We start from the raw sequence: 57253 nt of genomic DNA on the forward strand, positions 1-57253 counted from the left end.
TCCTAAATGCACAACAGGTTCATTAAGATTATTTTAACAATTATGTGATGTAAATTTGCAGCATCAAAATGAAAAACGCAATCGTATATATTCTAATGTTTGTATTTCTGTTATTTACAGCAGAGAACAAACAAACCCTTGATTTCCAACAAGATTTTGGAACTCAGAATATCTCGTTGCAAGTTCTTTCTTTTGCTAAAAAACACCACAAGAATCATTCATTAGAGAAAACATCATTTCAACAAATTAATGATTCTCTAGATGCTCCCGAAGAAAGTAATCTGAATTTATCCGAAGCTCTTAATTTTGTTGCAATTATAGCGACATTCGGGTTTGGTTATCTTTTACATTTATATTTCAGACAAAGAACAAAAACTTTTCACGAGCCGAAACTTATTTTTTCTTCGGTCAAAAGATTTATTCTTCTGCGTTCTATCCAAATTTAAAATTTACTTTTTCGAAAACAGAATTACCCTTATTCCAAAGTGGTAAGAATCTCTGTTGTTTTTGAAAACTTTCCTATTCAATAATTTCGAATAATCATTGCTACGATTTTAATTCTAAAATTAGATTCTAAAGTCCAGTTTTAAAACGATTATTCTTTCAACACACAATCAAAAAAAAAAAAAAAAATAAAATAAAACTTATTTAAAATGAAACCGCAAGGTTCGTTAATTCCATTAAAAAAATATAAGATTATGAACAAGAGAGTCACATTAGCTCTTATTTTCAGCACATTATTGATGATTTTAAGCTGCAAAGACAAGAAAGAAGAAAAAGAAGAAACTGTCGTTTACCCAACAACGTCTCCGGTACAAATGGACACGGTAATCAACAAAGAATTTGTTTCCCAGATACGATCCGAAAGAAACATAGAGATCCGCGCTCAGGAAAAAGGATTCCTTGAAAAAATATATGTTGATGAAGGTCAGCACGTACAAGCCGGACAAGTTTTGTTCAGAATTATGCCACAACTTTATCAGGCTGATGTTTTGAAAGCTAAAGCAGAAGTAGCACAGGCTGAAATTGAATTACAGAATGCAAGTACTTTGGCAAAAAGCAACGTGGTTTCTATTAATGAAAAAAGAATGGCAAAAGCCAAATTGGATGCTGCTAAAGCTGAATTGAACTTAGCTCAAACCCATTTATCTTTCACTACAATTAGAGCACCTTTCTCAGGAATTATCGACCGTCTTCCTCTTAAATTAGGAAGCTTGGTTGACGAAGGCGATCTGTTGACAAGCCTTTCTGATAATGGTGGAATCTTCGCCTACTTCAATGTTTCCGAACCCGAATATCTTAATTATCAGACGCATTCTGCTGAAAGAGAAAACAATCAAGTTTCGCTAATTATGGCTAATGGAGAAGTTTTCCCAAATAAAGGAACTATCCAAACCATTGAAGGTGAATTTGATAATGAAACTGGAAATATCGCTTTCCGAGCCAAGTTCCCAAATTCAAATCAATTATTGAGAAACGGAGAAACTGGAAAAATCCAAATGACGCTTCCTCTTAAAAATGCTTTAATCATTCCTCAAAAAGCGACTTACGAAATCCAAGATCAGAAATATGTTTTCGTAGTTGGCAAAGACGGTGTTGCAAGGTCTAAAAATATCAAGGTTTCTTATGAATTACCTGATATCTACATAGTTTCAGAAGGTCTTGATGTTGGAGATAAAATTTTGTTAGAAGGTGTTCAAAAAGTGAAAGACGACCAAAAAGTGGAAACTAAATTCCAAGATCCGAAAAAAGTCCTGAGCTCATTAAAATTACAAGCCAACTAACATAATGGTTAATGATTAATTGTTAATGGTAGCACTGCTTCTCATTAATAATTAACAATTGACAATTAATAATTAAAAAAATTATGTTTAAGAAATTCATTCGCAGACCAGTTCTGTCTATCGTAATCTCTTTGATTATCGTATTTATGGGAATCTTATCTTTGGTAAAACTTCCTATAACGCAATTCCCGGCTATTTCTCCGCCAAAAGTGAACATCACGGCGGAATATCCTGGAGCTAATAACGAATTGCTGATTAAATCTGTTGTAATTCCTTTGGAACGTGGACTAAACGGTGTTCCGGGAATGAAATATATGACCTCCGACGCCGGAAACGACGGAGAATGTTCCATCCAAATCGTTTTTGATTTGGGAACTGACCCAAATGTTGCTGCAGTTAACGTTCAAAACCGTGTATCATCTGTTGTTAATAAATTACCTCCGTTAGTAGTTCGTGAAGGTGTAAAAATCACGCGTGAAGAGCCGAATATGTTAATGTATATCAACCTTTACAGTGATGACCCGAAAGCCGACCAAAAATTCCTTTTCAACTATGCGGACATCAACGTAATGTCAGAATTACGAAGAGTTAGCGGCGTTGGTTTTGCTGATATCTTAGGTACTCGTGAATATGCAATGCGTATTTGGTTGAAACCTGATAGAATGACAGCTTACGGAATTTCTGCAGACGAAGTGATGGAATCTTTGAATGCTCAAAGTTTGGAAGCTTCTCCCGGAAAAACAGGTGAAAGTTCCGGTAAACGTTCTCAGTCATTTGAATATATTTTGAAATATCCCGGTCGTTTCAATAATGAAAAAGATTATGGAAATATCATTCTGAAAGCTAAAACTGATGGCGAATTTGTAAGACTGAAAGATGTTGCTGATATAGAATTCGGTTCATCAATGTATGACATCTACTCTACTTTGAATGGAAAACCGTCTGCAGCGATTACATTGAAACAATCTTATGGTTCTAATGCAAGTGACGTTATCAAGAATGTAAAAATATTAATGTCTGATTTGCAAAAAACCTTCCCAAAAGGAATGCATTACGAAATCAGTTATGACGTTTCAAGATTCTTGGATGCATCGATTGAGAAAGTAGTTCATACTTTATTCGAAGCGTTTATATTAGTAGCAATCGTGGTTTTCTTATTCTTAGGGGACTGGCGTTCTACATTGATTCCAACAATTGCGGTTCCGGTTTCATTAATAGGAACATTTGCCATAATGTCCGCTTTTGGAATTACTTTAAACTTGATTTCACTCTTTGCTTTGGTAATGGCAATTGGTATTGTCGTCGATGATGCGATTGTGGTGATAGAAGCCGTCCACGCCAAGATGGAAGAGAAGCATCTGTCGCCACTCAAGGCAACAGAAGAAGCAATGCACGAAATCAGCGGGGCAATTATCGCAATCACTTTGGTAATGGCATCAGTTTTCATTCCGGTGGCGTTTATGTCCGGTCCGGTCGGGGTTTTCTATCGTCAGTTTTCGATTACGATGGTTTCATCAATCATTTTGTCTGGAGTTGTCGCTTTGACATTAACACCGGCTTTGTGTGCAATCATTCTGAAAAACAATCACGGAAAAGAGAAAAAGAAAACACCAATCACAAGATTTTTGGATAATTTCAATAACTTATTTACAATTGGAGCCGGAAAATACCACAACTTATTGACTAAAGTTGTTACAAGAAAAATGGTAACGCTTCCGTTATTGGTTCTTTTCTGTATCGGAACATTTTTCTTGAGTAATAAATTACCTTCCGGATTTATTCCCAGTGAAGATCAAGGGATGATTTATGCGATTATTCAAACGCCTCCGGGTTCAACTTTGGAAAGAACCAATCAAATTGCATTACAGCTTCAAAAAGCTTCTGAAGATATTGATGGCGTTTCGTCTGTTTCATCTTTAGCTGGTTATGAGATTTTGACTGAAGGTACTGGTTCTAACTCCGGAACTTGTTTGATTAACCTTAAAAATTGGGACGAAAGAAAAGAATCTGCTACGGAAATCATCGAACAATTGGAACAAAAAGCCAAAGAAATTCCCGGAGCAAACATCGAATTCTTCCAACCACCGTCAATTCCCGGTTATGGAGCTGCAGGAGGTTTTGAATTAAGACTCTTGGATAAAGCAGGAAGTGGTGATTATCATAAGATGGAACAAGTCAGCAATGATTTTGTGAAAGAATTGAAAAAACGTCCGGAACTAGGTTCTGCTTTCACATTCTATTCTGCGAGTTTCCCTCAATATATGTTGAAAGTTGACAATGATTTAGCAGAGCAAAAAGGTGTAACAATCGAAAAAGCAATGGACAATCTTTCAACATTGATTGGTTCTAATTACGAAACAAGTTTCATCCGGTTCGACAGACCTTATAAAGTGATTGTTCAGGCCGGTCCACAATATCGTGCTTTGCCAAGCGATTTATTGAAATTATATGTCAAAAATGATAAAGACCAAATGGTTCCTTATTCAGATTTTATGCATCTTGAAAAGGTTTACGGATTGTCGGAAATCACGAGACATAATATGTACAACTCTTCCGAAGTGAGTGGAACGCCGGCTCCTGGATATAGTTCCGGAGATGCTATTAAAGCCATTCAGGAAGTTGCAGATAAAACTTTGCCAAGAGGTTTCGGAATCGATTGGGCTGGTATTTCTAAAGACGAAGTTTCCAGAGGTAACGAAGCGATTTATATTTTCCTGGTTTGTCTTGGATTTGTTTATCTGATTCTTTCTGCTCAGTACGAAAGTTTCATTTTACCGTTGCCAATCATTTTGTCATTACCAACGGGGATTTTCGGAGCGTTCTTATGTCTTTCACTTTTCGGATTAGAGAATAACATCTATGCACAAGTTGCAATGGTAATGCTCATTGGACTACTCGGAAAGAACGCCGTTTTGATTGTCGAATTTGCTGTGCAGAAAAAAGCAGAAGAAGGACTTTCTACAAAAGAAGCTGCGCTGCAAGGAGCGTCTTTGAGATTCCGTCCAATTTTGATGACATCGTTCGCATTTATTGCAGGATTGATTCCATTAGCTTTAGCAACTGGACCTGGAGCTGTAGGTAACAGAACCATTGGAACGGCTGCTGCAGGAGGAATGCTCATCGGAACTATTTTCGGATTGATGATAATTCCTGGATTGTATTACATTTTCGCCAACATTGCGGCCAAGTCCAAACTGACTTACTATGAAGAAGAAAATCCTTTAACAGAACAAACTGAACCTTACCAACACGATGGAAAATTTGAAGATAAATAATCCAATCAATCCAGAGGTAAAAACAATAAAAATTAAAAGACAAAAATGATAAAGCCTCGGAGAGGCAAACTGTTAATAGAAATAGACCAAGTTGTGAATTTGAGCTCCGTAGGAGCGGACTTAGACATTACGAAAACAGGTCGTTCCTACGGAACTTCTGTAAAACGAACCAATAAAATCTATTAACAGTTTGTCTCAACGAGACATTTATAAAAATTAAGGTATGACTAAATTATTTCATAATCATAAAAACATTGTCGCAACAGCATTCATTTCATTAGCATTGATTGGATGTAAAGCACCAATGGCGACTAAAATTCAGGATAGAGTAAAAGAAACCATTCCTCAGAATTTTGAAAATCAGACTGCTTCGGAAAATAATTCCGGAATCACGCCTTGGAAACAATTTTTCACAGACCCGAATCTTGTGAATCTGATTGATGAAGCTCTGAAAAATAATCAGGAATTAATGATTACACTTCAGCAAATCGAAATCGCAAAAAGCGATGTGATGTACAAAAACGGAAAATTAAGTCCGACTGTTGCAGCAAGATTAGGAGCCGGAATAGAAAAAGTGGGTCGTTACACGAGTACAGGAGCTGGTGATGCATCCACAGAAATAACCGATGGAAAAGAAGTTCCAGAGAATTTAGGAAATTTTGAAGGCGGTTTAGTTGCGAACTGGGAAGTTGATATCTGGCATAAACTGAGAACTGAAAAACAAGCTGCTGTCGCCCATTACCTGTCAACAGTTGAAGGAAAGAATTTTGTTCTGTCAAGTTTGATTGCTGAAGTTGCTGATAATTATTATGAATTACTATCTCTTGATAATCAATTGGATATTATTCATCAATATATGGATTTGCAGAAAAAAGCGCTTGAAGTGGCCAAAATCCAAAAGCAGGCAATGGCTGCAACAGAATTGGCTGTGAAAAAATTCGAGGCTGAATTGGCAAAATCCAATGCGACCGAATACGATCTGAAGCAGCAAATCACGGAAAAGGAAAACCAAATCAATGCTTTGCTTGGTCGTTACCCACAACCGATTGTAAGAACCAAAGAAAGTTTTATGTCGATTGTTCCTCAAACAGTTTATACAGGAATTCCGTCCCAGTTATTAGCGAATCGTCCTGACATCAAACAAGCCGAATTGGAATTACAATCTGCAAAATTGGATGTGGAAGCGGCTAGAAAAGAATTCTATCCAAGTCTGGAAATCAATGCAGCACTTGGTTTGGAAGCTTTTAATCCTTCATATTTGGTAAAAATGCCGGAATCGATTGCTTACAATCTGGTTGGAGAATTGGCTGGTCCGCTGATTAACAAAAGCGCGATTCAAGCGCAGTTCAAATCCGCAGATGCAAGACAAATCCAAGCTTTGTATGAATATGACAAAACCATTTTGAGCGCTTATCTTGACATTACCAATCAAATGTCGGCAATCAAAAACCTCGATAAATATTATGAAATGAAGTCTCAGGAAGTAAAAGCGCTTGACCAAGGAATCGATATTGCCAATCAGTTATTCAGAAATATGAGAGCGGATTATCTGGAAGTTCTGATGAATCAGCGTGATGCTTTGGACGCCAAAATGGAACTCATCGAAGCTAAAGAGAGACAACTAAGCACAGTTGTGAATATCTACAAAAGCTTAGGTGGCGGCTGGAAATAAACATTCATTATCTCTCTATACGCGATGCTCTCGGAATTTTTTTCGGGAGCATTTTTTTAAAATTGATAAAAATCAGAAGTTTTATTTATTAATATTTTAATTGTAATTTTGCATTTTAAAATCAGAATTAAAAACGATTCATACGATATGAGTACAACAACACAATACGTTCCTTATAAAGTTAAGGACATTTCCCTAGCAGAATGGGGAAGAAAAGAAATTACTTTGGCTGAAGCAGAAATGCCTGGTTTGATGGCTATCCGTGAAGAATACGGACCATCTCAACCTTTGAAAGGCGCAAGAATCGCTGGATGTCTGCATATGACCATCCAAACTGCAGTTTTGATTGAAACTTTGGTAGCTCTAGGTGCTGAAGTAACTTGGTCTTCTTGTAATATTTTCTCAACCCAAGACCACGCAGCTGCTGCAATTGCTGCTGCAGGAATTCCTGTTTACGCTTGGAAAGGTCTTAACGAAGAGGAATTCGATTGGTGTATTGAGCAAACTCTTTTCTTTGGAGAAGACAGAAAACCATTGAATATGATTCTTGATGATGGTGGAGATTTGACGAATATGGTTTTTGATAAATATCCAGAATTCACAAAAGATATCAAAGGACTTTCTGAAGAAACTACAACCGGAGTTCACAGATTGTACGAAAGAATGAAAAACGGAACTCTAGTAATGCCTGCAATCAACGTAAATGATTCTGTTACTAAGTCTAAATTCGATAACAAATACGGTTGTAAAGAATCTGCAGTAGATGCTGTAAGAAGAGCAACAGACGTAATGCTAGCTGGAAAAAGAGTTGTAGTTTGCGGATACGGAGACGTTGGAAAAGGAACTGCTGCATCTTTCAGAGGAGCTGGTTCTATTGTTACTGTAACTGAAATTGACCCAATTTGTGCGCTTCAAGCTGCAATGGACGGTTACGAAGTGAAAAGATTGGATACTGTTGTGGATAACGCAGATATCGTAATTACAACTACTGGTAACTTCAACATCGTCAGAAAAGAGCATTTCCTTAAGATGAAAGATAAAACGATTGTTTGTAACATCGGTCACTTCGATAACGAAATCGATATGGCTTGGTTGAACGAAAACTACGGTCACACAAAATCAGAAGTTAAACCTCAGGTGGACATATATACAATTGAAGGTAAAGAAGTTATCATCCTTGCTGAAGGTAGATTGGTAAACCTTGGTTGCGCAACGGGTCACCCATCTTTCGTGATGTCTAACTCTTTCTCCAACCAGACTTTGGCTCAAATTGAACTTTGGAACAATTCAGAAGCTTACGGAAACGAAGTTTATATGTTGCCAAAACATCTTGACGAAAAAGTAGCAGCTCTTCACCTTAAGAAATTAAGCGTAGAATTGGAAACGCTTTCTCCGGAACAAGCTGATTATATCGGTGTTTCTGTTGAAGGACCTTTCAAACCTGAGTATTACAGATACTAAGAATTGTCATCCTGAGCTTGACGAAGGATCTTAACATTATAGAAACTCTCCAATTTTTGGGGAGTTTTTTTGTTAGGAGCTTAATCCCGCTATCCGCTATATCTTTTTTGTTTTCAGAACGATAGTCCATAAAAATAACATTAGCAATAGAAAACAAAAAAGGATGTCGCTGCTATCGGGGCTATGGGTTTTGTACCTTTTATCAATGTTTCAAAAAAGTTTGACCGTAACTTTTGAACTTAGAAAAAACAAAAGTGATAATTAGCGCCACAAAACAACCTATACAAACACAAATCACACGCTCAATCGGAATCAGCCAATCGTGCGCCTGATTTTCCTCAATCAAAACAATTACCATAGCTGCAAGAGCAGAACGAAGCGTATTATCAAGCTTCAGAGCAATTCCAACCAAAATCGTCAAGGCGACACCAATACAAATCAATAAAATATTAGGAATCGGAATCAGAAATAAAATCATTCCGATCGAAGCGCCGAGAAGATTGGATTTGATTCGGTCATAAGCCAGCTTATTGCTATTATCTGGCGAAAACACGATCACAACGGAAATCAAAGCCCAATAAACTGGATATTGCGGAAGAAAAATATAAAACAGATAACAAATAGATGCGCCAATTACGCATTTTATTAAGTAAATCCATTCTGAGACGGACACTCTTAACCTTAAAAATTTGGAAAACTGTTGTATAAAATTCGACATCAATAGTTTGCTAGAATTGAAGCTTCAAAATTATAAAAGATAAAACGAATGGAAGATTCCTGAAACATTATTTATGTCATAAAGATTTCATTTTCCTTTCATAATTATTAAATTGCAACATCAAAAAATTTCAAAAAAAATGGAATATTCTCAACTGGAGCCAAAAGTGATTTGGAAAAACTTCGAAGCACTGAATTCGGTTCCCAGACCATCAAAAAAAGAAGAAAAAGTTATAAAATTCATAAAAGAATTCGGTGAAAATCTTGGATTGCCAACTACTGTTGACGAAGTTGGAAATGTCATCATCACAAAACCTGCAACCGCTGGAATGGAAAACAGAACGCCAATCGTGATGCAATCCCACCTTGATATGGTTTGCCAAAAAAACAATGATGTAGATTTTGATTTCGAAACTCAAGGAATTCAAATGTATGTAGATGGCGATTGGGTTCGAGCCAAAGGAACAACTTTGGGCGCTGACAACGGTTTGGGCGTTGCAACAATTATGTCCATTTTAGAAAGTAATGACATTGCACATCCTGCTTTGGAAGCCCTTTTCACTATTGATGAAGAAACAGGAATGACAGGTGCTTTAGCCTTGAAACCGGGACAACTGAAAGGAGAAATTCTTTTAAATCTTGATACAGAAGAAGATGATGAAATTGATATCGGCTGTGCTGGAGGTGTGGATGTTACGGCTTCTGCAAAATTTGATGTAGAAGATGTACAAGGTGAAACTTTCAAAATCGAAATTAAAGGTCTGCAAGGCGGACATTCCGGAATGGATATCATCAAAGGTCTTGGAAACTCGAATAAATTATTAGGAAGATTGCTGTTTTTAGGATTAGATAATCAAATTCAGTTAATTTCTATCGATGGTGGAAGTTTGAGAAATGCCATACCTAGAGAAGCTAAAGCAGTATTTTCAGTAGATAATTCGCAAGATTTTTCAGAAAAATTTGAAAAACTTAAATCTGAAATTCTTGAGGAGTTTGCTTCATTAGAAAAAGATTTAGTTATCCATATCGAGAAATTAGATTTATCAGAAAAAGCAATTTCTGTTGAAGATTCTAAAAAAATAGTTTTTGCAATCAATGCTACTCACAACGGCGTTTTCCGAATGAGTCCTGATGTAGAAGGCTTGGTAGAAGCGTCTAACAACGTTGCAAGAGTGGAGTTGAAAAATGGAGAAATCAAAATATTAAACTTGACGCGTTCTTCCGTAGAATCAACAAAATGGGAAGTGGCAAATCAATTGAAAGCATCTTTTGAAAGCAATGGATTGAAAACAGAATTCGGAGGTTCTTATCCCGGCTGGAAACCAAAACCTGAAGCAGAAATCATCAAAGTAATGACTGAACTTTACGAGTCTAATTTTGGCGAAAAACCATTGGTAGTCGCCTGTCACGCAGGATTAGAATGTGGAATCATCGGAGCCAATTATCCAAAAATGGAAATGGTGAGTTTTGGTCCCACGATAAAAGGCGCCCATTCTCCGGATGAAAGAGCGAGTATATCATCTGTTCAAAAATTCTGGAAATATACTCAGGAGATTCTGAAAAATATTCCTAAAAAATAATTTATACCAACAAAAAATGCTCATCTAATTAGACGAGCATTTTTTTTAAATCATAATCCTAGTGACCAGAATGTCCATCAGCACCGTGTGCGTGACCGTGCGCCAATTCTTCTTCCGTTGCAGGACGAGTGTTCAAAATCTCAACATCGAAATGTAAAGGTCTTCCTGCCATTGGATGATTAAGGTCTACAACCACAGCTTCTGGAGTAACTTCTACAACCAAAGCTTGGAAATTATTCCCTTGATTGTCGGACAATGGTAGAACCGCCCCAACTGGAGGCAATTCTTGTCCTTGGAACATATCCACAGGCAACTGAGTAACAGCTTGAGGATCTCTTTCTCCGTACCCTTCGCTTGGTTCGATAGTGAAAGATGTTGTTTCGCCAATATTCAAGTTCTGAATTTCTTGTTCAAATTTCGGAATCATCATTCCTACACCGTAAAGAAACGTCATTGGGTTTTCTGCAGAAGTCTCTTCTACGAAAACTTTTTCTCCTGCTTCATCATTAGTATGTAGAACGTATTTCAAAGTTACTACGTGATTTTTGTCTAATGCCATTTTTAAAAAATTTTAATTATCTGATAATATCAATATGTATACGAATGGCAAATTTACTCTTTTCAAAATAAAACGTTAATCCTCTTTTTAAAGCGTTTCTAATTTTTTACTTTCCAAAATTTTCTGGAACTTAGCAGAATGGCAAAACTCAAAACTCAATATTTCTGTCAGAACTGTGGCGCGCAATATTCCCAATGGCACGGGCAATGCAAAACTTGTGGAGAATGGAATACGCTTGTGGAAGAAATTGTGGAAAAATCAACAAAATCTGTTGTTGCTAAATCTAAATCTTCCATCATCAACATCATCGAAGTCGAAACCAATGAAGAGCCGAGAATCAAAACACCTTCCGAAGAACTGGACCGAGTTTTAGGTGGAGGAATTGTTTTGGGGTCTGTAACTTTGATAGGTGGCGAACCCGGAATTGGAAAATCGACTCTGCTTCTTCAATTAGCTTTAAAAATGAAGAAGAAAATTCTTTATGTTTCCGGAGAAGAAAGTGCGTCGCAAATAAAAATGAGAGCCGACCGTTTAGCCGAAGTCAAAAATCCAAACTGTTTCCTGTTTACTGAAACTAATGTTGAGAAAATCCTGCACGAAGCCAAGAAATTGATGCCTGATTTTATGATTATCGATTCTATCCAGACGCTTCAATCTCAATTGATAGAAAGTTCGCCAGGAACGGTTTCTCAAATCCGGGAATGCTCTAACGAAATCATCAAATTTGCCAAAGAAAATAACATTCCAGTTTTCCTCGTTGGTCACATTACGAAAGATGGACAAATCGCAGGACCAAAAGTTTTGGAGCATATGGTAGATGTGGTCCTGAATTTCGATGGCGATAGAAATCATCTTTTCCGATTGCTTCGGGCCAATAAAAACCGTTTCGGTTCTACATCAGAAATTGGGATTTACGAAATGATTTCACAAGGTTTGAAAGAAATTAAAAATCCATCTGAAGTACTTATTACCAAAAAATCTGAAGAACTTTCCGGCAATTCTGTTGCAGTAACTTTGGAAGGCAATCGACCGATGCTGTTGGAAATTCAGGCTTTGGTTTCAACCGCAGTTTATGGAACGCCACAAAGAAGCTCGACTGGTTTTGATTCCAAAAGATTGAATATGCTTTTGGCAGTTTTAGAAAAAAGAGCAGGTTTCCAACTCGGCGCAAAAGATGTTTTCCTCAATATCACAGGCGGAATTAAAACAGATGATCCAGCTTTGGATTTAGCAGTTGTAGCTTCAATTTTATCAAGTAATGAAGACATTGCAATCTCTGAACATTATTGTTTTGCAGGAGAAATTGGCTTAAGTGGTGAAATCCGTCCGATTGCACAAGCGGAACAAAGAATTACTGAAGCAGAAAAATTGGGTTACGAGAAAATCTTCATTTCCAATCTTAACAAACTTCCGAAGAAAAAATTCGGAATTAAAATTGAGGAAATCAGTAAAATTGAGGATTTTGTGGAGTTACTATTTTAATCAAAATTTCAAATCATGAAAACTTGGACCCAATATATTTTTTTGATTCTTGCCATCGGAAGTTTACTGTATAACATTTATGATGGGTTTCAAAATAATTTCGAAAATGGCTTTTACACAATAATTAGTTTTTCTTTATTCAGTATATTAGCCATAAGTAAATTTACCAAACATCCTTCATAATTGAATTATCTCGCCCACTCGATACTTTCTTACACCAACGGACAACTTGTTGGGAATATGATTGCGGACTTTATAAAAAATAATGAGCGAGAAAGTTTTCCATTGGAAATTCAGGAAGGGATTAAACTTCATCGGTTTATTGATACATTTACAGACACTCATCCAGCAGTTTCAGAAGCCAAGAAGATTTTCAGTCCACTAGTCAGACTATATTCGGGTGCATTTGTAGATGTTGCTTTTGATTATTTTGTTGCTCATTATTACCCAGAAAAGGAATTGAGAAATCATTCTCTGAAAGTTTATAAAATACTTTGGGAAAATGAAAAATGGCTTCCCGAAAATTATAAAAAAATGCTTGTAAGGATGCAGCAAGATGATTGGTTGACCAATTACAGAACGGATCAAGGCATAAAATTTAGTATGCAGAATGTTCTTAACAAGGCTAAATATCTGGAAAAAGACATTTCTATATTTGAAGTTTTTCTTGATAACAAAGAAAAATTAAAAATGTATTTTGAATGTTTTTTTCCAGAGTTAATAGATCAATCTAAAAAAAATTTCCTGTCATAAGTAGGCTTATTAAATATTTGTTACCAATTTCTGTAATGCGACTTTAAAAATGACATTGAAATCTGATTTTTATGTTATTTTTTTTAATAATTTTGAAGTTAGGTTAAGATGTGGTACTATCAAAAAAAATAATAGACATCCTTGTAGTTCTTTCATTCCTAAATGGAGCGAAGGCGCAACAATACGCTACCAAAAAAATTGATAGACTTATAGCTCTTTCTTTTTCAGCTTGCTAATAGGCATCAAGCACTTCAAATATGTGCGAAAACCTACCAGCTGTCTGACGCTGTAGGATATTATCCCGGCAAAGCCCAATCCCTTAATGCCAATATCAACTCATACATTGGCCTCGTTGAGCGGGAAAAAGCACTCAGATCCGCCAATAAGTTATACAAAATTGCAAGCAGCGAAAGCGATGACTATTATATGGGGCAAGCTCTGATGGCACAAGCTCTTTCTTACGCTTATTTTGGTTTTTTTGAAAAGGCTCTCAAAATCAATAAGGACGCAGAAGTCATTTGCAGCAAAATAAAAGATAATGATGAATTTTATAGCTCTCTGGGACAAGTTTATGCTGGTAGAGCAGAAATCAATCTGCATGATAAAACAGATTTTGCACTGAAATTATCTTTTTAAACTGACTTAAAAAAAAGCTCCGGCAGATTGATTGCGGAGCTTTAACTTTATATTATCGGAGATATTTCCATCTAGGAATAATTTCTAAAAGTCCAAGACCTATAAATAGAAATAAAACTGTAATATCAGAATACAAATAAGTACTCAGGAAATAATTATGCAGTCCGAAATGCAGCATAATCAATATAGGAAAAAAAATTACGCCAGCTTTCCTATTAAAAATAATTAGTACCCAACTGAGAATTGCCAAAATATCAATTCCAAGAGTGTAATAAAAAAAACCAAAAGGAATATTGATAGCTTTATGCTGAGATAGCTCCGCAAGATCGGTATTGACACTTAAAAAAAACACAAGCAGAATCAGCCCGAAGATGATATAGAAACTTTTATTTTTTCTAAATTTTTCAGCTAATGAATTCATAATTTAAAATTACTAAAAAAGAGCTTAATAAATAAGCTCTTTCCAATAGAAAATCTTCTACTAACTAACTATATACTAACCGCATTTATAAGACGGTTCTTATCACTGATATACTCTTCCATAGAGATCATACTCTCTGTTCTCATGACATCCTGAATATCATCGATTTGATAGATGATTCTTTTTGCATCTTCAGTATTCTTTGCTTTCATTTTACAAAAAATATTATATTTTCCTGAAGTCACACTTGCTTCTACTACATTTGGAATCAATGCCAATTGTTTAAGAACTTCCTGAGTATGATTGGACTTAGTAAGTAGAATACCTATGAAAGCTGTAAAATTATAGTCTAATTTACCGTAATCTATATTTAAAGATGACCCTAAAATAATTCCCGCATCTTCCATTTTCTTTACCCTTACGTGTATTGTTCCTGCTGAAACATCCATTTGTTTAGCAATCTCTGTGAAAGGCATTCTTGTATTTTCTACCAGGAAGTCAAGAATTTTTTTATCGATATCGTCTAATTGATAATTCATTTCGATTTTATTATTAATTTAAAATAAACTTATTTTTTTTGCAAATTTAAAAAAATTAATTTAAATAAAAACATTTATTAACAGATTAACATCTTTTAACAAAATACAATAAATACTATGACAATTATCATTTTTTAGCCTTGTTTTTTATAGAATCTGTTTTATTTGTTACAGAAACCAGAGAGTCTGCTTTTGTAGTATTTTTCTTTTTAAACACTTCTCGAAGAGAATTAAAACTTTTACTATAAACAACTCCAATTCCATAATTTTGATTAGCACCTGGCGTTATGGCGGTGGTGATACCAATGTTAGATGGCTTCGAATATGCTCGAAACAACCTGCTTCCATTGTTATTTTTACTCCAGTCATACTCTACGATCCCTTCAACAGAAAGATAATTGGCATTGGTATTCTGGGTTTTGGTAATAGGAACTCCCAAGCCCGTCTTGAATTTGATTCTTGGAGAAAGTGCGAGGCTTACATTGGTATTTGCCCTGTCAGAAGTATTTGATTTCGCATCTCCGCTGATATAATCTAGATTTATCTGGAAAGCACTGCTGATGGTATTAAGAACTGAGCCTAATTGCTTAAAAGCCACATTGTATCCCGTATTTTGCAATGATTTTGAAATATTTGTAAAATCCAGACCTCCAGAATTAGGGACATTAAAACTATTAAGAACCAGAACAGATCCAAACTGAATTGTCTTTTCGTCCGCAGTATTTATTTTGGAAGCTAGGGTTTCTCTTACTTGTGATGGTGCATCCGGTGCCGTAACATCAAATTTGATATCCGGATCCGTCAATGTATTGGTAATTTTGGTTGTGAGAACTACATCAACTGGCTGAGCAATAGACATCTGTAAATAATCGCCGGTATTGGTAACGGTCCTTCTGTAGTTTGCAATGATATCCAGATCCGGAGTCATAGGACTACCGCTCCACCGGATACTACTGTTTTTTGCAATCTGAAATGTCCTGTTAAGCACTGCTTGTGAAACGAATGTTCCATTATCTACAGTATAGGTACCGTTCATAGAAATATTCCCACTCCTTTCCATACGGAACTTCAGATGATCTGCATCGCCACGTACAGAAATATTCCCTACATCATCACCCACCAAAACATTAACAAGCGACCCTTTATCTATGGTGACATCAAAGTCAATTAACATATTAGCTCCGGATCTTTTCTTTTTTTCTACAGAAATAACGCCTGCATTATCCCTTTTCAAAAATCTTAATATTTTAAACTCCTCCACATTCGTTGTAGATGCACTATTAAAAGTAAAAGTACTGTTGTTTAGAACTCTTAGACCATCATTAGAGGTTCCAATAGATAATCCAGTTACCGGACCATCTACATATAAGTCTCCCTGTGCAGTAACTCTTCCCCAAAAAAGGTCGTTTTCATCCTGGGTAGAGTTTAGGACTAGAAGATTATCTGCACGCATAATTAGGTTGACTCCAAGAGAAGACAAGGTTTCAAACTGAATAGATCCGGAAACATTGCCTTTTGAATTTTCCCTACCATCTCGGATTCCAATATTATTCAGAATGGCAAGTCCTCTGGAAAGATTGATAACAGTATCGTCAAAAGAATAATCAACACCCGTAAAGATAAGTTTTAAGCCAAACCCCTTCAAAGCAATATCACCACTATAATCGATATCATTAATAGGACCCGAAATTTTAAGATCACCGGTAGCCTTCCCACGTAAATTACCAAAAATTTCTTTGACAAACTGCTGCGCGAAGCCAAGATCAAATTCATTCATTTTCGCGGCTAGATTCAGGACGGGTGAAGCGAGATTATTATCGATTGTTCCTGTCACATCCAAGGTATTTTTACCGAGGAATTCAGAAGACAAGGCTTGTATGCTTACATCAAAAACATTCGATTTTTCGCTTTTGGTAATTTTTGTTTCAAGATTACCCATTCCTTTACCATTCATAAAGATATTTTCCACATTCAAATCAATCAAAGGTTCCAGATTCTCTCCGGATTTTCTGATTTGTACAGTTCCATTAGCCGTTCCTCTGATATCCATAGAATTGCTATCTTTCCCGAAAGCCAGGAGCTTGGAAATATCAAGATTTTTAACCTCTGCATTAGCAGTAAAATCTTTTCCAGATTTAAAATCAGCAGTTTTTACGAGCAGTTCACTATCATCAGAAAAAACCCGTAGGTTCTGAATTAAAACATCTTTTTCTTTCTTTCGGTAAGTTATAGAATGATTCAGTTCCGGACTCGTATCAACAGTCCAAGCCACGCCATTGAATTTGACCGTAGTTGGCTCAAAACGAAACACATAATCTCCCGCAGGATTAGTTGTCTGATTGATATTAACGGTATATTCCTTCATTTCATTTGCAGTCTCATCATCGGGACTGCCCAGTTTAAATTCGGTTCCAATTCTAAGCAATTGGCCGTTCTCATTCGTAGCCGTGAGCTTCACGTCCTGAAACACTTTGTTTGCATATTGGCCTCTTTTCACAGTTGCCAGCAACTGCTGGTTAAGATTAGCTGTGTTAATTCTCAGCCTCAGGCTGTCAATCATTGTGCTGTCTTTCGCTTTATTGAGATCTGGCTGGAATGTCGCATCAGTTTCAGCTAAAAATTTTTCAGCTTCCGTAAGTTCTCTTTTGTTAGCCAATATGTACTTGATCTTGTTTGCATCTGCACTTAGTACGAGATCATTGGTCGCTCCTGTGTAGTTACCGGAAACTTTCGCACCCCCCGGCAATTTGAGATCCGGCACAAAAAAAGAAACAAGACCTTGTTTTACATCCAATTCAAAATCAAAATATTGACCGTTATATGTTTTTTTCAGAGGATTCCCAACCAAGATTTTGTTAATGCTATTGCTAATCATATTTCCAATCTCCTCAAGGTTAAATCTACCGGACAATCTCCCGTTGACAGCTCCAGGCGCATCTACTGAAACTATTCTGTTTCCGTTTTCAAAATAAGCCTTAAGCCTAGAATCAGGAATATGAAGCTTTTGAGCAGGAGAATTCAGAACCAGATTTGTTATACTAGTATCGAGATTCAGATCATTTAGATTGGTCATCGAAATTTTTCCGGCTACCAATCCGCTAACGGCATTAGTTTCACCTGCCGAAACTCCAAAATATATCAGATTAAGATATCTGATATCGGCTGTAAAATCTGCAAATAACCTTTTGGTACTGAAATCTACAATTCCTTTAAAATTTCCCTTTGCATTAGGGTCATTAGCTAAAATATTCCCTGTGAATCTTTTTTTATTGAGAACACCGTCTATAGAAATATTGTTAAGACTCTTCCCCATCAGATCAATATGATTAACACTGGAAGATGTTTTAACATACATTGTATTCACATCAAAACCTTCACCCTGAATATTGAATTTTCCCGAGATCAGCCCAACCTGCTTATTTTTGGTCAGTGCAGTTACATTCAGATCTTTAACCTCAACATAACCTTTATATCTAGGGCGTTTTGTGCTATAATCAACCAGATTGAAATCCTTCATCTTCGCTTGGCCAATTCCGGTGATTAGATTACCACTGGCAAAAATCTGTTTCGGATTAACTTTTACAGATCCGTTATATTTGAGCCTTCCGAAATCATCCGCAAAATTTCCGAGCTTGGAAGAAATAAATTTTGGCAATGTCGCTTTCAGACCTTTGTAGGTAAAATCTGCGGAAACATCTTTACTTTCAATAAAAAATTTTTTATCCAAAACGCTTGAAATACTCATTTTTTTGGTATTGAGATTGATTTCCTGGGATCGAATCAAAAAATTATTTAATGTGAAATTATTCAATGGACCAGTCATCGTTCCGGAGATATTGATGGGTGTATAATTGTCCCAGTCCGGAATAAAATAGCTCAAATCATAGCCGCTGATCTGACTTCCGGGAATCATTTTAAGATCCCAATTGACCTTCTTTCCAAAATCTGCAAATTTTGTCTTCGGATCAAGATTAAGAGTCGCTTCACCCTGCAAAAGGGAATAATTGGTATTGAAGGTCAGATTTCCTAACTTGAGATGTTTTTTTGTCAGTTCAAAATTGGTAGAAAAAGTATCGACAATGTATTCTTTACCATAACGTTTGGTGATAAAGTTAAAATTTCTGATATCAGCAAAAACATTAGAACCTTCCACTCGAAGAGAGGTCACATTCAAGTTCACTTTTCTGGCGTCCAGCCATCGGCCTGCTTCCCCCGGATGATTTTCATTAACAATACTTGCCAATCCGTTAATCAAATCAATTTTCATCCCCATTTTAAAGGGCTTTTTATTTGGATTCCGAGGTTTCCCGTCATCGAAATTATCCACATAACGAACAAAATTGCTGATGCTGTCCCCTTTGTAAGTGATGACTCTGATGACTGGATCTATAATAACTGCCTGATTGAATTTTATATCTCTGGTGTTGAATGCCAACGCAAACCAGTCAGACGCCACCCTAAGTTCTTTTGCTTTTACAAAATCATAATTCTTGTAATCTTTTAGCGTCAGTCCTTTTATGGTGACATCACCCAAGAAATTAACATCAATATCCTCAATCCTCATTCCCATTTTAAAGTCATTGTTCAGCATATCAATGGCCTGATTGGCAATGTACCGTTTTGTAACAGGAAGATTAATAGCGACCAATATCAATATGATAAGAACGAGAATTGTGAAAAATATATAGCTGATAATCCTGAGGAGAAGCGGGCTTTTTTTCTTGCTGATAGGTTGGTCAGCTTTTGGATTTTCGTTATTTGTATTTTTATTTTCTAACTTTGCCATTTAGTTATGAGCAGTTCAATTATTTTAGGTATAGAATCGTCTTGCGATGACACTTCCGCAGCAGTAATCCAGGATAACAAAATCCTTTCCAACATCGCTGCCAACCAGCAAATCCATAATGAATATGGTGGTGTGGTTCCGGAACTGGCTTCCAGAGCGCATCAGCAAAACATCATCCCTGTTGTGGAGAAAGCATTCTCAAAAGCAAATATACAACAAAATGAGATTTGTGCGATTGGTTTCACACGAGGTCCTGGACTTTTGGGTTCGCTCCTCGTAGGAACATCCTTTGCCAAATCTCTGGCGATGAGTCTGGACGTTCCGTTGATAGAAGTCAATCATTTGCAGGCGCATATTCTCGCCCATTTTATTGAAGATGCCAATCCTACACCGCCCAGATTTCCGTTTTTATGTCTGACAGTTTCTGGTGGTCACACGATGATAGTTTTGGTTAAGGATTACTTCGATATGGAGATCATCGGAAAAACTATTGATGATGCCGCAGGTGAAGCGTTTGACAAAATCGGGAAAATATTTGACCTCGATTATCCTGCCGGACCAATTGTGGATAGATTGGCCAAAGAGGGAACCCCCGACGCTTTCCAATTCAACAAGCCAAAAATGGAAGGTTATGATTATTCTTTCAGCGGAATAAAAACGTCTGTTTTATATTTTATCCAGAAAGAAGTGCGGAAAAATCCGGATTTTATTAAGGATAATCTGAATGACCTTTGTGCTTCTGTTCAGAAATCAATCATTGAAATCTTGATGGATAAATTGGAAAAAGCAGCGAAAGAACTTAACATCAAAGATATTGCTATTGCTGGCGGTGTTTCTGCCAATTCCGGTCTTAGAAAAGCAATGGAAGACAATCGTGAAAAACTCGGTTGGAACATCTTCATCCCAAAATTCGAATACACAACTGACAATGCTGCAATGATTGCAATGGTTGCCAAACTGAAATACGAACGTGGCGAGTTTACGGATATTAGGACAACGGCTACGGCGAAGTATGATTTGTAAAACGAATATTATATTTCACTCGGATGAATTGGGTTATTAAACATTCCAAAAAAATTAAATATCAAACGGATTTAGAAGAAATTTTAAAACCAATATGGGAGGATTTGCAAAACTACAAATGGTTAATTACTGATGTTGATTTTATAACTGATTCTCAAATTCCTTTAAATTTTGAAAAAGATTATTTTTTTCTTGATAGAGATGAATTTGCACAATTGATGAATAGTGACACCCAAATAATTTGGGGAGTTATTTCAGCAGTAAGTAATAATTATAAAATAGATGAAAAAAAAAATTTAACACTTTCATCAGAAAGTGAGCAAGTTTGGAAAGAGAACGTTTTCCAAATTTCTGAATCTATTCTTGAAATTATTGCATTCGATAGTGGCTACACTATTTTAAAATTCAAGAATAATAAACTTTCTGAAAAATTTAAAAATTATTTTGAAAGTGAGGCGATTGAACTCTGTAAGCTTAAATAAAAAACCACTACGGCTAACTCGAGCATACTTCTCTCACGCTGGCGCGAGTATCTTGCTCGTGCATTCAATACGAGCGAGACGCTCGCACTAGCAAAAGCAAAAATTTATGAAACTACTCCTCGAAGAAAAAATCCTTGAAAAACAAGCCAGAAATAAGTCTAAATTTTACTGGATCCTGGAAACCATTACCGGCAAAACTGAAGCTTCTGATGCACCGGAGGATTTTGACCTACTCGGTTCAGAGACAGGTTATCTGCAAACAATCAAGGAAGAAATCATTGAGACCATTAACGCCGAGAATGTTTTCAGCTTTGATTATGAACCCAAAGAAGGCGATTATCTCTCCTTCAAAAACAACCTTAAAAAACAGGAATACCTCAATCTGATTTTCCTCAACAACACTTGGATTGAGGAAGTCTATATGTGTTCTTTGCGGGAGTGTGACACAGATATCTACACGACGATTAAAACCGGTGTTGCCTTCATCAGCGAAAATGAAATTGCATTTCAAAACATCAAATAAAATCATTCGCACATCCATTTTAACCATTGAATTTTAAAGTTTAAAACTTATTTTTGTATCAAAATAAAAAGTTATGGCTTCAGGATTCTTTGCAATCTTAGACGATATCGCCGCGTTGATGGACGATATCGCGGTTACCAGCAAATTAGCAACTAAGAAAACTGCCGGAATCCTCGGCGATGACCTAGCTGTAAATGCGGAAAAAGCCACTGGATTTCTTTCTTCGCGAGAAATCCCCGTTCTTTGGGCGATCACCAAAGGTTCCTTTATCAACAAGCTAATTATCATCCCATTTATATTTTTGCTGAAGTGGCTTTATGAGCCTGCAATCACTTATATTTTGATTCTTGGTGGGATTTATTTGGCTTACGAAGGTGTAGAAAAAATCATCGAATTTCTTTTTCACAGGAATAAAAAAGGACACGAGGTTGTAGAAGAAAGCACTTTACCAGAAGAAGATGAGAAATCAGAAAAATCGAAAATCAGTTCGGCTATCAAAACAGACTTCATCCTTTCTTTGGAAATTGTCATCATCGCATTAGGAACCGTAATCGAAAAACAACATCCCCTTTTGACTCAGATTCTGAGTGTTTCGTTTGTAGCTATTATTGCAACAGTAGGCGTTTACGGAATTGTAGCCTTGATTGTAAGAATGGATGACGCTGGTTTTTTCTTAATGAAAAAATCTGGAAACAAAGGATTTTTCTCTGGTCTTGGACAAGTTTTGATTAAGGCTCTTCCAATTGTCATAAAAATTCTGGGAGTTGTAGGAACTATCGCATTGTTGTTGGTTTCTGGCGAGATTTTCCTTCATAATATCGATTATATACACCATTTGCTTCCGGAAAACATCTTTACTAAATTCGGATTAGGGATCGTTTTTGGGCTAGCTGCGGTTTTGGTAATGCTGGTTTTCAAGAAAATAGTAAACTTAGTAAAACCTGCTAAAAAATAAACAATGTGAAATTTCAAAACCACATAGAAACAATAGTTGTAAGAATTTTGAAATAGAAAAGTAGAAATAGCTATTTAAACTTTTTTATCCTGAAAAAACTTATGTGCCTATGTGGTTTAATATAAAATCAAATATAATATGAAACTTTTCTTTGGACAGATTTCCCCTGATTTAATTCTCGATTTGGATGAGCAACTTCACATCACCAAAGTTCTAAGAATGCGAGAAGGTGAAGAGATTTTCGTAACCGACGGAAAAGGAAATCTAGTTAAAGGCAATCTGGTTTTCGAAGGTAAAAAAGTTTCATTAGACGTTTCTGAAATCAAAGAAAATCTTCCCGATTTTTCACCAAAACTTCATATCGCAATTGCACCAACAAAAAACATCGACAGAATCGAATTTTTTGTTGAAAAAGCAGTTGAAATGGGAATCTCGGAAATTACTTTTATTCTCACAGAAAAAACCGAACGCAAGAACATCAGCATTGATAAATTGCGAAAACAGGCTATTGGAGCTTCAAAACAAAGTCACAGATTTCATTTTCCGAAAGTCAATGATTTGATTAAGTTTTCTGACTTTATAAAAAATCTAGATTCAGAAAACACATTTGTGGCGCATTGCAATGAAAGCTTGGAAAGAGTTTCTCTTAATGACATTCCAAAGTTTAATAATTACACATTCCTGATTGGTCCGGAAGGTGATTTTTCTGATAAAGAAATTCAGCTTTTAGCAGACAAAGGAATCAAAGCTGTTTCTCTGGGAAATCAAAGATTACGGACAGAAACGGCTGGTATTTTTGTTGCCGCTTGGAATTATGATAAGATGTTTTGATTTCTGCGCTGTACGACTTTCGGGAATGGGTGTTGCATTGGCTCCCAAGATTGGAGAGATTATTTGCGGGTTGGTTTCTTAAAAATTACTTTGGTCTTTTCTTAGTATCCTGAAGTGCATTGAAAACTGCTTTTACAAAAATAATATCATCAGAAACTTGATAGAAAATAATATAAGGAAATTTGCGCATAGTTAATCCTCTGAAATCTTTATAATAGATTTGGAAATATGGATTTTGCTTTATTCTTACGATAGTTTGCTCGTAATCTTCAATAAATTTTCGAGCTACTTTGTCAGATACTTCTTTTTTGTAATAAGATGCAGCTTCTCTTACATTTGATTTCGCGATAGGAGAAACTATGACTTTAAACGCCATATTCTTTCTTCAGTTCTGCTACAAAACTGTCGTTATCTTCATAATCGGACAACGAAAAATCATCTTGATTATCCAATATCCTCTTTTGCTCATCAGACAGCTCAAAAGTATCTTGCTTTTTTTCATACTTTGCTCCAATAAGCTCTAAAAATTCTCGAAAAAAAGAATCTTTATTATCCGGTATAGAAACATTGTAAGTGGTCATAATTAATATTTTATAATCAAATATACTAAGATTATTGATTCTCTCTCAAATACTTTTCCAAAATCATATTGCCACTTGGGATAGAGTTTTTTGCCCAACGGATTTTCATTTGGAGCAATTTTTCTTCGGATAATTTGTAATCAATATTAGATTTCAGCAATTTTTGTTTGAGTTCATACATACAAATGGCGGCCGCAACAGACACATTGAAGCTTCTTGTGAATCCAAACATTGGGATGGCCAAAGTTTCATCCGCAAAGTCCAGTAATTCATCTGTCGTTCCCTCCCACTCTGTTCCGAAAACTAAAGCTAATGGTTCTTCGATTTTATAATCAGGAAGCATTTTTGCATTGTTCTCTGCAGAAACTGCGACAATCTTGTAACCTCGATTTTTGATGTTTTGTAGAGATTCTATTGTTCTCGGCATTTTCTCCACTTCTACCCAAGTATCTGCACCTTTTGTGACTTTTAAATTTGGTTCAAAGTAGTTCTCTTTTTCCATCGCCACCACTTTATGAAATCCACAAGCTTCTACAGAACGAACAATCGCCGCAGCATTTCTGAACTGGTAAATATCTTCCATCACTGGTAAAACGAAGTCTGAACTTTCTTTGGAATAATGTTCTATTTTTTGGAAACGTTCGGGTGTTAGGAATTGTTGGAGATATTCGTAAGTGGATTCTAAGTTCATAGTAAATAAAAATTCAAAAAGGCTTCGACTCCGCTCAGCCTGACATACATTTGGCAAAAATAAAAAAAGCGGTAAAAAATTACCGCCTCTATTATTTATTTCTTTTTGTTTCTAGCTTGCTCTTGCAATTTTTGCTGCTCTTGCGCTTTCTCCATCATTTCTCTCATTCTTTTCTGGAAAGTTCCTTCTTTCTTAGGTTCTTTCTTTTTGTTTTCCTGAATCTGAGCGTGGATTTTCTTCTCATCCAAGATGAAATATTTAATCACCAAGATTATTACAATGTTAATCGCATTGGATACGAAATAATACCAAGATAAACCTGACGCAGAACTGTTCAGGAAGAACAAGAACGTGATTGGGAAGATGTACATCAAGACTTTCATATTCGGCATTCCTTCTTGTTGCGGCTGCTGAATGTTACCTGAAGTCATAATCGTATAAATCAAAATCACAACGGTACAAGCCAAAGCAAATACACTCAGGTGATTTCCTAACAAAGGAATGTTGGTTCCCCAACTGATGATATCGTCATAAGCTGTCAAATCGGGAACGAACCAGAAGCTTTTCCCTCTAAGGTCGAGCATATTCGGGAAGAAACGGAATAGTGCGTAGAACAACGGAATCTGCACCAAAGCCGGTAAACAACCCGCCATTTGATTCACGCCGGCCTTTCGATAAACCGCCATTGTTTCCTGCTGTTTTTTCATCGGGTCCGCATCCTTGAATTTGGCATTCACCTCATCAATCTCAGGACGAATCACCTTCATCATTGCACTTAGCTTGTGCTGTTTGAACATTACCGGAGACAAAATCAATTTTACAATAATCGTCATCCAGAAGATTGCCCAACCTGCTGCAATTCCCCATCCCGAAATCAAGTTATACAACGGAATGAAAACATATCTGTTCAATGAGCCGATGAATGACCAACCAAGCGGAAGAATCTCATCAAAGTTTTTGTCATAAGACTTCAATAACTCGATGTCCAAAGGCATAAAGTACCAAGTGAACTCTTGATTCAACTCATTTCCCGCCAAGTTGACTTGACCATCATAGTTGAATTTCTTCAAATATTCACCTTCAGGAATAGCTTCCTGAAAACCTTTTGATTTTGTGAATCCATTTTTAGCTTCGATAACCGCTGCGAAGAACTGTTGCTTGATACCAATCCAGTTCAGCGTTTCGTCCGGCTCATCCATATCAGAACGAGCGTCGTAATCATAGTCTTTATAATTGTTGAATGCATAAGAAAACTCGGTGTGAGTCTCTTCCTGCGAGCGTCCTTTTTCAGCACCTCTTACATTGTAATTCCAAACAAAATTAGCTTTTCCGTCATTCACGATGCTAGCCAAACCTTGCGTTTTAACTTGGAAATCTAATGTATATTTTGGCTTCAATGTATAAATGAATTGAATAACGGCATTCCCTACTTTTGAACTCAATGTCACAACATTTCCTGCAACTTGTGGTACAAAGACCAAATCTTTGGTATTGAAAACCTTACCTGATTTATCTTTGAACTGAAAACCGTAACTCGCATTGTTGTTGCTAAAAAGGTACAATGGTTTTCCACCAAAGGCCTCGAATTTATTCAGTCTTACAGAACTCAATTGCCCACCAACACTAGAGAACTCAAGAGATAACTCATCATTCTGAAGATTAACTTTCTGAACAGAATTAGGTGTTACCGTAGCTGCATTTAAGTTGGTTGCTGCAGGTTTAGATTTTGTAGTCTGCTCTGTTTTTTTAGCTTCCAGAGCTAACTTTTCTTGTTCGGCTTGTGCATTTCGGTTTTGGAAATAAAACATAAAACCGATAAGAATCATAGAAAAAATACCGAAGCTAATCAGTTGTTTTTTGTCTAATCCGTTGTTTTGTTGCATTATAGAATTGAGTTTAAAGTTTAAGGTTTGAATTTTAAATATCCTTCGACAAACTCAGGATGATATTTTTATAGTTCAAAACCTACATCATTTTGGTCTGCAAAAATAGGTTTTATTTTTCAGATTCCGTTATAAAGACGAATGGCTCAGAGAAATACTTTGAGCCATTCATTAATTTATGATTTATTCTTAACCGTTGCGTTGATAAAAGCTTTGAAAAGTGGGTGCGGTGTAGCAACCGTACTCTTATATTCAGGATGATACTGGACACCAATGTAAAACGGGTGATCTTTCAGTTCCAAAGTTTCCACCAAATCCGTTTCTGGGTTCAGTCCGCTTGGGACTAAGCCTTTATCTTCAAAGTCATTTTTGTAATCACTATTGAACTCATATCTGTGACGATGACGCTCTGAAATAGTTTTTGCACCATAAACCTCAGCTAATTTTGAACCTTGTTTCAAAGCACATTTCCAAGCGCCAAGACGCATTGTCCCTCCTTTTTCAACCACATTTTTCTGTTCTTCCATTAGAGAAATCACAGGGTCTGGTGTAGATGTATCAAACTCCATACTGTTGGCTTTTACTAAACCTAGAACATTTCTAGCGAATTCAATAGTCATAATCTGCATTCCTAGACAGATTCCCAACAATGGAACTTTGTTCTCTCTTGCATATTTCGCCGCCTGGATTTTACCTTCAATTCCTCTATCTCCGAAACCTGGAGCGACAAGGATTCCGTCAACGCCTTTTAATAGTTTTTCTGCACCTTCAGTTTCGATATCACCACTGTAAACCCATCTTACATTGACTTCTGTTTCCAAATCTGCACCTGCGTGGATGAACGCTTCTGCAATAGATTTATAAGAATCCTGAAGCGAAACATATTTCCCAACCAAAGCGATTTCTACACTTTTCTTAGGATTTTTATATTTCTTCAGAAATGATTTCCAGTCTTTCAGATTAACATCTTTTCCCACCGGCAAATTCAGCTCTTTAAGAACCACTTCATCAAAATTTTGTTTTTGGAGATACAGAGGCACTTCATAAATGGTGTCCATATCAATACATTCAATCACATTATCCAATCCTACGTTGCAGAACTGTGCAAGTTTAGCGCGTAAATCTTTTGGAATGGAATGTTCAGTTCTGCAAACCAAAACATCCGCCTGAATCCCACTTTCCATCAATTGACGAACAGAATGTTGAGAAGGTTTTGTTTTCAGTTCCCCACTCGATGATAAATATGGCAATAATGTTAAATGGATAACCATAGAATTGTTCTTGCCTAATTCCCATTGCAACTGGCGAACACTTTCTATGTAAGGAAGAGATTCTATATCACCGACTGTCCCTCCAATTTCTGTAATAATGATGTCATAATCCTTTTTGGAAAGCATCTTTATTCTGCGTTTGATTTCGTTGGTAATGTGAGGAATAACTTGAACTGTTTTTCCAAGAAAATCACCTTTACGCTCCTTTTCAATAACGGTTTGGTAGATTTTTCCGGTTGTAACGTTGTTGTTTTGTGAGGTTGGAGAATCTAGGAATCGCTCATAATGTCCAAGATCCAAGTCGGTTTCTGCACCGTCTTCGGTCACATAACATTCACCGTGTTCATAAGGATTAAGGGTTCCGGGATCAATGTTGATATAAGGGTCCAATTTCTGGATGGTAACTTTGAAACCGCGGGATTTTAGAAGAAGCCCCAAAGAAGCGGAAACAATACCTTTACCAAGTGACGATGTTACACCTCCTGTTACGAAGATGTATTTCGTTTCTTTTTTACTCATTAGATTAGGTTTGTGCAAAGTTAAAATATATTGTGATAACTCACAAACATAGGATGATTCTTCATATTGAAATTGAATTTGCTAATTCATAAAAATTTTCAATTAGCTCAATTTCATTTTATAATTTTAAAACGAAACGATTTAAGATCTTTTGTAATTATCTTTGCTTATTCAATTAATAATAGCAGCTATTTATGAAGAACATATTTGATCAAAACGATACCATCCACCTAATCAAGAGAATCAATAGCCTAACGGAAGATTCATTTCCGAAATGGGGAGTCATGTCGGTAGATAAAATGCTTGCTCACTGCAATGTAACCTACGAACTGATTTACGAACCGGAAAAGCATAAGAAACCGACCTTCGTTACAAAATGGCTTCTAAAAACTTTCGTTAAGCCAAAAGTAACCAACGACATCTCTTACAAACCCAACCTTCCAACAGCTGCGATGTTTGTAATTACCGATTCAAAAAACTTTGAAGAAGAGAAAAAACGTTTGATAGGTTTTATTCAGAAAACTCAGCAACTGGGATCAGAAGCTTTCGAGGGAAAAGAAAGTTCCAACTTTGGGAAACTAACATCCAAAGAATGGAATAATATGATGGCAAAACATCTCGATCATCATCTGACTCAGTTTGGAGTCTAATTTTTTTTGGGCAGCTTTTCCGTCTTCCGCTCCCGCTTTTTTGTTTTTTTCCAAAAACAAAAAGAGCTCCGCTCAAGCCGGGCTGCGCGTTATTCATCGGTTACTTATAGTTATTATTAATTTTGGAAACCATTTCCAGTACAAAATATTTTAGTATTAAAACCAATATAAAAATGAAACTTTTCACCCCGATAACATTTAGAAATGTACAACTAAAGAACAGAATCGTGATGTCGCCAATGTGTATGTACTCTGCAGAAGATGGCGTAGCGAATGATTTCCATTTTGTCCATTACGGAAGCCGCGCACAAGGTGGCGTGGGATTAATTGTCATAGAAGCAACTGGAGTGGAACCTCGCGGAAGAATCACAGACAAATGCCTGGGAATATGGAATGACGAACAAGCATCATCTCTGAAAAAAATCGTGGACTTCGTTCATCAGAATTCGGAAAGTAAAATCGGAATTCAACTAGCTCACGCCGGGAGAAAAGGTTCCGTTTCTGCTGCCACAAACAGGCAAATGACTCTGGAAGAAGGCTGGCAAACCATTGCACCAAGCCCAATTCCTTTTCATCCATCAGAAAGAATACCGCACACGTTATCTGTTGAAGAAATAAAAACCCTTACAGAAGATTTTCGCTTAGCCGCAAAAAGATCAGTAGATACCGGGTTTGATGTTGTAGAAATCCATGCGGCGCACGGTTATCTCATTCATCAATTTCTATCGCCGTTGTCTAACACCAGAACTGACGAATATGGAGGTACATTTGAGAATAGAACAAGATTTTTGATGGGAATCGTAGATGCTGTAAATTCAGTATTGACTGATGATCAGGCATTGTTTGTAAGGATTTCCGGAACCGAATATGCAGAAAACGGATGGGATATTGAAGACAGTGTGAAACTTTCCAGACTGCTTAAAAATAATAATGTAGACCTTGTAGATGTTTCCAGCGGTGGGAATATCAATGGAGTGACTATGGAACTAAAACCTGGTTATCAGGTTCCATTGGCCGAAGCTATAAAAAAAGAGGCTGGTGCTAGTTCCGGCGCCGTAGGTCTCATTACCACAGCAGAACAGGCAGAAGCAATTTTGAATGATGGGCAGGCCGATTTAATCTTTCTGGCCAGAGAAATTCTTAGAAACCCTTATTTTAGCGTTCAAACCTCTTGGGAAAGTGGTGATGACTGTTTCTACCCTCATCAGTACTTGCGTGCAAAGCCCTCCAAATTTTAAAAATAAAAAAGCCAATCTTAGTGATTGGCTTTTTTTTGTCATAATAAGATAATTTCTTTTTCTAATCTAGAATTTCATATTCTATTGCAATAGTTCCTTTTCTGATATCTGCAATAGTCTTGAAAGCTGCTTTTGAAAGATCAAAGGCTCTTGAAGAATGGTAAGGTCCTCTGTCATTCACTTTTACAACTACACTTTTCCCGGAGATCAAGTTTGTGATCTTTACTAGTGTCCCGAAAGGAAGTGTTTTGTTTGCTGCAGTAAGGGATGCATTACTAAATACCTCACCGCTTGCTGTTTTTTTACCATCGAATTTATCGTGGTAGTAAGATACAAAACTTGTATTCGCATCTGTGGCATAACTCTTGAAAGAGAAAATACCAAGTGTTGAAATCATCATTATGATTACGAGAAAGACTCTTTTCATCATGTTGAATTATTTTATTGGTTTTGACTCTGCAAAGATATCCCAAATTGACAGCTAACTTATAATTTGACCATTTTGTGGACTTCAATCGAAGTATTAAACAAAGACAACCTTTGTAGAACTCCCTCTAAAAAAGGGATTACAAGAAATGTTAACAAATGTTAAATTAAATACTAAATTCTTAAAATTTTACAAAGTACAGGATGCGAATTATCATAATTAGATTATGATTATCAATAAGTTAATAAAACAATAAATGTTTATAAAATTAACTATATGGTAATTAAAATCAATAATTAGCAAAATATCTTAATTTAATACCATTTATCTCTATTTAATATTCAATAAATTAGTTGTAAAATTATCAAATATTAATAAAGTTAGCTAAAATTAAATTCTAACGATATTTATAATCTATAAACAATTGCAATACAGCAAGTTGAGTTAAAAGACTCTTTTTTTTAACAGAAAAATAAAAAAAACCAGCTTGAAAGCTGGTTATCATTTTATACTAATTCTCCGATCAGATCATAATCTTCAGCAGAAGTAATTCTTACGTTTGCAAAGTCGCCAATAGAGATATAGACATCTTTTGCTGGCACCAATACGGTATTATCCACATCAGGAGAATCATACTCTGTTCTTCCTACAAAGTAATCACCTTCTTTCCTGTCAAAAATACATTTAAAGACTTTGCCCACTTTCTCTTGATTTTTTTCCCAAGATATCTGCTGCTGTATTTCCATAATCTCCTCCACTCTTTTTTGCTTTATTTCATCTGGTATATTATCTTCTAAAACAAATGCAGTGGTATTCTCTTCGTGAGAATACGTAAAACATCCCAGTCTATCAAATCTTTGATCCCTCACCCATTGCTTTAGCTCTTCAAATATGTCATCGGTCTCTCCAGGAAATCCAACGATAAGCGTAGTTCTGATTGCCATATCCGGAACTTTCTCGCGGAATTTATCCAGCAAAGCATTGGTTTTTTCAAAAGATGTACCTCTCTTCATTGCTTTCAGAAGATCTGTATTGATATGCTGAAGCGGGATATCTATATAATTACAAATCTTTGGTTCAGTTTTTATAATGTCCAATACATCTTCTGGAAAACCTGAGGGAAAAGCATAATGAAGACGAATCCACTCAATACCTTCAACTTTTATTAGCTCCTGAAGTAATTCTCCTAATGCTCTTTTTTTATAGATGTCTAACCCATAAAAAGTAAGATCCTGAGCAATCAAAATCAATTCCTTAACACCTTTTTTGGCTAATTTCTGAGCTTCCGTTACCAGTTTTTCAATAGGTGTGGAGATGTGGCCGCCCCTCATCAAAGGAATTGCACAAAAAGAACACGGTCTGTCGCAACCTTCGGAAATTTTTAGATAAGCATAGTGTTTCGGTGTGGTGGTCAATCTTTCTCCCACCAATTCGTGCTTGTAATCTGCACCCAGATGCTTCAAAAGAATCGGCAGATCCCTGGTTCCAAAGTATTGATCCACATCCGGAATTTCCCTTTCCAAATCTGGTTTATATCTTTCCGAAAGACAACCTGTTACAAAAACCTTCTCGACAATGCCCTGATTTTTAAGATCTACATATTCTAGAATGGTATTGATACTTTCTTCTTTAGCATTATCTATAAATCCGCATGTGTTGATGACTACTACGTCTCCTTTTTCTTCATGAACCACATTTTTGCCACTGGCTTCCAGCTGACCCATTAGTACTTCAGAATCATAGACGTTTTTTGAACAGCCTAATGTTACGACATTAATTTTCTTTTTACCTACAGATTTGGTACGCATCTTAATTATAATTTGATAAATGATAATTGAAAATCAGTGAGTAGATTTTCAATTTTTAAGTTTGCAAATTTAGTAATAAAAAAGGAATCAAAATTTGATTCCTTTTTTATTAATACGCTTGCTTATCACCTTTAACTACATTGTAAAAAGTAAGAAAGATTATCTTAATATCCAGAAAGAAAGACCAATGCTGGATATACCAAATATCTTTCTCTATTCTTTTTTGCATGTCTCGGTCAGAAAAGATCTCACCTCTAGCACCCATTACCTGAGCCCAACCTGTAATACCGGGTTTCACAATGTGCCGTGTCATGTATTTCTTAGTGATCTTGGAATACTGTTCGGTTTGCGAAAGCATATGCGGTCTTGGACCTACAATAGACATATTACCAACTAACACATTTAAAAATTGTGGCAATTCGTCAATACTTGTCTTTCTCATAAAGGCACCAAACTTTGTGACTCTGGAGTCATTCTTTTTCGCAATCTGTACATCCGCTATTTCATTGACTGTCATACTTCGGAATTTGATACAACCGAACGCGTTATTCTTAAGGCCAGATCTTTTTTGAATAAAGAAAACAGGACCTTTGCTTTCAAGTTTTATTATAATTGCTACAATGGGAATTAACCAAGAAAGCAGAAAAATTGTAACAAAAAGAGAGAATAAAAAATCAAAGGTTCTTTTAAGAAATTGTTTTCTTGGGCTGGATAAAGGTTCTTTACTTAATTTTAGAAAAGGAACATCGTGAATAATTTCTAAATAATAAGATGATAGAAGTTTATTTTTAAAATCAGGAACCATATAAATACGGATCATTTTATGTTCCGCTATGTCTATAATTTTCTGGTACAGTTCTATATCTATTCGATTATCACACAAAACGATATTATTAATATGAAATCTATCTAGATCTTTGAAAAACTGAGATATACATTTGCTATTATTACTCTCTCTATATTTTTCTTCTACAAAATACAATTCCCTAATACTGAAATATCTACGTAGCTCTTTATTTGAAAGCAATAATTTTGCATAATGACTTTCACCAATTAAAACTGTATTGTATTTAAATAGTTTTCTTCCGACTTTGAATCTATTTTTCTTTCTATATAAAAAGAATATAATCCTTATCAGAGAAAATGATACACCAACAAGAAAAAAATAAACGCTAAATTTTTTGTAATTAATATCTTCTGCAAAGACTAAAACAAGATAAATCAGAAAAAACAGAATGTAGGTAAAATAAGATTTTGTTAATGCATAAAATTGCAGTAAAGAATCCCTCAAAGTTTCTTTTGCATAAAGCTTGGTAAATGTTGTGACAATAAACCACGAAAAATTAACAATTATGAACTGTGCGCTATAATCAGTAATATAAAGTCCGCTTTTTCTTCCAGGAAAGAAGTGGATGTTAGTTACATATAGAAAAATATTTATAACAAAGTAATCTGCAATGCGAAAAATCTGCGATAAATGTCTAAATAGATAGGTTATCATATCTAATTATGTCATTTTGTTCAGAATACTACGAAGTAACTGAATATGTTTGATTAGAAGTTTTTTTTTGTACTAAAAATTACCTTTCGAAAAGGCTGGCATAACCATGTCTTTTTCTGAAAGGATCACATCGTTTTTTGGCAACTGCCAATCTATATTCAGATCACTATCATTCCAAAGAACGCCTCCTTCTGATTCTTTATTATAAAAATTATCACATTTATAAGAAAAAACAGCTGTTTTACTTAGAACAGAAAAACCATGCCCGAAACCACGCGGAACATATAACTGCAGTTTATTCTCTGCTGTAAGTTCTATACTATACCATTTTCCAAAAGTAGGAGAATCCGGTCTTAGATCCACCGCAACATCTAAAACTTTACCTTCGAGACAGGAAACGAGTTTTGCCTGAGCGTGCTCACCTTTTTGCAAATGAAGACCTCTCAGTACACCATAAGAAGATTTTGAGATATTATCCTGTACAAAATGTCCATTAAGAGCTGTAAACTCTTCGAATCTTTTTTCGTTGAATTTTTCGTAAAAATACCCTCTTTCATCTTCGAACACTGTTGGTTCTATGACATAGCAATCCTTGAGGGAAGTTTCTAATATTTTCATAGTTATTTATTTATTTTTTGAAATTCCTGCTCAAATACAGCTCTTTTCAATGCAGAGCTAGAAAACCTGTGATCACGTTTATTGTAATAAATCTGTATTCCTTTTTCTTCGCAGTAATCTTTTCCTGTAAAGTTTTTATCTTTGTAATCATCACCTATTATTCTGACATCTATTACAAACGATTTAAGAATATCCAAAAGATCATCTTCTGTATTATAAGGAATTATTTCATCTACAGATCGGCAAGCTTTAAGTTGTATATAACGCTCAACTACTGATTGTGTTGGTTTATTTTTATTTGGTCTATCGATTGTAGGATCCATCTGCAGACCTACTATAAGATAATCACACACTGTTTTGGCCTCTTCCAACATTTTTATATGACCCGCGTGAAGAAGATCGAATGCTGAGAAAGTGATCCCTATTTTTTCTGTTTTCATATATCTTAGTTTATTTATGAGCAAAAATAAAAAAAATATATATGTAAACAGTTTTTTTTAACTTTAAAACGAAATTATAATTCATATCAAGCCAATGAAATATTTTATATTAATAGCATTATGTTTTTTCTTAAAATCTCAAGCAGCAAAAACCGCTTTCTTTGAAGATATTTATTCTAAAAAATTAGTTTTATGTAAAAAAACAAAAGAAATTAGTTCTGACAAATCTGTCGACAATATAATTTATTACAAAAAAAACAATTTTTATTATAAAAGAATTTATAAACACCTTACACCTGAAATGTTTGGTGCAAAAGGCGATGGAGTCTCAGACGATTACAAAGCTATCCAAGAGATGCTAGATAAAGGAGAAGAAGGTTGCATTTTTTATTTTGACGGCAAGAAAACCTATTACAATGCATTTGCAAACAAAGGATTATGGATAGAACCGTTAAAAAGAAACATTTGGCAAAGACATAAATCGGCAACATTTTTATTTAACGGAGCAAAACTAAGAAGAAGGTTACCTGAATGGAATGATAATAATACTAAAAGTAATTATAATAACGGTCAATTTTATACTGATGACCATACAGCATTACTGTATTTAACCGGAGATAATTATATTATAGATGGCGCAGATTTTAATTCTGGGGTACAATTAGGGAACTTGCTCGATACTGACGAAAAACCAACTAATATCTTCGATTATGCAGTTGGGACTTGTATGGAAATGGGATTATGGCTGGATCATTGTGATAATGTGACAGTTAATAATAGTCAATTTTCTAACTCTGTATTTCCTATTTATGTTACGTATGGCAATAATTTAAAGTTTTCGAACATAACTTTAAAATATGCTGCTCAAGCAAATAGACGTATTAATCCTAACGATCCAGCAATTGGCGGAGGTATTAAATTAATGAATTGCAGTTATGTAAGTCTAGATAAGATTTATGGATTTAGAAACCTCAATGATACAGTAGAAATCGAAACTGAAAACAATCAAATATCTGTTAATGGAAAGAGTGATTACGATTATGACAATAGTTTGGTTATAATTGCTTCTCAAAACATTAAAATTAACTGGGAAGCAAATAATATTATGCATGGAACAGGTTTACTAATAATTGGCGATAATAATAAAAACATGGAGACAAAAAACATTTCGGGAAATGTAAAAATTGAAAAAACCTCTTGGTGTGGTGTTTTAATTTGGCTGAGAGAGGATGCGGTGTATGATATTAATAATATAAATCTCAATATAAAATCTTCCAAAACTCACTATACAGGACTTTACCTCAATAATGAATCTAAAATTAAAGCTATAAAAAACATAAAAATTAATCACAACAGCTCATTTGATGGCATTGGGACAGGTTTTTCAAGAATAATTAATAATGATATCCAAGGTGATATAAAAGGAACAACTAATAATTCTAACGCTGGATTGTTAGTTAAAGGTATTCAAAAAAGAAATTTATTAAAGACTGATATTAAAATAGACAATAATGTTAAAATAAAGTATCAATATAAGTAGTTACAAATAAAATTTTAATCAAAATCAAATGCTTTATTATTATTAATTCACCTAATCTTAATTTCCTGGCAATGTAATTGGTGAATTTTTCTTTTTAGATGTAAGAAAAATACCATGCTTCAAAAAAAACACGAATAATGATTTAAAATGCAAAAACATTTTTTTTCCGATTTTCTTACTTGCTCTTAAATGATTATGGATAATTTGCGATGAGGGATAATAAACTACAGCGTTTCCTGAATTCCAAGCTCTCAGGCACAAATCTTCGTCTTCCATATAAAGGAAATAATCGGGATCAAATCCATTTAATTTTTTATATAAATCAGCTTTTATAAATAAAGCAGCACCTATTGCCCAATCTATGAATTGTGTTTGATCTATGGAAATATTTTTACACAAATAATTTTGTACTGTTTTATTTTTTGTATTATCATTACCTCCTGTTAGAAATCGTGCTAAAAAAACCCAAGGTGTAATAAATCCTCTTACAGAATGTTGAAAAGTCTTATCAGCATTAAGTAATTTCGGCGCTACAATAACATCTTTCTGTAGCTTTTCTGAGAAATCAAATAATGAATTCAAAGAATTTTCAAGAAAAACTAAATCCGGATTCATGATAGCTAAATACTTACCAACAGCTATTTCAGCACCTCTATTGTTGTTTTCGCCAAATCCAAAAAGCGATTTGTTTTGAACAATTTTTACTTGTGGATAATTACTTTTCACAAAGTCTACTGAGCCATCATCAGAACAATTATCTACATAAATTAATTCAAAAGAAACGTATGGAGGATATTTATTATATAATGAATCTAAAAACGTTATCAGAAAGTTTTTATGATTCATTCCAACAGTAATTATAGAGATGTCTATATTATTTTTCAATTATATAATTTTTAGTTTCTTATTAGTGTATTATAAAACATTGTAAGTCTATACTTCAACTGAAAATAAAAGGAAAAATTAGACTTTTTAGATGTAGTTGAAGCGTTATTTCCATGTCTCCTATATTGGATAAGCTTATCTGGTAATATTTTAGTTGTTCCTTTTTTTTCAGCGATTAAAGCAATCCACATATCGTGCATTGATATTTTATCCGGAATTGGCAAAATATATTTTAAAAGTTCTTTTCTGATAGCCATGCAACAACCTACATACGTATTCCTAAAAAGATTTTTAAAGTAACCTGGTCGTGTTTTGTAAATTGAAAACAAATCATTACCTAACAAATTCCCGTCCTTATCTATTAAAGACGCATTATGTAACACACAGTCAACATTTTCCAACTCTTTACTAATCACTGATAATTTATTATCTATCCAGATATCATCTTGATCTGCTAAAAATATATAATCACCGGTGGCGTGACTGAGTGCGTTTTCAAAGTTGTGTGCTACTCCTTTTTTTTTACAGTTTTTAAATAAGGAAATTCTGTTATCATGAATATTCTTTATGATATCAATTGTATTGTCTGTACTACCGTCATCTGATATGATGAGTTCATCTTGTAACGACAACTGCTTTAGAATAGAATATATTTGCTCATTTATATATTCTGCGCCATTATATGTAGCCATACATACGCTTACTTTCATTATTTATGTCTTTTTTATTTTAGAGGTTTACAATTACAATTTATAACCTCGCTAAATTCACCATTAATTTTTATATCTGTTTATATTAAACATAAACTTTAATTTATAAAACTTGAAAATACTAATATTTGAATAAGAATTAACAAAATTAAATACTAAAAGTTGTTTTTGTAAAAGTTGTTTTATATTAAAAATTTTCAATAATCGATTGTAGAGTGTCACTTTTTTTGCACCAACTACATTATTCTGATGTTGCCTGTATAACATCAGCGCTTCATTAATATAATTAACTTTTCCAAATTTTAAGGCCATCATCATTATCAGCCAATCGTGCATTAAAATATTATTATTTATCTGCTTTAAGACAATATCTCTCAGACAATTATTAAAAATCATGGTACATCCTGGGGCTGAATTATAAACATTGATATAATCTGGATTTGCTAGAAGTAAAGATGGCGAAATTTTATTGTATATCCAAAAAGACGTATTAATGATTTTTAAGTCTTCGGTTACTACTATTGCATTTGAGAATACTAAAGATGCCACATTTGGCATCTCTATCTCTTTTAAGGAATTAAGTGATTTTTTTATTTTATCTGTATTCCAAACGTCATCTTGGTCGCAAAACATATAATAATCTGCTTCTATATTTTCTAACAACCATAAAAAACTTTTAGCAGATCCTAAACTTTCCTTTCCCATTATAAAATGGAAATTTGCAAAGCGATTACAATAATCTTTTATAATATCTATGGTAGAATCCGTAGAGCCGTCATCACGTATAAATAGTTCCCAATTTATATAATCTTGCTTTATAATTGACTCTATCTGTTCCTTGAGGAATAAACTTCCATTATAGGTGGATAGTAATATTGCAACTTTACCTTGATTCATTATTATTTTACGATTAGTAGTTTTACATAGAAAATATCCATAAGAAAAAAAACAAGAGCAATGATCCAGACAGATAAAACTCCTATGAATCTAAATTTATTTGCAAATATAAATAAAAAGCAAGGGAAAAGTATAATCTCAACCACACCTAACAATTCTTGTATACGGAATGCAAAAACGGGAATTTTGGATAAATATAAAAAGACAAATAACGAAATTGTATAAATCTTCAGCAAGAGATATATTTTAGAATAATACATCGAAATCTTTTTTGAATATATAAACAAAACGTATAAAATAAATATTCTGAATAGAAAAAGAACATTAAAAACGTTCGTTGTTTCATCTTTTAAAAATCCTGATTTTGTTGCCTTTTCATAAATTTCAATTCTATCTTGAAGATATGGTATCGGTATATTCAAATTAAGATAGGTATTAAAAAAATATAATACATATCCAACAGGAACAATACATAAATAAATATTTAGATTTTTTCTTGTATTGGAAAATAATGGGAATAATATAATAAAAAAACAACTTTGGTGAAAATAAATAGCCAGTAGTGCAAATATATAAAAAATAACATATCTCTTATCAGCCAAATAATACAAAGAAAGTAGTAAAAAGCCTGTAGCTACTCCAATTCTAATTTGTGTAAATTCATGCAATAAAAAATAATGAGAAAAATAAATAAGTAATGATGCCCATAAAAGCGGAGAAAGTTTTTTAATTGCAATTAACTTCATGGTAACACCCATAAAGGCATATAATAGTAAAAAAGACTGAAAATTAGTATTTAGAATAAACTTCATAAAATTCTTAATACTTATAAAAGATGTTTCAACTTCGTCTTTTAAATTGTTTGTTTGCCAATAATTTCTATAAACATAATAGTCATTGTCTACCCCTGGACTTCTTAGTCCAGCTATTAAAACCAAAACTAATCCGCATAGAACATAAATAAAATTACTTATATTTTTATTCTTTATATTTACAAAATATAGAATACTAAATATTAGAAAAACAGCAAAGAAAACATTAACCATGTTGAGAAATTATAATTTTACTATAAAAATAATTTATTCTATATTCAAAAATGATTAATTAACTGATTAATCGTCTTATTCCAATCATATTTTTGTACTAATTTTATGTTATTTTCAGATATTAAATCTAATTCATGATTTTCCAACGAAAGCAATCTTTTAAGGACATTTAATAATGATTTATAATCTCCAGGTTCATAAGTTAGCATCCCTGGATTATTTTCAATGAACTGGCTATGTCCCACAATATCTGTGCATATGCACACACATCCAGAAGCCATAGCTTCGTGCAATGGAAGCCCCCAGCCTTCAACTAAGCTATTGGTTACAAAAAACATATGAGAGTTATATAGTTCCGGAAGATTATTTGGATTCTGCAAATATGTAATCCAATCTGGTATTTCTTCTCCTCTATCAGAAACCCCAAATAATGTAAGTTCTAAGTCTGGAAATATTTTTTTTAACTTTTGAAAAGCTTTTAATCCAACTTCTGAACCTTTTCTATATTCCTTAGAATACATCATTATAAAAGAATTATTAGACCTTTTTAAAATTGGTTTCCTACAAGAAAATTTTAATAAATCTATTGCATTGGGTATAAAAGAAACTTTTGAATCAAATGATTTAACAATATTATAAACAAATTTTGATATGGCTATATTAGTAATATTATCTTTTTTATAAGAATCATGAACTAAATTTTCGTGGCCTGTCCATGTTTCATAATCTTGGATAATATTAATTTTATTTCCTTTCGATTCTGAAAGTTTGTTTATGGGATCTGCAAGTGCCCACCATGTAAAAAGTATAATATCTGCATCGCGTACTTGATCATCACTTATGTTATTAATAAAATTAAATTTAACTTCTTTATCAAAACTAAACCAATTAGGCTTTGGCTTATTTTTATCATAAAAAAAACTAATTAACTTTCTGATAAAAAAAGGTTTATATTTACTGTAAGGATAATATGGTGTTTTTAAACAATTATAAATCTGTACATTAAAACCTTTTTCAGAAAGTCTAGAAGCATATTCGTACATGATTTTTGTTCCCCCACTAGGGACTCGTGCAAACAAGGGCAAAATGATATTTATTTTCATCATTATATTTTTAATGTTGCATTCACTTTCTTAGCAGAATTATACATAGAAATTAAAACAAATAATTCCGTAATAAAAATTGAAAATGATGTTCCGATTGCTTTAAAATAATAAGTTAATGGAAATATAATAACCACATTTAACAAAGCTGCAATTATTAAATTAATTAAAAATTTTTTTTCTAGTCCGGTATTCAATAAATATTGAGTGCCAAATAAATTGTTTATAAAAATAAACAACGGAATAAAACTCATTATCCTAATCAGTAAAGCAATTTGATCTACTTCCGCTCCAAACATAATCTGAGAAATCCAAGGTGCCAAAATGAACAAAATTATTAATATCGCTCCATACAAAACTGATCCGTAAACAGCAATCTTTTTTAGCTCGTAAAAAACGGTTTCTCTACTGTTTTTGATTTTCATCGCTATGTGCGGAAATAATGCAGTTACTATTGGAACCTGAATAGATGAAAAGACTTTTATTATTTTATCTGCTGAAGAAAAAATACCTACAATTTTGTTATCAGTTAGAAAACCCAAAACTACTGTATTAAAATTGTTAAAAAAAGTAATTTTAACCTGGGAAAGAAAAACAAATCGACTCTGATACAATTCTTTAAAAATACCACTTAGGTCAACCCTTAAATATCGAAATTTATGTTTAATCTGAATGTATAAATGAGAGATAGCAAATAAAAAAACACTATTAATAAAAGGAATTATTGCCAAATAATAATAATCTGAAGTTACCTTTATTAGGAAAAATGTTAGAATAGTACTGATTATTTTTAAAGATAAATTTAAGTATGTAAGAAATTTAAGCTGTTGTATTCCCTGAAAAAACCAATCTGGAGAAAGATTTGTAAATATAATTGACAGCAGTAAATATAAATACACATAGAAATTATTTTTTATTGATACTATCAATATAGATAAAACTAAAAATATTAAAATTGAAATAAAGCTTAATAAAACTTTCGAATACGTTACCGTACAAAAAAGTTTATTTAAGTACTGACTATCATTCCTATTTTGTGAAACTCCTTTAGTAGCTGTCAAATTAAACCCATAATTGATAAGAACTGAAAAATAGTTAACTATAGAAGTTGCAAAAGCAACTAACCCAAAATTTTCAAAACCAACAGTTCTAATGACATAGGGAATTGTTATAAGCGGTAATAGTAAATTAGCAGCTTGTACGAAAGCCAGATTGATAAAATTTAATATTACCTGTTTATACTCTGATATGTTAATTCTCATCTACTTCAGAAAAAAGGGATCTTCAATTAAAATATTTTTTGCCACCACTTCTTCTCCTCAGCTTGATAACCATAGCCATACTTATTGCCATACCCAAAATTATTCTTATGTACATCATTAACAACAAAGCTTACATTTTTTATTTTAAGTGAATCAACAGTGTTGTTTGCAAATTCTATAAAATCCTTCTTAGTTACTTCCGATCTTGTTACATAAACTGTTACATCTGCTACATCTGCGATTAATAAAGAATCCGATACCAACATTAATGGAGCGGTATCAAGGATAATGTAGTCATAATCAAGTTTTAATGAGTCTAAAAGCTCCTCGTATCTACCATTTTGTAGCAGTTCTGTTGGATTAGGAGGTATTACGCCGGAATAAATAAAATCACAGTTAGGATGAAATCCACTTGGATTAATAATCTCTTTTGCATTAGTTATTTCACCGTATAAATATTCAGAAAGTCCTTTTGCATTTTTCATTGAAGGATTATATCTCTGCAACTGGGGATTTCTAATATCAGAGCCGATTACCAATACTTTTTTCGATGGTGATGCAAATGCTAGTGCTAAGTTTACCGAAACAAAAGTCTTCCCTTCTCCTTTTACAGTCGAGGTAACGAATATCTTTTTAGCATAGTTACTTTTTGGTAGTACGAAGTTTAGATTAGTTACCAGAATTCTAAAAGCTTCTGCTAAAGGTGAAAGATCGTTTTTTGTAATAACTTTACCGTCATTTTTATATAATCTTGGAATCTCACAAAAAACTGGATTTTTAGTCAGTTTTTCAAGATCATGCTTATTTATAATCTTATTATTCAACAATTCTTTCAAATAAATAATAGCTACGGGAATTAGAAGCCCAATAACCAAGGAAACTAATATAGCGATTATTTTTTTGGGAGAAATCGGTTTTTTAGCAACATAAGCATAATCTACGACCCTTGCTTTCTCTCCAGTCATAGCCATAGAGATAGCTGCTTCTTCTCTTTTTTGCAGCAGTAACAAGTAAAGATTTTCTTTTATTTGCTGCTGTCTTTCAATATTTCTAAAAAGTTTTTCTTGCTTCGGTAGTTTTCTTATTTCACTATCACTGCTACCATTTTCAGAATCAACTTGTCTTTTTGTTGCATTAAGATTTATTAAATATCTCTGAACACTTTCTCTCATGGCAGTTTTCAGACTTTGGATATCTTTTGTGATTTCTTTTACAAGTGGATTATCCGGTGTCGCATTTTCCAAAAGTCTGTTTCTGTCTATTACAAGTTTATTATAGGCAGATATATTAGAGGTAGCTGTTGTATTATCTAATCCGATATTAGTAGGTAGTACTTGATAATTATTGGATTGTGCATCAATATAATTTAGAAGCATTTTACTTATTTCTATCTGCGTATCTAGCTCCAAACTTTTTCGCCTTGTTTCTGTAGATATCTGCAAATTTATTCTAGCTTCTGTGGCTAAGTCTACAATATCATTTTCTACTTTAAATCTTTCTTTATCACTTTCTACATTTCCAAGTTCCTTTGAGATAAGCACAATTCTATCATCAATGAAATCTTTTGTTTGCTTAGATTCGGTATTTTTGTCTGTGAGCGCATACTCATTGTACACAGTGACAAGGTTATTAAGAAAGTTTTTAGCCTTATCCTTGTTGGGATGTGCCATAGATAGAGAAATTACAGTTGCATCCTTATCCGCAAGATCCACTTCTAAATTTTCCTGGTAATCGTTAACAATCCCATCAAAATCAGAATAGGTAATATAAAAATCATTCAAATCCAATTTTTTAACCTTATTCCTGTTAAAATGTGGATTTTTGGTAATCATGAGATTAGCATAAGGCAAACTAATAGTTTTATTGAAAGTAGTAACAATATCTTGATTCAGCTCTTTTGACGAAAGAACAATTTTATCACCGGATATTTTGACGTCAATTGGTTCTTCTGGTAATTCTTCGTATTTCTTTTCGTTGATGACTAAAACGTTAAAAGGATTAGTATCCTTATAAAGTTCTACATCGTGAAATTTTTCTCTAGAATATATAGAAACTTGAAATTTAAGATTCTTAGCAACATCTTCTATGATTCTTTTAGACTTAAATATTTCCAATTCATTTTCTATACTGTTTGTTCCCATACCAGCAAAACCTCCTAATCCAGCTAAAACACCAAAGTCTCCTGATGCACTAGACATTTTGTTTGCATCTTTTATTAAAACAGAAGATTGTATCTTAAAAACGGGAGTAGTAAAAAGTATGTAGCAGATTGCCAAAATTATTGTAAAAAAAACTGAAAGTACAAACCAATGCCATCTCTTCAAATATGGTTTAATTATCTCTCTTAAATTAAGTTCTTCTTCGTTTTTAGTCAATTCCATTAAATGAGTTATTATTTTTAAAAATATGTCGTAAAATTTACAAATATTTTAACGTTATTAAAAAATCTTGGTTATTATAAGTTTTATCTAAATACAAGCGCTAATACACCCACAACCACCGATACAACAGATATAATCACTCCAATTTCTGGCCCAAAAGAAGAGGCACTTTGTCTAGCTTTGTTTGGCGTAACATAGATGACATCATTTTGCTTAACGTAATAATATGGAGAGTTAAACAAATCTGCACTGGTTAGATCTATGTATTCTTTCGTTGTAACACCATCTACATTTCTTATCACTAAAACATTTTTTCTTTCACCATAAATAGTAAGGTCTCCTGCCAATCCTAAAACATTTAGAATAGTGGTAGGCTGACCGCTATCAATGGTAAAAGTACCTGTTCTACTAACTTCTCCTAATACGGTAACTTTATAATTTACAGTTCTTAAATTAACGCCTGGATTTTTAATGTATTTCGAAAGTTTATCTTTTAGTATCTCCCTCAATTGATCCACGTTCAGACTTGTGGTATTAATAGAACCTAAAATTGGGAAGTCTATATTACCTTTACTATCCACAATGTAAATAGGTTCTACAGAAGCACTTCTACTAGGTACAGAAGAGTACTGAGACATATCTGTTGAATAATAATTTTGATTGAATGGTTTAGCTACTTCATTGTCTTTAGCCAGCACCACAATGCCTAACATATCACCGGGTTGTATTGTTGATGTATTTGCTCTTATCGACTCTTTTATAGCAACATCCTCGATGTTTTTAAAGTATTGAATATTTTTTTTCGTATTACACGAAAAGACCATCAATAGGACAAAAACCATAAAAAATATGGATAAAACTCTTCTCATAAACTTTAATTCTTAACTGAAGGTTTGCAAATATAGGAATTCTTATTTATCTAACGATTCATAAATAGAATTATTGCTTTTAAATTCTTTTACTATAGATTTTAAGATTCTCACAATTTCTTGCTTCTCTTCTTTTCTTGAAAATTCAATTACGAGATCTGTCATTTTATCAATCTCGGAGAACTGCATCGACGGATCTTTTGAGATCATAATCTTTTCGTGAGAGGTGGGCAAAGTTCTGGTATTGTCGCTAAGAAGCTCTTCATAAAGTTTCTCACCAGGCCTCAGCCCTGTGTAAATAATTTTTATATCCAAGTCTGGTTCAAAACCTGAAAGTTTTATCATTCTCTTTGCTAGATCAAGAATTTTCACAGGATCTCCCATATCGAAAACGTAGATCTCACCTCCTGATCCCATTGTTCCAGCATTTAGAACTAATTCACAAGCTTCAGCTATGGTCATAAAATACCTAACAATGTTTGGGTGTGTAATCGTTACCGGACCACCTTTTTCTATCTGTTTTCTAAAATGAGGGATAACAGATCCATTGGATCCCAAAACGTTTCCAAATCTGGTTGTAATAAATTTGGTAGTATTACCTTCGACATTCTGAAGAGACTGAACAAATAACTCTGCAACTCTTTTTGAAGCGCCCATTACGTTGGTAGGGTTTACAGCTTTATCTGTAGAAACCATCACAAATCTATTCACATTATATTTGCTGGCCAGCAATGACAAATTTTTGGTTCCAAGAACATTTACCAAAACAGCTTCGTGAGGATTATCTTCTACCAGCGGTACATGTTTATATGCAGCCGCGTGATAAACCATTGAGAACTTGTACTTTTCGAATAAAGGCTCCAGTCGGCTGTAGTTTGATATATCTGCGAGAACAAATTTAAAATTAATATGAGGATACATCTCTCTCATTTCCAGCTCAGTTTCATACAATGGCGTTTCAGATTGATCCAGGATAACTATTTGCAATGGCTCTAATAAAGCAACCTGCTTCACAATTTCTCCTCCAATAGATCCCGCCCCTCCTGTGACTAATATGGTTTTTTGAAAATGTCTTTTTTTCACTTCCAAATTATCCAGTTTTATTTGCTTCCTATTTAGCAAATCCTCTATCTGAATAGTTCTGATATTGTTTATAATATCTTTACTTCTTAGTTTTTGCATCGATGGCGCTTTATATATTTTCAGATTATGTTCCAAGAACAGATTAACCCAAAAATCAAGCTCGTCTTTATGTAATGCTTCTTTTATCACAAGGACTCCATCTACCTCACTTTTTCCATTTTCAAGAGCGTTAATGAAATCAGTTCTTGAGATAATTTTTTTATCTAAAAGTTTGATTATTACTTTTTTTGTATTGTAAGAAATAAATCCTTTAATATCAAAAGGCAGGTTCGGATTGGAAAGAATAACCTGAGCTATAGCAATAGATGTATCATCATCACCTAGTATAAATATTTTTTTTCTGCTGGAACTTCTTTTATTTTCCTTTATTATGTTAAAAATGCCTTTCACACATAATCTGAAAACAAATAAGAAGAGGCAGGAAATAGCAAAATAAAGCCCTAGAAACGGAACGAGTATTAGCTTTTTCTGAAAAGTAATATAGTAGGAGTAGTTTATGATTAATATAGTTAAAACACAACTTAGATTAGCCATAAAAATCTTAAAAAGATCTACAAATGTAGAATGCCTTATCACCCCAAGATATGTTTTGAAGATATACATATACAGAACATTAGTTCCGATGATAGCTAAAAAAACATACAAAAGAGGAAAGACATTATAATGCTTCACATTTAACTCCAAAATAAGGAGATGCGAAACCAAAAGTGATATTAGCAACAGTAATATATCAATAACAAGTATAACCCACCGTGGTAAAAATTTTAGATCAAAAAGTTCTAAAACACTATCACTTAATGATAATTTGCCGGCATTTTTAACCTTATTCATTTTCGGTTATTAATTATTAAAATTGGTACTTACTTATGACCTCATAAATTCTGTTTTTATCGTCGTTGGTAATATTTGATCCTGAAGGCAGACATAAACCTGCTGTAAATAATTCTTCAGAAACAGTTTCGCCATAATATTGACAATCATTAAAAACAGGTTGGAGGTGCATAGGTTTCCACAAAGGACGCGTTTCTATATTCTCCTCGGCAAAAGCTGCCATTAATTCTTGATTCGTTCGTGTGGTTACTTTTTTATCTATCGTAATACTGGAAAGCCAATGATTGGAAAAAAAATCTGAACTAGCCTCTGAAAAAAGGTTTACAGCGTCAATATTTGAAAAAACATCCTTGTAAAAGTCATTTACGGCTCTTCTTTGCTGAATGCGGTCGGGAAGCACCTCCATCTGTCCCCTACCTATTCCGGCACATATATTACTTAACCTATAATTATATCCTATTTCGGAATGCTGATAATGTGGAGCATTGTCTCTAGCCTGAGTTGATAGAAAAATTGTTTTCTCTTTAGTTTCTTTTGTAGGACCAACTAATGCACCCCCTCCAGATGTTGTTATGATTTTATTTCCATTAAAAGATAAAATAGCAAAATCGCCAAAAGTTCCACATTTTTTATTTTTATAAGTAGAACCTAATGCTTCCGCACTATCTTCAATCAACGGAATCTCATATTTAGAACAGATTGCTGTAATTTCATCCATCAGCGCTGGCATACCATAGAGATGAACTACTATAACAGCTTTGGGTTTCTTGTTTTTTGAAATTCTGTCCTTTATTGCTTCTTCTAGAAAAAATGGTGACATATTCCAATTTACCGGATCCGAATCTACAAAAACAGGATTAGCTCCAAGATATTTTATAGGATTTGCTGATGCTGAAAATGTGAAGGATTGGCAAATAACTTCATCACCATATCCTACACCCAATTGTATAAGTGCTAAGTGCAAAGCTGCTGTTCCTGAACTCAGTGCTGCAACAAATTTATCTTCTTCTATAAATTCTTGAATGGCATTTTCAAATTCATCAACATTTTTCCCCAGTGGCGCCACCCAATTTTGATCGAACGCCTCCTGTACATACTTCATTTCTCCTCCGCCCATGTGCGGCGATGAAAGCCAAATTTTAGATTTCATTTATTGATTGTAATAAAGATAGTTTATATTATGAAAAATTTAATTTCCAGACAAAGTTAAAACTATTTAACATAATATTAGAAAAACTATTTAGAAAGTTATTTTTTCTTATTCAATATTCTTGCCGGATTGCCTACAACCACTGCATTATCAGGAACATCATTTATTACAACTGCACCTGCACCTACAACAGACCATTGTCCTATAGTGATATCTTGCTTCACAGTAGCACCAATCCCTACATGAGCACCTTCCATTACTCTCACATTGCCTGCTAATGAAGCATTAGGTGAGATATGTACAAAATCATCTATTTTGCAATCGTGATCTATACAAGCTGATGTATTTATAATACAATGATTCCCGATTTTTACCGAAGAGTTAATAACCACCCCCGCCATCACAGCGTTGCCATAGCCAAAAGTTGTTCTTTTAGAAACCACCGCTGAAGGATGGATAAGATTTAACTCAGGAGCAAGAAACCTGGAGGCAATTTTTTTTCTATTGATATTATTTCCAACTGCCAAAAAAACGTTTTCAGAAATAGTGCTATTGTCTGAACTATGAACAACCTTGTATTGGAAAATATTCTCAACAGAAGGATTATCATCCAATATAGAAATTATTTTATAACCTAGATCTTCTGCAATTTCTATAACAACTTTAGAATGTCCGCCTGCACCTAATATATATAGATCTTTACTCATTATCATTCCCTTTAAAACTTTCTGTAGTTGCTACTCCTATCGTATTGATTCCTTCAGACTTTAGCACTTTTTTTATGGTTAGAAGAAAGATTTTAAGATCAAGAGTAAAACTAATGTTATTGACATAAAAAACATCGAAAATAAACTTTTGCTCCCACGTAATAGCATTGCGCCCATTAACCTGAGCCCATCCTGTGATGCCTGGTTTTATGTGATGCCTTTTCTTTTGCTCGTCGTTATACAACGTTAGATAACTCACTAATAGAGGTCTAGGACCGATAAAACTCATATCGCCTTTCAATACGTTAAATAACTGTGGTAACTCATCTAATGAAGTTTTCCTTACAAATCTCCCCATTTTTGTAAGTCTTTTTTCATCTGGAAGGAGATTACCTTGTTGGTCTTTTTCATCAGTCATTGTCTTAAATTTTATAATCCGAAAAATCCTTTCGTTTTTACCTGGTCGGCTCTGAAAAAAGAATACATTTTTTTGATTAAAAAAGTAAAGTAAGATAATTAATAATAATAATAATGGCGATAAAATAAGGATTAACAAAAAAGAAAATGTGTAATCGAAAATAGGTTTAAGAATATTTTTGTACATATCACAAAAAATCCGAAATTTCAATTTCGGATTAGTTTTATTTATATTAAACTTTTATTCTTCTTATAAAAATATGCCAATAGAGCAATACCTGTAAGAAGCAGTATTGGCACCACCCCATTAATGGGAACCGGCTCACCAGGGTTACCCGGACCTTCTTCATGCTCTCCTCCCACAGGGACACCAGTAGTTGACTGTCCATTTTCAAAAGTATTGTCATCTGCAGAGCTAGTCTGGACAGTCTGATTGGATTGATTATCAAAAGTGTTCTCTTTGAACTGTGCACCAGCCATTAAACTAATGCCTATATATGTAAGGGTCAAATATTTTTTCATCTGTAGTTTAAAACTAAGCATAATTTTCAGGTTGTAAATATATAAAAAAATAGCAGATATATAAAAATATTAACATTAAATAAAATTAACGATTCTTTTAGCTATAATTTTTTTATTACTTAATTTTTTTTGATTATATCAAATAATATGAGGAGCATTTTCGTCTCAACAAAATCAAAGTGGAAAAATAATTTTATCTGAAAACATATTTCTTGAAATAATTTTTAAGAAAAACAAGCCTACTTAATGATTTGTTTATAAAAAACAGCCCGTAGAAAAATTATAAAATTTTTATGTTAATTATTTCTATTTGATAAATTTTTTAGTTCTGATTTCACCAGAATTATTGATTTTAATTATATAAAGCGCATTCATCAGTGTGCTGGTGTCGATGCGAAACTCATTAGATGTGGCAACATATGACCTTATCAACTTTCCGGAAGCATCAAACAATTCAATTCTTCCTAATTTTTTATCGGATTTAACAACCTGCTCATTTCCGTCTTTATAAACGATGAAATTACTTTTCACAGCACTATCAGAACCCAGAACAGATTTATCTTTATATACTATTTCAAACCTTGTATTATCAGTTCCTTTAACAGCAGTGAATTGGTAAGAGTGGTCGGATGTCATATCAATATACTTATTGAGTAACTTATCTCTGAGGTATATTTTCTGACTGCCATCAAACAAGCCTTCAGCATCTTGGAGGTTAATCGAATAACTACCATCGGTAGAGTAAACATTTCCTATGCTTACAACATCATCCGCAGAAAAAACATCCGCTTTCCCTTGTATGGCTAGTTTTTTCGCTCCCAAAAGAGAGTAAAATGAGTCCGAACCTACTACAAATAACTCCCCGTCAAAATCAGTTTCAAAATCATTGGAAGCTCCAGTTATATAGCCAACCAATATTGTATTAACAAGAGTATTTGGAGAAGTCATAGTAAGCCAGAACCTGTTTTTTGCTCCTTGCTTTTGGAAGAAATTACCTCCGGATGTGGTTCGCATTGTATTCGTAAAACCGATTGGCTGATTCATACCTGTAGATTTTGCCTGCACAATAAATGCCTGCCCTACTTTTACAATGCCATTCGGTATTGCAGATCCGTTATAAGGACTAGTTGGTGAGTAAGTAGCTGGAGAACCGCCACTGCCATTGTAAACAGCGTAATTATTTCCGTTATAACTAGAACCAAGTTGTGCAGCTGTATAACTATTATTAGTCCAGAACCAGGCTGTAGAATATATTTTTGAACTGTTATTGGCAAACAAAGCATCAAAGTTGATATTAGATGGATAAGGATTACCAACCAGATTGTAACCGTGGTTGCTATTTGTCCATTTCAGATTTGGCGAATCCAGAGAACTATTATGAGGAATTCCCGTAAAGACATAACTTTTATTGTAGCCATTGGTTCCGGTTTCTGCACGTATGGCATAACCCTTACCGATCTGAAAATCCGTATCCGAAGTTACACTAAACTTATCATTCGACTCATTGTATTGCAAATATCCATTGGCTGGTGTGTTCGGTGAAAAAGCTTTTATATTTTGACCAGCTACAGGGGAACTCCAGTAAACATAATCCATCTGTGTCGATATATTGTTCATATCCACAACATCTCTCTGGCTTTGTATTGTTGCCTGCAGATTATTAGCATCGTCATCCTGCATCAACTGTGCGTTATTTTCAAAAATTACAGATCCGCCGACACTATTGATGCCTTTGTGCGCATACAGGACATTAGGCGTAGCATTATCCGCAGTTTTAAGAAACTTAAGTGTTCCCGCACTAACTGTTGTAAGATTATTGACAATAAGATCACCGGAAGCTGAAGTCTTGGTTCCTAATGTGGAAACAGTTAGATTTTGATAAGGTAAAGCATTGGTAATAATCTGATCCGAGCCCATATAATCTATAGTTGATCCGGTTTCTAAAGTAATCACAGGAGAATTGGTGTTTTTGATGGCCGTAGTGGTATCACCGCTGAAACCATTATCATTATTCACTTTAAATCTCGCACCGGTCTTCACTGTAAAATTACCACCTGCACGGAAAGTTAATCCGCCGTTGGTTGTAGTTCCGGCAACTACGTTGGTTCCAGATATCACAACATTGGCATACTGCGGTGCAAGACGAATCTGAGTCGCGGATGTTCCTGTAAATTCTATCGTAGTTCCGGCAGACAAGCTGTATGTTCCGCTGATATCAGGCTTCACTCCAGAACCACCCAAACGGAAAGTACCAGCAGTCATTGTAAGGCTTGTACTCTTATCTCCAAATGTATTGTTAGAAACATCCAAAATGGTATTGGCACCACTAACAGTCACTGTGCCTTCAATCGGAGTAATGATTTTATTTGATGATTTGGTTCCATTCCCTGTAAAAAGAAGATTTTTATAATCAGTTCTTGAGCTAATGGCTTGCGCACCATCCAAGGCATATTGAACGGTAGAACCATTATTGAGCGTAATATCTGTAATTCCAGGTATAGTGGCATTGGTCCCGGAAAAGCCCTGTGCATCCTTCGTTATAAAAGTTCCGTTTACCACCACTGATCCGCCACCACCATTGGTTATCTGATTTTCTCCGTTGCTGTCGAAAGAAGCATTCGTATCAACCGTCAAAACACCACCAAGAGCAAGATTATTGGAACCGGAAGAATTCAGGGCGAATTTTGAAGTCCCGTTAATATTGACCGCACCGGTGACAGTTAAAGTTGCTGTCCTGTTAGAAGTTACATCAGCATTATTAAAAGTAAGGCTTGCAGGATTCCCAAAAGTTCCAGGAAAAGGTGTAGTTGTCGACCCATTAAAGATATAATTAATACCTGCAATAAACTGCGCTGTTCCGTTTGTAGAAGTCGTGTTTGTTGAACTAAAAGACATCAAACTTCCGGAAGCCGCTGTCCCGCCTAAGCCATCAACATTCGAAGTAGCAAGCGTTGCGCCCGCAGCAGTAATGAATCTAGCAACAGCATTTCCTATAATCGATTTATCATTGAAGTTGAGGTTTCCGTTTACCGTAAAATAAGAAGCAGGCCCTGTCGATGAACCTAGCGTAAGATTAGATGTTAGTGAAGCAAAACTACCTGCATCCACTACATAGCTTGTATAGTCTAAATTGGTGCCGGAATTGCTGATCTGTGATGGTGATGAAGATGACCCTCTGAAAACAAATCCTTTTGCCTGAGAAGCTGATGTTGTCTTATAAACACCATTTCCCGTGTGGGTAAAATTTCCGGTGATGTTAATCGCACTGCTTGCCACTGTCCCTTTTCCGAAATCGACATCTATTGCATTGGCATCAGTATTATTTGAAGAAAAATTTCTACCGACATTGACCGTTGGAACCGCAGAAGAAGCGTTATTAGGTTTCATACGAAGCTGTGCTACAACACCGTTTATAATAAAATCTCTTTGAACATTTAGTGTTTGTGGCGGAACATTGGAATTGGGTCCCGCCACAATTTCTATAAAGCCTGTGTCTGATATTGTAACATCATTCCCAACGGTAACATTGGCCGTTCCACTTCCTGTACTCATTCTGAAAGCACCGGCACCAGAGACGTTCAGATCCGTAGCCACATTAAGATTCAGGACAGCAGATGAACCGACCCCATTCAGCCCTCCTCCTGTAACATTTATTTTATTGATATTCGCAGTAATTGTTCCGGAATTATTAGAAAAGGAAACCAAATTACCACTGGCCGGCCCAACTGTGAAGGTTCCATTAACAGTTATCGAAGATGTGCCTGAAAACAAATTAATATAATTACTGGATCCTGAGTTATTAAAAGTTAAATTTCCGAAGGTCTGATTCATTCCGGCCGGGCCGGTAACTGGAGAACTATTCGTAAACCCTGTTATATTACAACTGGAAGTCGTGTTCCAGGTTGCAGCAGGAACAGTTCCGCCGTTCGCAAGATGATTATAAACAGATCCCGCAGCAAAAACAAGAGTTCCGGTATTGGTAACTTCCGTGGTGATAGCTTGATTCCAGGTTCCGTTGATGGTGTTAGTCCCGGAAATTGAAAAAGAATCATTAACTGTTAAAAAACCACCAGACTCAACGGTCAGATTTTTAGATGTTGCAGATGCTGAAACCGTAATGGTATGGCCTGCTCTGACGGTGACAAAAGCTGCCGATGATGTTGGAGATAATGTTGCAGAAATCCAGTTCACATTATCCGAGGAAGACTCCCAACTTCCGACCGCACCCCAATTTCCAGTACCTTTACTTCTGAAATAATCTGATGCAGAACTCTGAAGGATAATATTGAATGTGGAACTTGTAGCAGAAGCAAGAGAACCAGATGTAGCATTTAGAGTTAAGTTACTTCCGATAGCAGTATGCACGATATTATTAAAGGTAGCTATTCCAGAAACAGGACTTGCGGTTTTCGGGGTACTGTTCATTGTACCGCTGGATGTTACATTAATAGTATTTGTAAAATCCGTATCAACATTACCATTTGCATCAGTAGCAATCACCACAGGAGAGGCCATAGTCGCATTAAGAGCAGTATCTGTTGGCTGAGTAGTAAATCTTAGCTTAGTTGCAGTTACAATAACTGTAGTTGCATTAGCAGCGCCGGTAACAGTAGATGCAAAAATACTTCCAATGCTTCCATCTGCTGTAAAACCATAGGAAGCAGTAGGTACGGTAAACTGCAATGTAGTATTATCTGTAACTGTTGTTGATAAATATACAAAAAGTGACACTTTTGTTGTTGAATTATTAGCAACCGTCAATGGTGATGATGAAAGATCAAAAACGATTGATGAAGCATTAATAGTGGTACTGTCTGGCGTTATGACTGTAGCGCCTACTTTAAGCTGCGCACCGGCAATGATGGTGCTCCATGTATTACTGTCAGAAGCTCCTTTAGTGATCGTGATCTTCGTTACATTAGTAGCTTTTCCATCTCCCGGATTTCCTTTATCTATAATATTGAAATCAAAAACATTAACCTGTGAAGCTGCGGAAGTCGCCAATGAAGAAATAACAGAAGTGGGCTGGGTAAGTCCTGACCCCGAAATATCTGAATTCGTATCATTATCTGTAGCAGCGTAAGAGGTCCAGGTGATATCATCTATAGCTATCCTGCTACCGGTTGTAGTTTGTTTTAGTGATATAGTGGAAAATGATCCCACGTTGATTTCCGAAATAGTATAAGTAGTAATAGCACTCGTTGATGCGTTTGATATCGCAACACTACCTTTATTAGTACCATCTACCAAAATCTGGATGGTCCCGGTATCAGGTGAGCCGAAAGGTGTCTTGGCTTTAAAACTGATTGATCCTATCCCGGCAGATTTTTGAGCTGCCGTAAGCCCGAAGTCTATCTGCCCGTTTCTGATTAGTATTGCCTGACCATTAACGGTCTGGTCACTTCTGGAATCTGTTGAAGACCATGTCTGGTCGTTATCTCCTGTCCAAGTCCGGGAAGTATAGCTGCTTGTCGGGCTGCCGGTAATAGGATTTGTTATCGTTTCGGAACCCTGCCCAAAACACAATAATGAACAAAAAACAGAAAGCAAGATAAAGATAACTCTCCGACTGAAGAATAAATAATTTTTCATTTTTATTTGTGCTATAACTGAGACAAATATAAATTTTATTTACATAAACGGATACTATTCAATAAAATTTAACATAATCTTAATCAATCACTTTATAAAAATCATTTGCCTGCTGAGATTTTCAAGATGCAGAATCCTGCGGAAGGGACTTTCAACATTGTTCAGCTTCTCTTTTTCGCGGATGTAGCTGTACCTGGAAGACATATTATACATATTAGAAACCAGCACCAGCCAGCACTCCTCAGATTTACCGTCATATAAAGGATATTTTGAATTCTTCTTCTTGATAACATCCAGAATCTTCTCCGAATCTAGCTCATCAAAAAGTGAAAAACTGTATTCCAGAAATAAAAAAACACCCTTTGGAGAGGGCGTTCTTCTTATATTCTTCACAAATTTTGTTTTCTTGTTATTGGTAATCGCAGAAAGGATCTCTTTGGTAAGCTTTTCCTGCTGGCAGAATATTTCCGGATTCTGATAATCGATATCAAGATAATGGATCCCGAAAAGACTTTTGTACTGATTCAGCTCCTGTTCAACATTACGAAATACTGTGTTAATATAGCTTTCTTTTTTCTTCAGCTCAAAATGATTGATAATCTCCGAAACTTCTAACCCAATCCTTTTTCCTTTATAATTAATAATAAAATCCGGACTTTCGCTGGTGAGATTTTCTATTTCCATTTCTGGAAAATGACTAAAAAAAGTGTTCAGAAGTAATAATTCAGTCTTTTTCTGATATTCTTCACGTTCGTTAAGGTTAGCATCTCCGATCGTGTGATACCATTTGATGAGATTTTCTGCACCAAAACTCTTTGACGCCACACATATTTCCAGATTTTTCCGAAGATCTTCACAAAAAACCATAGCCTAAATATTTATCATTAAACCTCAACTAATTTAGTAATTAATTGATTTCAAAATAATTATATGAATAAAATTTAATATAATCATTAGTTCATAAAACCATATGAAGAAGAAAATATATTTCTGAATTCAGAAAATATCTCAAAAAAAAGATTAAATTATTTCCCCTGACCAAGCTCGATTTACAATCAACAAAAACTAATCATTACCTGTTGTGCATTTAGC

48 protein-coding genes are annotated in these 57253 nt (G+C 34.6%); 18 read left to right on the plus strand and 30 right to left on the minus strand.

Annotated features, from left to right (window positions below; translation table 11 throughout):
* The first annotated feature begins 68 nt into the window (after positions 1 to 68).
* From EGH73_RS05415 to ahcY, 6 genes are all read left to right on the plus strand, one after another.
* Positions 69 to 446: a hypothetical protein gene (locus EGH73_RS05415; RefSeq protein ID WP_123281006.1), complete on the plus strand. Its 378-nt coding sequence runs from the start codon at positions 69 to 71 to the stop codon at positions 444 to 446.
* 252 nt (positions 447 to 698) lie between these two features.
* Positions 699 to 1784, plus strand: a complete 1086-nt coding sequence (locus tag EGH73_RS05420) for an efflux RND transporter periplasmic adaptor subunit (RefSeq protein WP_123281043.1) — start codon at positions 699 to 701, stop codon at positions 1782 to 1784.
* Positions 1785 to 1867: 83 nt separating this feature from the next.
* Positions 1868 to 5059 (plus strand): efflux RND transporter permease subunit, encoded by a 3192-nt coding sequence (locus EGH73_RS05425; protein ID WP_123281007.1) that lies wholly within the window; start codon positions 1868 to 1870, stop codon positions 5057 to 5059.
* A 45-nt stretch (positions 5060 to 5104) separates the two neighbouring features.
* A complete protein-coding gene (locus tag EGH73_RS13985) occupies positions 5105 to 5245 on the plus strand; it encodes a hypothetical protein (RefSeq protein WP_184808074.1) in 141 nt (46 codons plus the stop codon).
* Positions 5246 to 5282: 37 nt separating this feature from the next.
* Entirely contained in the window at positions 5283 to 6731 is a 1449-nt protein-coding gene (locus EGH73_RS05430; RefSeq protein WP_123281008.1) for a TolC family protein, read from the plus strand.
* A gap of 147 nt (positions 6732 to 6878) precedes the next feature.
* Positions 6879 to 8192, plus strand: a complete 1314-nt coding sequence (ahcY, locus tag EGH73_RS05435; protein WP_123281009.1) for an adenosylhomocysteinase — start codon at positions 6879 to 6881, stop codon at positions 8190 to 8192.
* Between the two features lie 202 nt (positions 8193 to 8394).
* Here the strand turns inward: ahcY and EGH73_RS05440 are convergent, their stop codons facing one another.
* Positions 8395 to 8910, minus strand: coding sequence for an FUSC family protein (locus EGH73_RS05440; RefSeq protein ID WP_089770002.1), 516 nt, complete (start codon positions 8908 to 8910; stop codon positions 8395 to 8397).
* A 139-nt stretch (positions 8911 to 9049) separates the two neighbouring features.
* Here EGH73_RS05440 and EGH73_RS05445 point away from each other — a divergent pair, with 139 nt between their 5' ends.
* Positions 9050 to 10489, plus strand: coding sequence for an aminoacyl-histidine dipeptidase (locus tag EGH73_RS05445; protein ID WP_123281044.1), 1440 nt, complete (start codon positions 9050 to 9052; stop codon positions 10487 to 10489).
* A 58-nt stretch (positions 10490 to 10547) separates the two neighbouring features.
* On the opposite strand, the gene EGH73_RS05450 is transcribed toward EGH73_RS05445, so the two are convergent.
* Positions 10548 to 11048: an FKBP-type peptidyl-prolyl cis-trans isomerase gene (locus EGH73_RS05450; protein ID WP_123281010.1), complete on the minus strand. Its 501-nt coding sequence runs from the start codon at positions 11046 to 11048 to the stop codon at positions 10548 to 10550.
* A 138-nt stretch (positions 11049 to 11186) separates the two neighbouring features.
* On the opposite strand from EGH73_RS05450, the gene radA reads away from it, so the two are divergent.
* The 3 genes from radA to EGH73_RS05465 all read left to right on the plus strand — a co-directional run bounded on the left by radA (position 11187) and on the right by EGH73_RS05465 (position 13919).
* A complete protein-coding gene (gene radA / locus EGH73_RS05455) occupies positions 11187 to 12530 on the plus strand; it encodes a DNA repair protein RadA (RefSeq protein WP_089770004.1) in 1344 nt (447 codons plus the stop codon).
* Positions 12531 to 12713: 183 nt separating this feature from the next.
* Positions 12714 to 13283, plus strand: coding sequence for an acyl carrier protein phosphodiesterase (locus EGH73_RS05460; RefSeq protein ID WP_123281011.1), 570 nt, complete (start codon positions 12714 to 12716; stop codon positions 13281 to 13283).
* Between the two features lie 426 nt (positions 13284 to 13709).
* Positions 13710 to 13919 carry a hypothetical protein gene (locus EGH73_RS05465; RefSeq protein ID WP_089770006.1) on the plus strand — a complete coding sequence of 70 codons (210 nt, stop codon included), beginning with the start codon at positions 13710 to 13712 and terminating at the stop codon, positions 13917 to 13919.
* A gap of 52 nt (positions 13920 to 13971) precedes the next feature.
* On the opposite strand, the gene EGH73_RS05470 is transcribed toward EGH73_RS05465, so the two are convergent.
* From EGH73_RS05470 to EGH73_RS05480, 3 genes are all read right to left on the minus strand, one after another.
* The gene (locus tag EGH73_RS05470; RefSeq protein ID WP_089770007.1) at positions 13972 to 14340 is read right to left on the minus strand and encodes a hypothetical protein; all 369 of its coding nucleotides are present in this window, start codon (positions 14338 to 14340) and stop codon (positions 13972 to 13974) included.
* Between the two features lie 68 nt (positions 14341 to 14408).
* On the minus strand, positions 14409 to 14879 hold the full coding sequence (locus EGH73_RS05475; protein ID WP_027384579.1) for an Lrp/AsnC family transcriptional regulator: 471 nt from the start codon (positions 14877 to 14879) through the stop codon (positions 14409 to 14411).
* A 127-nt stretch (positions 14880 to 15006) separates the two neighbouring features.
* On the minus strand, positions 15007 to 19665 hold the full coding sequence (locus EGH73_RS05480; RefSeq protein ID WP_123281012.1) for a translocation/assembly module TamB domain-containing protein: 4659 nt from the start codon (positions 19663 to 19665) through the stop codon (positions 15007 to 15009).
* 6 nt (positions 19666 to 19671) lie between these two features.
* On the opposite strand from EGH73_RS05480, the gene tsaD reads away from it, so the two are divergent.
* The 5 genes from tsaD to EGH73_RS05505 all read left to right on the plus strand — a co-directional run bounded on the left by tsaD (position 19672) and on the right by EGH73_RS05505 (position 23479).
* Positions 19672 to 20688: a tRNA (adenosine(37)-N6)-threonylcarbamoyltransferase complex transferase subunit TsaD gene (gene tsaD / locus EGH73_RS05485; protein WP_123281013.1), complete on the plus strand. Its 1017-nt coding sequence runs from the start codon at positions 19672 to 19674 to the stop codon at positions 20686 to 20688.
* Positions 20689 to 20711: 23 nt separating this feature from the next.
* Positions 20712 to 21170 (plus strand): hypothetical protein, encoded by a 459-nt coding sequence (locus EGH73_RS05490; protein WP_123281014.1) that lies wholly within the window; start codon positions 20712 to 20714, stop codon positions 21168 to 21170.
* 106 nt (positions 21171 to 21276) lie between these two features.
* A complete protein-coding gene (locus EGH73_RS05495; RefSeq protein ID WP_123281015.1) occupies positions 21277 to 21693 on the plus strand; it encodes a hypothetical protein in 417 nt (138 codons plus the stop codon).
* Between the two features lie 73 nt (positions 21694 to 21766).
* Positions 21767 to 22648: a DUF808 domain-containing protein gene (locus tag EGH73_RS05500; RefSeq protein ID WP_123281016.1), complete on the plus strand. Its 882-nt coding sequence runs from the start codon at positions 21767 to 21769 to the stop codon at positions 22646 to 22648.
* A gap of 138 nt (positions 22649 to 22786) precedes the next feature.
* Entirely contained in the window at positions 22787 to 23479 is a 693-nt protein-coding gene (locus EGH73_RS05505; RefSeq protein ID WP_123281017.1) for an RsmE family RNA methyltransferase, read from the plus strand.
* Between the two features lie 85 nt (positions 23480 to 23564).
* Here EGH73_RS05505 and EGH73_RS05510 read toward each other — a convergent pair whose 3' ends face one another.
* The 5 genes from EGH73_RS05510 to EGH73_RS05530 form a co-directional block, all read right to left on the minus strand.
* Entirely contained in the window at positions 23565 to 23855 is a 291-nt protein-coding gene (locus tag EGH73_RS05510; protein ID WP_123281018.1) for a type II toxin-antitoxin system RelE/ParE family toxin, read from the minus strand.
* On the minus strand, positions 23845 to 24060 hold the full coding sequence (locus EGH73_RS05515; protein WP_123281019.1) for a hypothetical protein: 216 nt from the start codon (positions 24058 to 24060) through the stop codon (positions 23845 to 23847). The genes EGH73_RS05510 and EGH73_RS05515 overlap by 11 nt, the downstream gene beginning before the upstream one ends.
* A gap of 31 nt (positions 24061 to 24091) precedes the next feature.
* Positions 24092 to 24751, minus strand: a complete 660-nt coding sequence (locus EGH73_RS05520) for a TrmH family RNA methyltransferase (RefSeq protein ID WP_123281020.1) — start codon at positions 24749 to 24751, stop codon at positions 24092 to 24094.
* Positions 24752 to 24846: 95 nt separating this feature from the next.
* Positions 24847 to 26634, minus strand: coding sequence for a membrane protein insertase YidC (gene yidC, locus EGH73_RS05525; RefSeq protein WP_123281021.1), 1788 nt, complete (start codon positions 26632 to 26634; stop codon positions 24847 to 24849).
* A gap of 176 nt (positions 26635 to 26810) precedes the next feature.
* Positions 26811 to 28424 (minus strand): CTP synthase, encoded by a 1614-nt coding sequence (locus EGH73_RS05530; protein ID WP_123281022.1) that lies wholly within the window; start codon positions 28422 to 28424, stop codon positions 26811 to 26813.
* A gap of 194 nt (positions 28425 to 28618) precedes the next feature.
* Here EGH73_RS05530 and EGH73_RS05535 point away from each other — a divergent pair, with 194 nt between their 5' ends.
* Positions 28619 to 29074, plus strand: coding sequence for a DUF1569 domain-containing protein (locus EGH73_RS05535; protein WP_123281023.1), 456 nt, complete (start codon positions 28619 to 28621; stop codon positions 29072 to 29074).
* 173 nt (positions 29075 to 29247) lie between these two features.
* Positions 29248 to 30312 carry an NADPH dehydrogenase NamA gene (namA, locus tag EGH73_RS05540; protein ID WP_123281024.1) on the plus strand — a complete coding sequence of 355 codons (1065 nt, stop codon included), beginning with the start codon at positions 29248 to 29250 and terminating at the stop codon, positions 30310 to 30312.
* 61 nt (positions 30313 to 30373) lie between these two features.
* Here the strand turns inward: namA and EGH73_RS05545 are convergent, their stop codons facing one another.
* From EGH73_RS05545 to EGH73_RS05565, 5 genes are all read right to left on the minus strand, one after another.
* Positions 30374 to 30742 carry a septal ring lytic transglycosylase RlpA family protein gene (locus EGH73_RS05545; protein WP_089770020.1) on the minus strand — a complete coding sequence of 123 codons (369 nt, stop codon included), beginning with the start codon at positions 30740 to 30742 and terminating at the stop codon, positions 30374 to 30376.
* Between the two features lie 503 nt (positions 30743 to 31245).
* The gene (gene rimO, locus EGH73_RS05550) at positions 31246 to 32547 is read right to left on the minus strand and encodes a 30S ribosomal protein S12 methylthiotransferase RimO (RefSeq protein ID WP_123281025.1); all 1302 of its coding nucleotides are present in this window, start codon (positions 32545 to 32547) and stop codon (positions 31246 to 31248) included.
* A 109-nt stretch (positions 32548 to 32656) separates the two neighbouring features.
* Entirely contained in the window at positions 32657 to 34048 is a 1392-nt protein-coding gene (locus tag EGH73_RS05555) for an exopolysaccharide biosynthesis polyprenyl glycosylphosphotransferase (RefSeq protein ID WP_123281026.1), read from the minus strand.
* Between the two features lie 72 nt (positions 34049 to 34120).
* On the minus strand, positions 34121 to 34666 hold the full coding sequence (rfbC, locus tag EGH73_RS05560; protein WP_123281027.1) for a dTDP-4-dehydrorhamnose 3,5-epimerase: 546 nt from the start codon (positions 34664 to 34666) through the stop codon (positions 34121 to 34123).
* Positions 34667 to 34668: 2 nt separating this feature from the next.
* Positions 34669 to 35106, minus strand: coding sequence for an adenylyltransferase/cytidyltransferase family protein (locus tag EGH73_RS05565; RefSeq protein WP_123281028.1), 438 nt, complete (start codon positions 35104 to 35106; stop codon positions 34669 to 34671).
* A 94-nt stretch (positions 35107 to 35200) separates the two neighbouring features.
* On the opposite strand from EGH73_RS05565, the gene EGH73_RS05570 reads away from it, so the two are divergent.
* A complete protein-coding gene (locus tag EGH73_RS05570) occupies positions 35201 to 36646 on the plus strand; it encodes a hypothetical protein (RefSeq protein ID WP_123281029.1) in 1446 nt (481 codons plus the stop codon).
* Positions 36647 to 36703: 57 nt separating this feature from the next.
* On the opposite strand, the gene EGH73_RS05575 is transcribed toward EGH73_RS05570, so the two are convergent.
* The 15 genes from EGH73_RS05575 to EGH73_RS05645 form a co-directional block, all read right to left on the minus strand.
* Positions 36704 to 37531 carry a glycosyltransferase family 2 protein gene (locus EGH73_RS05575; protein ID WP_221177741.1) on the minus strand — a complete coding sequence of 276 codons (828 nt, stop codon included), beginning with the start codon at positions 37529 to 37531 and terminating at the stop codon, positions 36704 to 36706.
* Between the two features lie 11 nt (positions 37532 to 37542).
* The gene (locus EGH73_RS05580) at positions 37543 to 38241 is read right to left on the minus strand and encodes a glycosyltransferase family 2 protein (RefSeq protein ID WP_221177742.1); all 699 of its coding nucleotides are present in this window, start codon (positions 38239 to 38241) and stop codon (positions 37543 to 37545) included.
* Positions 38242 to 38304: 63 nt separating this feature from the next.
* Complete coding sequence (locus tag EGH73_RS05585) at positions 38305 to 39138, minus strand: glycosyltransferase family 2 protein (RefSeq protein ID WP_123281030.1); 834 nt, start codon at positions 39136 to 39138, stop codon at positions 38305 to 38307.
* A gap of 2 nt (positions 39139 to 39140) precedes the next feature.
* Positions 39141 to 40184 carry an EpsG family protein gene (locus EGH73_RS05590; RefSeq protein WP_123281031.1) on the minus strand — a complete coding sequence of 348 codons (1044 nt, stop codon included), beginning with the start codon at positions 40182 to 40184 and terminating at the stop codon, positions 39141 to 39143.
* Between the two features lie 44 nt (positions 40185 to 40228).
* The gene (locus EGH73_RS05595; RefSeq protein WP_184808075.1) at positions 40229 to 41287 is read right to left on the minus strand and encodes a glycosyltransferase family 4 protein; all 1059 of its coding nucleotides are present in this window, start codon (positions 41285 to 41287) and stop codon (positions 40229 to 40231) included.
* A gap of 2 nt (positions 41288 to 41289) precedes the next feature.
* Positions 41290 to 42549: an oligosaccharide flippase family protein gene (locus tag EGH73_RS05600; protein WP_123281033.1), complete on the minus strand. Its 1260-nt coding sequence runs from the start codon at positions 42547 to 42549 to the stop codon at positions 41290 to 41292.
* 26 nt (positions 42550 to 42575) lie between these two features.
* On the minus strand, positions 42576 to 44930 hold the full coding sequence (locus EGH73_RS05605; protein WP_123281034.1) for a GumC family protein: 2355 nt from the start codon (positions 44928 to 44930) through the stop codon (positions 42576 to 42578).
* A gap of 83 nt (positions 44931 to 45013) precedes the next feature.
* Complete coding sequence (locus tag EGH73_RS05610) at positions 45014 to 45799, minus strand: polysaccharide biosynthesis/export family protein (RefSeq protein WP_123281035.1); 786 nt, start codon at positions 45797 to 45799, stop codon at positions 45014 to 45016.
* A gap of 42 nt (positions 45800 to 45841) precedes the next feature.
* On the minus strand, positions 45842 to 47773 hold the full coding sequence (locus tag EGH73_RS05615; RefSeq protein WP_123281036.1) for a polysaccharide biosynthesis protein: 1932 nt from the start codon (positions 47771 to 47773) through the stop codon (positions 45842 to 45844).
* A 16-nt stretch (positions 47774 to 47789) separates the two neighbouring features.
* Positions 47790 to 48923, minus strand: a complete 1134-nt coding sequence (locus EGH73_RS05620; RefSeq protein WP_123281037.1) for an aminotransferase class I/II-fold pyridoxal phosphate-dependent enzyme — start codon at positions 48921 to 48923, stop codon at positions 47790 to 47792.
* Between the two features lie 98 nt (positions 48924 to 49021).
* Complete coding sequence (locus EGH73_RS05625) at positions 49022 to 49630, minus strand: acetyltransferase (protein WP_123281038.1); 609 nt, start codon at positions 49628 to 49630, stop codon at positions 49022 to 49024.
* The gene (locus EGH73_RS05630) at positions 49623 to 50234 is read right to left on the minus strand and encodes a sugar transferase (RefSeq protein ID WP_123281039.1); all 612 of its coding nucleotides are present in this window, start codon (positions 50232 to 50234) and stop codon (positions 49623 to 49625) included. Before EGH73_RS05630 ends, EGH73_RS05625 begins: the two co-directional genes overlap by 8 nt.
* Before the next feature lie 41 nt (positions 50235 to 50275).
* Positions 50276 to 50569 carry a hypothetical protein gene (locus EGH73_RS05635; protein WP_148041682.1) on the minus strand — a complete coding sequence of 98 codons (294 nt, stop codon included), beginning with the start codon at positions 50567 to 50569 and terminating at the stop codon, positions 50276 to 50278.
* Between the two features lie 306 nt (positions 50570 to 50875).
* Positions 50876 to 56161: a T9SS type A sorting domain-containing protein gene (locus EGH73_RS05640; RefSeq protein ID WP_123281041.1), complete on the minus strand. Its 5286-nt coding sequence runs from the start codon at positions 56159 to 56161 to the stop codon at positions 50876 to 50878.
* An 87-nt stretch (positions 56162 to 56248) separates the two neighbouring features.
* Positions 56249 to 57028, minus strand: coding sequence for a hypothetical protein (locus EGH73_RS05645; protein WP_123281042.1), 780 nt, complete (start codon positions 57026 to 57028; stop codon positions 56249 to 56251).
* Between the last annotated feature and the right edge of the window lie 225 nt (positions 57029 to 57253).

This window comes from Epilithonimonas hominis (assembly GCF_003730015.1).
Classification (GTDB): Bacteria; Bacteroidota; Bacteroidia; order Flavobacteriales; family Weeksellaceae; genus Epilithonimonas; species Epilithonimonas hominis.

Bases quoted from the DNA above. Each gene is read 5' to 3' on its own strand.
- EGH73_RS05415 (WP_123281006.1), top strand. From the start codon at position 69: ATGAAAAACGCAATCGTATATATTCTAATGTTTGTATTTCTGTTATTT.
- EGH73_RS05420 (WP_123281043.1), top strand. From the start codon at position 699: ATGAACAAGAGAGTCACATTAGCTCTTATTTTCAGCACATTATTGATG.
- EGH73_RS05425 (WP_123281007.1), top strand. From the start codon at position 1,868: ATGTTTAAGAAATTCATTCGCAGACCAGTTCTGTCTATCGTAATCTCT.
- EGH73_RS13985 (WP_184808074.1), top strand. From the start codon at position 5,105: ATGATAAAGCCTCGGAGAGGCAAACTGTTAATAGAAATAGACCAAGTT.
- EGH73_RS05430 (WP_123281008.1), top strand. From the start codon at position 5,283: ATGACTAAATTATTTCATAATCATAAAAACATTGTCGCAACAGCATTC.
- ahcY (WP_123281009.1), top strand. From the start codon at position 6,879: ATGAGTACAACAACACAATACGTTCCTTATAAAGTTAAGGACATTTCC.
- EGH73_RS05440 (WP_089770002.1), bottom strand. From the start codon at position 8,910: ATGTCGAATTTTATACAACAGTTTTCCAAATTTTTAAGGTTAAGAGTG.
- EGH73_RS05445 (WP_123281044.1), top strand. From the start codon at position 9,050: ATGGAATATTCTCAACTGGAGCCAAAAGTGATTTGGAAAAACTTCGAA.
- EGH73_RS05450 (WP_123281010.1), bottom strand. From the start codon at position 11,048: ATGGCATTAGACAAAAATCACGTAGTAACTTTGAAATACGTTCTACAT.
- radA (WP_089770004.1), top strand. From the start codon at position 11,187: ATGGCAAAACTCAAAACTCAATATTTCTGTCAGAACTGTGGCGCGCAA.
- EGH73_RS05465 (WP_089770006.1), top strand. From the start codon at position 13,710: ATGGGGCAAGCTCTGATGGCACAAGCTCTTTCTTACGCTTATTTTGGT.
- EGH73_RS05470 (WP_089770007.1), bottom strand. From the start codon at position 14,340: ATGAATTCATTAGCTGAAAAATTTAGAAAAAATAAAAGTTTCTATATC.
- EGH73_RS05475 (WP_027384579.1), bottom strand. From the start codon at position 14,879: ATGAATTATCAATTAGACGATATCGATAAAAAAATTCTTGACTTCCTG.
- EGH73_RS05480 (WP_123281012.1), bottom strand. From the start codon at position 19,665: ATGGCAAAGTTAGAAAATAAAAATACAAATAACGAAAATCCAAAAGCT.
- tsaD (WP_123281013.1), top strand. From the start codon at position 19,672: ATGAGCAGTTCAATTATTTTAGGTATAGAATCGTCTTGCGATGACACT.
- EGH73_RS05490 (WP_123281014.1), top strand. From the start codon at position 20,712: ATGAATTGGGTTATTAAACATTCCAAAAAAATTAAATATCAAACGGAT.
- EGH73_RS05495 (WP_123281015.1), top strand. From the start codon at position 21,277: ATGAAACTACTCCTCGAAGAAAAAATCCTTGAAAAACAAGCCAGAAAT.
- EGH73_RS05500 (WP_123281016.1), top strand. From the start codon at position 21,767: ATGGCTTCAGGATTCTTTGCAATCTTAGACGATATCGCCGCGTTGATG.
- EGH73_RS05505 (WP_123281017.1), top strand. From the start codon at position 22,787: ATGAAACTTTTCTTTGGACAGATTTCCCCTGATTTAATTCTCGATTTG.
- EGH73_RS05510 (WP_123281018.1), bottom strand. From the start codon at position 23,855: ATGGCGTTTAAAGTCATAGTTTCTCCTATCGCGAAATCAAATGTAAGA.
- EGH73_RS05515 (WP_123281019.1), bottom strand. From the start codon at position 24,060: ATGACCACTTACAATGTTTCTATACCGGATAATAAAGATTCTTTTTTT.
- EGH73_RS05520 (WP_123281020.1), bottom strand. From the start codon at position 24,751: ATGAACTTAGAATCCACTTACGAATATCTCCAACAATTCCTAACACCC.
- yidC (WP_123281021.1), bottom strand. From the start codon at position 26,634: ATGCAACAAAACAACGGATTAGACAAAAAACAACTGATTAGCTTCGGT.
- EGH73_RS05530 (WP_123281022.1), bottom strand. From the start codon at position 28,424: ATGAGTAAAAAAGAAACGAAATACATCTTCGTAACAGGAGGTGTAACA.
- EGH73_RS05535 (WP_123281023.1), top strand. From the start codon at position 28,619: ATGAAGAACATATTTGATCAAAACGATACCATCCACCTAATCAAGAGA.
- namA (WP_123281024.1), top strand. From the start codon at position 29,248: ATGAAACTTTTCACCCCGATAACATTTAGAAATGTACAACTAAAGAAC.
- EGH73_RS05545 (WP_089770020.1), bottom strand. From the start codon at position 30,742: ATGATGAAAAGAGTCTTTCTCGTAATCATAATGATGATTTCAACACTT.
- rimO (WP_123281025.1), bottom strand. From the start codon at position 32,547: ATGCGTACCAAATCTGTAGGTAAAAAGAAAATTAATGTCGTAACATTA.
- EGH73_RS05555 (WP_123281026.1), bottom strand. From the start codon at position 34,048: ATGATAACCTATCTATTTAGACATTTATCGCAGATTTTTCGCATTGCA.
- rfbC (WP_123281027.1), bottom strand. From the start codon at position 34,666: ATGAAAATATTAGAAACTTCCCTCAAGGATTGCTATGTCATAGAACCA.
- EGH73_RS05565 (WP_123281028.1), bottom strand. From the start codon at position 35,106: ATGAAAACAGAAAAAATAGGGATCACTTTCTCAGCATTCGATCTTCTT.
- EGH73_RS05570 (WP_123281029.1), top strand. From the start codon at position 35,201: ATGAAATATTTTATATTAATAGCATTATGTTTTTTCTTAAAATCTCAA.
- EGH73_RS05580 (WP_221177742.1), bottom strand. From the start codon at position 38,241: ATGAAAGTAAGCGTATGTATGGCTACATATAATGGCGCAGAATATATA.
- EGH73_RS05585 (WP_123281030.1), bottom strand. From the start codon at position 39,138: ATGAATCAAGGTAAAGTTGCAATATTACTATCCACCTATAATGGAAGT.
- EGH73_RS05590 (WP_123281031.1), bottom strand. From the start codon at position 40,184: ATGGTTAATGTTTTCTTTGCTGTTTTTCTAATATTTAGTATTCTATAT.
- EGH73_RS05595 (WP_184808075.1), bottom strand. From the start codon at position 41,287: ATGAAAATAAATATCATTTTGCCCTTGTTTGCACGAGTCCCTAGTGGG.
- EGH73_RS05600 (WP_123281033.1), bottom strand. From the start codon at position 42,549: ATGAGAATTAACATATCAGAGTATAAACAGGTAATATTAAATTTTATC.
- EGH73_RS05605 (WP_123281034.1), bottom strand. From the start codon at position 44,930: ATGGAATTGACTAAAAACGAAGAAGAACTTAATTTAAGAGAGATAATT.
- EGH73_RS05610 (WP_123281035.1), bottom strand. From the start codon at position 45,799: ATGAGAAGAGTTTTATCCATATTTTTTATGGTTTTTGTCCTATTGATG.
- EGH73_RS05615 (WP_123281036.1), bottom strand. From the start codon at position 47,773: ATGAATAAGGTTAAAAATGCCGGCAAATTATCATTAAGTGATAGTGTT.
- EGH73_RS05620 (WP_123281037.1), bottom strand. From the start codon at position 48,923: ATGAAATCTAAAATTTGGCTTTCATCGCCGCACATGGGCGGAGGAGAA.
- EGH73_RS05625 (WP_123281038.1), bottom strand. From the start codon at position 49,630: ATGAGTAAAGATCTATATATATTAGGTGCAGGCGGACATTCTAAAGTT.
- EGH73_RS05630 (WP_123281039.1), bottom strand. From the start codon at position 50,234: ATGTACAAAAATATTCTTAAACCTATTTTCGATTACACATTTTCTTTT.
- EGH73_RS05635 (WP_148041682.1), bottom strand. From the start codon at position 50,569: ATGAAAAAATATTTGACCCTTACATATATAGGCATTAGTTTAATGGCT.
- EGH73_RS05640 (WP_123281041.1), bottom strand. From the start codon at position 56,161: ATGAAAAATTATTTATTCTTCAGTCGGAGAGTTATCTTTATCTTGCTT.
- EGH73_RS05645 (WP_123281042.1), bottom strand. From the start codon at position 57,028: ATGGTTTTTTGTGAAGATCTTCGGAAAAATCTGGAAATATGTGTGGCG.